Below are 57,671 nucleotides of genomic sequence, written 5' to 3' on the forward strand. Positions count from 1 at the left end.
TTGTAAGATTTCGCAGGAGAAAATGTATTCCAAGATACTTTGATTTGCCTATTACCTGCCACTGCCTTCGGTTTAAAAGGGCCTAACACCTGAACTTCGGATAGAGATAGGAAATTCTTATTAAGTAACTGTATTTTAACATAGCGACCTACCTTGCCCTTTTCACCTAATTTAATAGTCTTTTTGGGATGAGGTACAGTATGAAAGTCTTGTTGATAAGTGTGCTCATTAAAGTTTCTTTTAGAAGAGATGCTGACTCTATAGTTATTTATTCTCTCCATACAACATGCAGTACGGTTGAATATATTGATTTGGTTGATAACTTGCTGACTGCCCAAATCAACCATCCACCAAGCGCCTTTTTCTTTTTTAGTGTGGGTAATGCCTGTATACGATAACCAAGATCCTGCGGTATTGCCGTTAACTGCATTTTTAGCTTGGTAGCCCCAATACATACTGGATTGAGTGGCATGTTTGCCGTAGGCTAGATTAGTATAGGTTAAATTACTGTTAGCGTGAACTGTGGCAGTAATGAGAGAGGCCGTTAATAGCAAAATACGACTAAGATTTTTATTAATAGATATTAAGTTCATTGCGTTTTCCTTATTTAAATTAGATTTACTTTATTAAGTTTAGATTTAACTGAAATGATTTAACTGAAATAACTGAAATGATTTAACTGAAATAACTGAAATAACTGAAATAACTGAAATAACTGAAATAACTGAAATAACTGAAATAACTGAAATGATTTAAACACAGGGAAACGATATCACGCTATTAAATTTTTGTCAAGTGTTTTTAAATTTAATAAGTTATAAAGTTTTTTGCATTCTATTTTCAACAAAATACTCAGAATTATTACAATTTTTAATACACCCAACAGCAACGAAGCAAAAAAACAGCTGGATTTGTGCATTAACAAATATTAAAAAAAACACACTAAAGTTCGTTATGGCAATACTTATAAGGGGTTGTTAGCGTATGGATGGTTAACAAAATTCAACTTTTGCCAAATGGGTGAGAAGTGAATTTTTGATGATTATTCAGGTTTATACGAAGGTCTCTCATTTTATTTTTGAAAATGATATATTTTTTTATGTTTTTGATTTCTGCATCTGAATTAAAATCTTATGTTAGAATAATATTTTAAATTCCCATCATTGTTTGTAAATAAAATTGGTTAAATATGAATAAAAAGACATTTGTGTTGCACTTAAAAAAATGCAAGTTTAGATTTAATAATCGTGAGCAAAATTTTTATTGGATCTGGTTTGCTAAATTTAGAAAAGAACCACTTAAATTGTTATGGATTCTGAATTTATTTCTTATTTACACCTTTAGTGCTGTCGCTCATGCAGATACAACACTTGCAGATGACTGCAAAGCAGAGGGGCAAAATTCTACGCATTTAAATGGGTCGGTGTGTGTAAACGGAAAGCCAGTGTTGACGCCTGAAGAAATGCATAACAAAATTTTCCCTTTGTATGAGAATATGAAAAACAATAAGGACAGTTTTGAATATTACCAGAGAAAAAGTTTGGTTAATTGCTTGGCGGATAAAAATTGGGTGAACAATCCATCGCTACCAACAGAGCCTGTAGCAACGGGAAAATTGGATATTATATGTAAATTTCACAAGTTTTCTTGGCAGTCTTTTGCTTATTTGACGGCACTTGGGGTTAGTAAAAAACCACACTTTTTAGAAATGATGCCAAAGGAAAGAGTATTCAAGAGAAAACCTGATGCTTGGGATTTTGATGGGGATATAAATCTTGTTTTTTCCAATATTCAACAGGCGGCTACCAGTGTTGTGCTCAATGACTGGAATCATAATCCAGTTTTTTATCAGCAGAGCATGAATAAAAAGTTTTATAACGATATAGTGCTCAACCAATTGAATAACAGTCAATGTATTAATGAAATTGATTCAAAGCGACGCCAATTTGATATTACTGCGGGTGCCATAGAAATTAAAACTTCTTGGAAGGTTTTGGATCCTAGTGACGACGCTTCAAGTTTTTTTACTATTCACCGTAACATTATGTTGAATGGAAAACTGGTAAAAAATACACAACTTGCTTTATTGGGTATGCATATCGTCAGAAAAACCCCGAAACATCCAGAATGGATTTGGGCAACATTTGAACACAAAGACAATGCGCCCGATTGTGACAACATAAAATCAGATGACGAAACTAATTGGACTTTGTACAATCCCAACTCTTCTCAAAAAACAAATACATATGTGGCTGGCCAGCCAACACAAGTATGCAGAAAAACGCCACATGGCGCTGGATTTTTAGCAAAGGCTGGGCTAACGGTGGTGCGTGATATCAAGGATTTGAATGCGGGTATGACAGATATATATCAGGCCAAAGATGCTATATGGAAGAACTATTTTTTAGTGGGGAGTGCTTGGACACAATCCATTAATCCTTTTTCTACTAATGGCAAACTTCCCCCTACATGGAGAAATGAGATAGGTGGATCAAGTCTTTTGTCAAACACCTCTATAGAAACTTATGTGCAAAATCCCAAGTGGTTTGATATAGAACACCCCAACACAAACAGGGGATGTTTTGGTTGTCATATTTACAATCCCGACAAGCAAAATGCCCTTCATTTAAGCCATATGTTTAATGCCGCCAAAGATTATGGGTCTTGCATTGTGAGAACTCTACACAATAAAAAATCAGAAGCACCTTTTGGGAAGTAATGTAGTTTTTTATATAAATTGACATGCGTTTCTTTGCTTTCTAAGTCATTGGAAAACAAAGACAAATCAATAATTAAAATTTCCATAAATTTTTTTGCTCGTTATTTACCTTGTATTATTTCAATCCGCTTAAGGCGCGCACTTTCCCAATCATCAATTGGATCTAATTGATGCCAAGCATTCATTAACTTTTTTGTTTGCATTGACAAGTTAAGTCCATATTTTTTAAACATATAAAAATAAATACGAGCGATATCGCCACGCACACTGGGTGCTGGCTCTACTTTTCTTAAATTTCTTGCACCACTAATATTAATTTCAATATCGCAAGCGCCATAGTTCCTTATTTCGCCTGATACCAATCCAAATTGATAATTTGATCTGTCGCCATTTACTTCGCCAATAGATGGCACTAAATTCATTAAGTCGTTATAAGCCTGTTTGAAAGTTTTATTGGTTTTTAAGCAGTATTTACGACCATTCGTGCCTTTGCGCTTTGTGCCTTCTAGCCAACAAGAACGACCAAGTGGTGTAAGTTGTGCCAACCAGTACGCAGGCACAATATGCTCAGCTTCAGTTCGGGAAGCCCGGGGTTTATTTTTACGCACTTGGTATCCGCAACTGTTTAGATCAACCTTGCGATTTGAATAATCACAACCACAGTAAAATGTTTTTTGGTTGTCGTAATAAATTTTTTGATACATTAGTTTTTTTGCACTATTAAAACTTGATGGGCTATTGGCAAAACTGGTGTTTGCAACAACCAAGATATTGAGGGTTAAAGCGTATGAAATTATGAAATTTTTCATCTTTTATTTATCCACTAGGTTAGTTTCGATTTTTTCAACCTCATCTATGAAAAACTGATAAGCATTTATTTGCTAAAGCCAAGAGTGCGCTGTTGTAATTCTTGAATTTCTACCGTGCTTTTTCAATGTTTCCGTTGCTTAGTCCAAAACTTTTGAGGCAACTCAACACTTCGTTTGCCTTAACCTGTGTTTGTAATTGGAGTTGTTTAGCGCTTTCCAATATTTTGTAGATACATCCGCCAGCATTAGATTTTTTATTTTTTGGTTGATTGAGTGTTTGGGTAATGACGCTGTTCATTGTTTTTTTGTTTAGATTGTTCAAACAGGTGTTAATTTGCCTCTTATTCACACCCCACTCAGTTAACTGCTGGCGAATGTTTAACTTGTTTATTTCGATAGCCTTTATATTTTTAATATTTTGAGTGTTGTTTTTACTGTTGTTGCGAGTAAGTGCACCAACTGTCCTTTCTTGTTTTTCTAAGATTAGTGCGTTATCTTGCATATTGTTCTCCTTTGAACATTAACACCAGTTTTGTAAAGAATTTTAGTGGTTTAAGAATTGGCACTGTTTTTACCTTCAAGGTAGCACCTGTAGAGCAAGGATGGCTAATTACGAATGAAGGGCAACTAATTGCGGGCAAAAGGGTAACTAATTACGGGTAAGGGGTAACTAATTTCTTTAAATGTTGCCACAACAAGATTTTTTAATTGCGTGTGTTTGCTATTTTTGAGACAAAGTGTCACTAATTGTGGATAGGTACAACTAATTACGAATGAGGAAAACTTTGCTTTAGTAACAACGATTTCAATAGACGAAAAGAGACCTGCAAGGTTATTGCAGTGTTCTTTAAATATTGAGTTTTCGCTTGTATCTATCATAAAACCCTTAAATTAATAAAAAATTTGTATGAACAAAGCAGAAATATAAACTACAATTAAAAAAATTTAACTATATTTATGAGTTTGGCTCCTCGAGCTGGGCTCGAACCAGCGACAAATGGATTAACAGTCCATTCGCTTATAAAATTATACGATGCTAATTTAACTATGGATTATACTCACATTGAAGGATTTTACAACTAAATTTAATTTAATTTTAAAAAACGAAGATATGACGCCTACAAAGATGTCAGAAATATCTGGCATTACACGCACTGCAGCATCGGATTATAAAATTGGCCGCTCAATTCCTTCCGTTCAAAATTTAATTAAAATTATTAACGCCTTTCCAAAATACACCTTGTATATTCTTGATTTAGATACAAGAGAACTGCCGCAACAAACATTCCTTAAAAATTAACTTTAGTTTATCTCAATCTATTTTATAAATGGAGTATGGCAGTGGAGCTAAAAAAATTACTTGAACTGTATCAACAAGAAAAACCGCAATTATCTTCTAGGACAATTCAAAAATATGAGTCTGTTATCACGATGTTTATCAAGGATTCAGGAATTGATAATATCTTTGTCACACGCAACGAATGCATTAAATGGCGCAATAAAATATTAAACAGATCAAGTGCTGGAAATTGCAATAATTATCATCGACACATGAGGTCTTTATTTAATTTCGCAGTTGCTGCTAATTATTTAGATGAGAATGTTTTTCAATCGATTGATATTTTAAAAACAAGCAATGTGAAATGTAAAACAATCAGCGAAGCAACATTTGAAAAATTGTTATTGACCATAAAACATGATAAGTATTATTCATGCCAATCATGGTTTTATTTAGCAATGATAGATGTTTTTAGATTTACTGCTATACGCCGAAGGCAATTAATTGGCATTAAGTGGCGTGACATTAATTTCAATGAAAAAACTTTATACCTAGATGCTAAATATTCAAAAAATAAAAATGATAATTTGGTGCCTATTAACGATATTTTGATTGAACACTTTTCAACACTTATGGAAAAATCAAAAAATCCAAAACAATCAGAACAAGTTTTTAACATTACAAAATTTTTAAATAGTTACAAGGCAGAACAAATGAACGAAGATCATGTCTCAAGGTTATTCACAAAATGGTCAAAAAAAATTGGCGTACTTGTATCTCCCCACAGATTTAGACACACAACGGCAACAAAGATTGCCAATAGTGGGTGTAATTTGAAATCACTGCAGCAATTACTTGGTCATTCTGACATTAAAACAACTTTAGGTTATGTTGAAACGAATATTGATGATTTAAGGAGAATTCAGTTGGTCATTAATAGTGTAAAGACTATTTATTAAAATATGATTATGAGTTACAAAAACTGAAATGCCATTATATTTTGTATGAGGATGAATCTTGTTTAGTAATACCTTGATGTATCTAATAAAGTATTCTTTGGTTTCGACGCAATGTTTATCATTTTTTATTATCTGCTCCATTTATTTGTATCTCCTTCAACACTTATAAAAAATAACAAATTTATAAACATTTGTTATTTATTTATAAAGATTTAATAATAGATTTAGTAGAGAATAGCAATGACACCAAAAAGATTCAAGAGATGGTTAAGAACTGGGAGGTTCCTAGTTATAACGATTTAAAAGATGGAAGAGGAAAGCATCATAACTTTGAGGTTTATATAAATGGTGAGGGATATATTAAGAATATCTTTGTTGTTTCCGAAAGAAATTGCATGTATATATTGGGTTATCTGTTGATGGATGCATTGAATATAGATAAAAAATCTATATATTCCAATAATAAGACTACTGATTATTGGAATACACTTACCGAATTTCTAAAGACTTAGTGTAATCTTCATAAAGCCTATCTTTGATAAATTTATTTCGTTTATTTTCACTCAGTTTCTTATAAAAATCTAAGTTGTCTTCGACCAAACTTGTTACTAATGATTGGAAAGTTCTATCAAATTTATCACGTTTATTAGAATCGGAATTATCACCAGTCATGACCATCCTTAATTCTTCGTTTTCATGTACTTGACATTTGATTTTTTCAAATTTAACTTTATCTTCATCAGAGAACTCACCATCAAATGAATCATTAAGTATTTCAATAATATGAGATAAGAAATCTGTTGGTTCTTCATTAATTCCATCAGATCCATCAGAACCAATCCCTTCAATTACGGTATCACCGTCATCCAATTCAATAGTTGATGTAAATTTCTTTTCAATCTTAAAGTATTCAAGATCAATAGATGACAGAATGTCTGATAATTTACCACCTTCTCTTCTTGGTAGTTTTTTACTCAGCCCTCGAACAAATATAAACAGTTTCTCAAGGTCAATATCCTTAAAGGTGATGACTTGTGAAATGTAACCGTAAAGTCTTATAAAACTGTAAATTTGACCTCTAAATTCCTCTTGCTCATCTTCATCTAATGACTTCCAATTAACAACTACTGAATCAAGTATCCCTTGTAACTCTTCGGTAGATATTTCATCTTTGTAGAATGTATCAACATACCTTTCAATGTCGTCGTCATTGAACAAGTGATATTCATCAATATCATCTTTAATTGAGTACAGTCTATTCGGATCAATTTCTTCTTCTAGAATTGTCCCTTCATAGAAGGGTTGGAATGACTCTTGTACATCTTGTGGGTCATTAACAAAGTCTAAAACAAAAGTATCTGTTTTACCTCTCATTGTTCTATTCAACCTTGACAGTGTTTGAACACACTGCAATCCCCCAAACTTCTTATCAACGTACATGGTGTGCAACATTGGTTCATCAAACCCTGTTTGGAATTTATTATTAACAATAAGGATTCTAAATTGTGGCTCTTTTAAACTCTCTTCTGTTTGTGTTTCGGGTACACCGTTCATTGAAGATTCAGTATAGTCTTGGTGAGTGCCTTGATCATATACTGTTCCAGAGAACCCCACTAATGAACGATATGGTAAATCCATTTCCTCCATCTGTTTATCAAATTCTAATTTGTACTTAACACAATGAAGGCGTGATTTAGTTACTAACATTCCTCGACTCTTACCTTCGAGTTTATTAGACGCATGATTAACAAAATGATCTAATATAATTCTGACTTTTTCAGTAATTGTATGTGGATGTAAATCTACCCAATTCACCAACATTGATTTAACTTTACTCTCGGGTAACTCTTTATCTTCTTTAACCTTCTTATTGAGTTTGAAGTATCGTTTGTATGTTGTGTAATTCTGTAATACATCCAAAGTAAAACCTTCTGAGACACTTTGTTTCATTGAATATAGATCGAATGGTTTAAAACCTTCCTCTGACGGTGTTCCGAATAACTCTAAAGTCTTATTCTTAGGTGTTCCTGAAAAACCAAAGTATGAAATATGAGGTTGTTTACCCCTTGAGTTAATCTCATCCAATATCATCTTATCGACTTGAGTTAGGTCCTCTTCACCTTCACCTTCTTGGTAATTATCTAGGTTAGATTTAGATAATGATTTTCTAAGATGTTTAGATGTTTCACCACTTTGTGATGAGTGAACCTCGTCAATAATTACACCAAATTTTCTATCACCTAATTTTGAGATAGTCTCAGAGATAACAGGGAACTTTTGGATCGTGGTAATAATAATTGATTTACCTGACTCTAAGAATTCTTTTAATTGTTGTGATGTTCCATCAACTGGGTTTACAACACCTTTGGTTTGCTCGAGTTGAAGTATAGTATTTTTAATTTGTTTATCCAATACTCGTCTATCAGTTACAACAATGATTGTGTCAAATATACGGTTGGCATCTGTTGGGTTTTGATATAAAAATGACAACATGTGGGATAACCAACCGATAGAGAGTGATTTACCAGAACCAGTAGTGTGTTGAATTAAGTAATTAACCCCAGTTCCTTTGTCCAATATATCTTGTCTAATTTTCTTAATGACATTTAATTGATGGAATCTTGGAAAGATTAAAGTATCAGATTTCTTTTCAACTAATCTTTGTTGTTTTGGATCATAAACCTTCTCAATATCTTGTCTAATATGAACAAAGTTTTCGATCAAATCTAATACCGAATCCTTTTGTAAAATATCATCCCAAAGATAATGAGACATGTGTCCTTTAGGATTGACAGGGTTATCAATACCCTTATTAAAGGGTAAGAATCTTGTCTTTGATCCACTTAAACGAGTTGACATGAATACTTTCTCATTACCAACAGAGAAATACACCATATTTCTTTTAAATTTAAATAACGGTTCTTTAGGGTCTCGATCAAACTTCCATTGTTTTATACCGTGGGTATGGTTTTGACCGGTTAATGAGTTCTTTAATTCCAACATCATCACTGGAATACCATTAATGAAAATACCCATGTCAATAGAGTTTTCATTCTTCTTAGAGTATTTGAGTTGACGAAGTTCAATAAATCGATTCTTTTTATATAAGTCTTGGTGTTCTTGATTAAGTCCAGATTTGGGTTTGAAATACACTAATTTAAAGGTATTCCCTCTATCCTTTACACCTTTACGTAGAACTTCAATAACTCCTTTAGATTCAATTTGTTCTGAGATTCTTTTGGTGAGTTTGTTATTAGTATCATCACCGTACTGTTCGGTGAGTTTTTGGTATTTCTTTGGTTGGGTTTCTTGGATAAACTCAATGAGTTGTGAAGGTATTAAACATAATGATTTATCATAGAGTTTTGGCTCAACTTTTATGTAACCACTGTTCAGTAGTTGAACTTCAATATGTTCTTCAAAGTTTAACTCTGTGTAATTCATACTAACACCTCATCTCTTACATCAACCTTACCAGTAACAACATCTGAGATTAATGATTGACGATATTCTTTTAACAAAATAATACGTTTAGATTCAATATCAACGAGTTTATCAATTTTTGAGGTCTCGAAGTCGAGATAATCAACTATTTGTTGTTGTTCTTGATGTGGTGGAAAGGGGAATATTAAGTTTCTAATCTCTCCTAATGATATAAATGGTTGTCCACCACCTTTCTGACTTATGTCTATCTGACTCTTTAGAATTTCACTATCTATTAAATATATTAAATATTTCGGAACTATATCATTAGATTTAGAGGTTTTAAATAAACAAACATTTTTAATTGAAAATTTTTTATTGTTTGTTACCAATACATTTTTACCTATATTTCCTCCAATCATTGACATAATAATGTCTTCTTTTTCAACATCACTCCTACGGTTTATTTCTAAATAATCTACTTCAGATATATGTTTACACTGGTTGAAATCTATATCATTCTTTACAAATGATTTAGATGTTACTAATGGAAAAGTTTGTTGTCCTTTATCAACAAACTCTGGTGTGTCGTGAGTTCCATCTTTTACTTCACAATAGTAAGATATTTTAGTTCTCACCCACCCACTAGGTATATCCCCAATCCACTCAACACCACTATCTTTCATTTCAACATGGGGGTTTAACCCTTTAGTAACAGTTGTATTAATGAGTGATGTTCGTTGTTCTTTTAATAACTCGATTTTTTGTTGAGTTTTCTCAAGGAGTGTATCAATCTTTGAGGTTTTGTTATCGAGATAATCTGAGATCTGTTGTTGTTCTTGGAGTGATGGAACTCTTACACTTAGGTTTAGAAATGTTTCCATTCTGACTACTTTCCTAAGTCCAGTGTAATAAGGTTTTAAACCCTTTACATCGTCGATAGAAAGATAGTTATAGTAAATAAATTTTGAGTCAGTTAATGTATTACATTTAACGACCTTATATGACCCTGTTATCATTCCACTAAAATTTGATATACCTATGGTTCTCGGTGTTTCATCTATGTCATATAAACAAAAAATCAAATCATCCTTATCGACAGTTTGATACGTGTCAAAACTTTCAGGAAACTTACCCCTACCACTTTCAACATCTCTTAATACTACACCTCTTTTAGTCAATGACAATAACTGATATTTGTCAGATTCTTCTCCTACAACATTTTTTGTAACATCGAACAAATATTTGTTTCTTACAACACCCCACTCACTCGGAATCTCACCAATCCACTCAACACCACTATCTTTATATGCTGGATAAGTATTCATTACTAAACAACCTCATTTAATAGATTCTCTGACTCTTCTTCAAGTTTGAGTAAATCTTGGGTGATTTCACTCATTGAACGAAGTGGTTTATATTTATAAAAATATTTAGTAAAGTTGATTTCGTAACCAACCTTGTTTTTAGATTCATCCATCCACGAATCTGGTAGGTGTGGCTTTACTTCTTTTTCAAAGTAATCTTCAATGTCACCAGTTAATGGAATTCTTTCATAATCTCTTTTCTTGGTATCTGGTTTAACTTTTCCTTGTTTGGTGGTAACAACAACCCCATTCTTTTCTAATGGCTGTTCAATTGTTATTTTTGTATATCCAAAATATTCGTTATTATGAATCTGACTAACTTCTGACTCTATAAAGTTATTGTATGTTTCAACAATTTGTTTACGACCTTCGACAGAAACCTCTTTACTTTTCTCACCAAGGTTTTTTCTCATTGATGTGTAAAAATTAGATCCATTAATTAATTGAACCTTCCCTTGTCTTTCACTAGATTTTTTATTAGTTACAATCCACAAATATGTCGATATACTGGTATTAAAGAACAACCTATCGGGTAACGAAACGATACATTCCAACATATCGTTTTCAATAATCCATTTACGTATCTCACTCTCACCCGAACCACTATCACCTGCAAACATTGGTGAACCATTTAAAACAATACCAACACGTGAACCTTTTGGATCCATCTTAGAAATCATGTGTTGTAAGAATAACAATTGACCATCAGATGATCTTGGTGTTCCTACTGAGAATCTACCGTTAGGATTGTCACTTTCATTTTCAATAAAACTCTTTTCTGACTTCCAACTTACACCATAAGGTGGGTTAGTTAACATATAGTCAAATTTATCCCCTTGAAATCTATCCTCAGATAACGATGAACCTTGACGAATTTCCTCTGGATTTCCACCAGTAATCATCATGTCAGATTTACAAATTGAATAGGTTTGTGGGTTTAGTTCTTGACCTAATAGTCTTATATCAACTTTATCATTAATATTTTCATGAACCCATTCTTGACTAGTGGTCAACATACCACCAGTTCCACAACAAGGGTCAAAAATACTTCTTACTTTATCATTGCCTTGTAAATTGTCAGATTCTTGTGAAAATACCATTGATACCAATAATTTAACAACATCTCTTGGTGTGTAATGTTCACCAGAGGTCTCATTACTCATCTCAGAGAATTTTCTTAACAACTCCTCAAAGATTTGACCCATTTGATGATTCGAAACAACATCGGGGTGTAGTTCAATTTCACTGAATTTCTCAATGAATTGGAATAAACGATTATTTTTATTTAACTTCTCAATAGGTTTTTCTAATTGGAAGTTTTCAACAATTTCAACAACATTCTCACTGTAACCACTTAGGTAGTTATCGAAATTCATCATTACATTAGATGGGTCTTGTCTGAGACGATTTAAGTCATATTGAGAATGATTGAAGAATGTAGTATTAACCCTTGTAAGAATAATAGGCGTCGGATCATCAACTTGTGATTTGTATTCGTTGTAAAGGCCAATAACATTGTCTTTGTGTGGCTCTAAAACACAATCAAGACGCCTTAAAACAGTGAAGGGTAGGATGATATCACCGTATTCATGAGGTTTAAACAATCCTCTTAATACGTCGTCACAAACGTTCCAAATAAAAGATGAGATTTCACTATGGTTAACAGACATAAATTAAGTCCAAAATAAATTGTAATATAGATGTAATGTTATCAGATTGGGGTCATAAAATCTAACATGTTAAATACAATAAACTACATTACCCCAAAACCCCTGACAACTCTTTAAAATTTCTTATATAGCCCAATTTAAGGAAGTCTTCGCCTTTTCTTGATTTAATTTTACACTCTCCCGATACACATCCATTGGTTTTCTACACCCAATGTTTCATGAAATCTTCGATGATTATAAAACTTAATATAATCATCCACATCAACAATCAACTCACGAATAGATTGATACTCGTTCAGATAAACCCTTTCGCATTTTGCACTTCGCCAAAAGCGCTCAATGCAGATATTATCTGTGGCTCTGCCTTTGCCATCCATGGATATTTGAATGCCTAAATCTTTTAGTCATTTAGTGTGTATCTCGCTGGTGTATTGACTGCCTTGGTCGGTATTAAATATCTCTGGATGTGAGTGTTTTTCTAAAGCATTATTGAGCACACTCATTACTAATTGCGAATCCATGGTGTTGGATGTCTTGTGTGATAGCACTGCTTTAGAATGCCAATCAATAATGTACCATATACACCATGCCGCCTGCAACCTTGATATAAGTAGTCAACCCTTAAAAACCCCAAACCCCACCACCCCTAATCAACCAAACCAGTTTTCAAACAATAACACACAAAATCCTCGCCCTTTTCACAAAAAACAAACCAATTTTTTGCAAAGACAAAAAAATAACAGTGGCAATCAGCCACTTTTTCAAATTCCACGCTATAGCAGCCATTAAAACATTAATCTCATCACCAACTTGCCCTTTGAGTAAATTCCTAGACAATCTAAAATCTGCTTTAAGATGTCCAATGATAGGTTCTATTGCTGCTCGTCTTTTACACAACTTACGCTTTTTATCTCGTTGGTAACGGCTGTCTCGTTTCAGGGGCTTTTTAGGTAAGATGATTTCAGCCCCTAGTACTTCTTTTGCACCCACATACCCTCTATCACATACTGCCTTCTGAATGGGCTTGATACGATTGGCGTTAGCGTGAGCAATGGCTGTATCTAGTGTTTTTGAATCATGAATGTTTGTTTTATGACTTGCCACGCCAACGATAATGTTACTGTCTTTGGTAGAGACGATTGAAACTTTGTTGCCATATTCATATTTCTTATGGTCTTTGCCTTTGGCAATAACATAAACATCGGGCTCATGTAGGGCGTAAATTTTGTTTTTGTCTCCAGGTTGTTGAGCGAGCACTTTTTGGTAGAACAAGAAGTCTTTTTGATAGATTTCAAACAAAGAATGAGTTGGAAGTTTGCGTTGTAGTTCACGGATAAGCTTGTTGGCAATGGTTCTGAGTCTTTTAAGGGCTTTTTTGGCTTTGGCACGCTTTTTGACATGGCGAAAGTGGCGAATGCTAAGGCGACAGTTTTTAACTTCTTTGACATAAGTTCTTCGCTGTTTGATGCCGTGTTGTTTTGCCAGTTTGTTTAAGCGATTAATTATCTTAATTGCCAGTTTGGCGTCAGTAGGATAAGTGATGTTTTTCTCTTGAACGGTGGTGTCAATTAACACAGTTGACTCTTGTGCTTTTTTACCGTGTAACTCAACGCTCATTTTAAAGATAAGATTAAAACCTTTAACGCCAATGCGTTTTCTGAAATGCACTAACTCAGTGGCGTTACAAGCTACATCAGCAATATAAGCACTGTGACCACAAAAGTATTGGTAATACGGGTTTCTTTTAAACTGCATAACAACGGCTTCATCTGATAGATTCTCTAACTGTTTGAGGATAAGCAAGCCCACCATTAGGCGAATGGGTTTTGAGGGTCTGCCATTGTTAAGGCAATAGTGCTTGGTGAAGGCATCATTAAGAACTTGCCAGTCTATGGCGTGAGATAGTGTAATGAGTGGGTCTTTGATGTCTAATTGATTAAAAAGCTCTGAATGGAATAAATTGTTTTGGGTGGATATTGGTAAGGATTCGGTTAGCATATTTTTTAGGTAAAACGACCAGTAAAAGAGTGTTGTTATACCAAAAGTTGGTTGATTTGTCTATGGGTATTTGATTTTTTATTGTTATAAATCAAATTGTTGTGTGGTTTTTAAGGGTTGACTAAGTAATGTCTGTAGACCAAACTTGATTGGCATGATTGATACCAAGGCCTCGAAGCTTGTAACTGTACTTCTTATGCGTTTTGATTGATATGGTCGTATCAACTTTGTTTAACTGCCAATACTGCCTTTAAGCAGGGGTCTTCGATAGCGTGCAACGGTGTTTAAGCTTACTTTGAATTGTTGATGTACTTTTTTTTCGCCGTAAATAGGTATGCGTTCAAACACTTTGATAATGTGGTTTTTTGATGGTTTGCTTAGTATCGTTTGTTTTTGACTTGTAATATAAGCCACTTCTGTTAATGCCCAATAATTGACATTGATAATTAACGGATAAAAAGACCCCTGCATAGCACCCTAAAACCAACCATCAAAACCCAAAACCCTCAATTTTTGACTTTTCAAAGTCAAAAAATATATAAAACCCAGCTTTCATTAAAAAAATCATCAATACCAACTATAAATCGCTCATTTTCTACTCTTTTTTGTACTGTTTCCACAAAAAAAACACAATAATCCCTAGGCTGTATTTAATCCCTTGTTAATATAAACATTCGCCGCTCTAACTAGATTATAAGCAATAGCTTTAAGATTAACTTCGCTGGCAACTTTCTCTAAACCAATATAACGACTTCTTGCCAAACCATAAGTGCGTTTGAGTGTACCAAAGGTGCGTTCAACCACAAACCTTCTTTTGCTGATTGCTTTATTGCGTAATTTATTCCAATGACTCATTTGCTTGCCTTTGGGTTTTTTGCGCATAATACCATCTCTTAACTTTTGTGCTTTAAGTGCCTCACTATTAGCTTGAGAGGCTGCTCCTTTGTCGTATAAAACTCTTACGCCTTTTTGATTGCCTGCCTGTTTAACATTTTCTTCAAAATGAGTCATTTCACTATCATTAGCAGGGTGCGTAGTGGCTTTGTTAATTAATCCATTGGCATCAGTTGTTACTACTGATGAATATCCATAAGTGTATTTTCCCGCCTTAAATGTCCATCTTGCATCTTTATCATCTGAATATTGAATTGGGTTACTATCAATCTCATAAACCTCACCAGTTTTGTGTGTTGTAATAATCTTCTTAGTGCGTCTAGCACTTTGAATTAAGGTTGCATCCATGGCAACATGTTTGCCATTAGAGAGTTTGAGTTGATTGTTCTCAAGCATAAGATTGATGCTACTCAAAAGTCTATCAAATAGATTTTGTTTGATTAGTTTGGTTCTAAATCTGCCAATGGTTGTGGCATCAGGTTTGTTGCCACTTAGGCTAAAGTTGCAAAAGTTAATAAAGACTAAATCTCTACTAAGACTATCAGCCAACTTCTCATCAGAGAGATTGTGCCATGTGCCTATTAATAGCGCTTTAAACAGACTAACAGCAGAATAGTCAACTTTAATATGAGACAGATCTTTGGTTATAACTTCCCAATCGATAACTTTGTTAATGATGTCTAGTTGGGAGTTTGGTATGTTGATAAAACTATCAGCAAAGGTTTGTTCTTGAGTGGTTTTAACTCGCATTTTTTTGTAAGTATCTGATAATTATAGTATTTTATCATAAATGCTAATGTTTGCATAAGGTTTTGAGGGTTAATTTGTGATTTTTTGTTGGGTTTTTTAGTTTAATACAGGGGTCTTATAAAGAGGATGAAGATGGCTTGAAATCAACTAACTGCTTGAGATTAGATGAGTCCAAGCTTTTTAGCTTTTTTGCCAACCACTTCTCTACTGTTACTTTGCCTACTATGGTAGTTAGACGCTCATTCTGTTGCTATGCTTTGACAAGTTCTTCTTTGTATTCTTTAACAGCTTTAGAGGGCTCTATGGCAATTTCTGCGTTAGCAAGAAAGGTTTTCTTTTAATTTTGTAGGTTCTGAGGAAGGATGTTATGCTTGCTAGCAATCTGCACTAAGGTTTGTTCGTTTTGCAATAGTTCAAGCACGAGTTTAGTCTTGAATGCAGGGGTATATTTAGTTTGTTTTTTACTCATTTTTTTGTTTAGTTTAACGAATTTGAAATAAGGAAAATTAAATTGTTGTTTGAAATTGTTGGGGCTTTATAGATCGTCCAATTCTAAACGCCCCACAATTTGTTTAGGACTCCAATACTCTTTTAACTTTTCAACAATGTAGCCTCTAGACATTATCTACAACCTAATGACTTTGTTTTTCTCTTGATGTCTTTTGCAAGCAAGTCCATTGACTTGATTGTATCGGAAACCTTTTTTGCCAGTATTGCAAGACAACTCTCTAGAAATAGTTGACTTATTCCTACCCAATAAATTTTGATTGCACCCCTGTTTGTTCAGTAGATAAATATGGTATCTTTGTTCTTAGGTCAATTGGGTATATTTTTTCATATTTCACTCCTTTTTCTTGAGTGGTCAATATACTCTTTTGTTCGACCAATGAAAGACCCCTGCATAGCACCCTAAAACCAACCATCAAAACCCAAAACCCTCAATTTTTGACTTTTCAAAGTCAAAAAACATATAAAACCCAGCTTTCATTAAAAAAATCATCAATATCAACTATAAATCGCTCATTTTTTACTCTTTTTTGTACTGTTTCCACAAAAAAGACACAATAATCCCTAGGTTGTATTTAATCCCTTGTTAATATAAACATTCGCCGCTCTAACTAGATTATAAGCAATAGCTTTAAGATTAACTTCGCTGGCAACTTTCTCTAAACCAATATAACGACTTCTTGCCAAACCATAAGTGCGTTTGAGCGTACCAAAGGTGCGTTCAACCACAAACCTTCTTTTGCTGATTGCTTTATTGCGTAATTTATTCCAATGACTCATTTGCTTGCCTTTGGGTTTTTTGCGCATAATACCATCTCTTAACTTTTGTGCTTTAAGTGCTTCACTATTAGCTTGAGAGGCTGCTCCTTTGTCGTATAAAACTCTTACGCCTTTTTGATTGCCTGCCTGTTTAACATTTTCTTCAAAATGAGTCATTTCACTATCATTAGCAGGGTGCGTAGTGGCTTTGTTAATTAATCCATTGGCATCAGTTGTTACTACTGATGAATATCCATAAGTGTATTTTCCCGCCTTAAATGTCCATCTTGCATCTTTATCATCTGAATATTGAATTGGGTTACTATCAATCTCATAAACCTCACCAGTTTTGTGTGTTGTAATAATCTTCTTAGTGCGTCTAGCACTTTGAATTAAGGTTGCATCCATGGCAACATGTTTGCCATTAGAGAGTTTGAGTTGATTATTCTCAAGCATAAGATTGATGCTACTCAAAAGTCTATCAAATAGATTTTGTTTGATTAGTTTGGTTCTAAATCTGCCAATGGTTGTAGCATCAGGTTTGTTGCCACTTAGGCTAAAGTTGCAAAAGTTAATAAAGACTAAATCTCTACTAAGACTATCAGCCAACTTCTCATCAGAGAGATTGTGCCATGTGCCTATTAATAGCGCTTTAAACAGACTAACAGCAGAATAGTCAACTTTAATATGAGACAGATCTTTGGCTATAACTTCCCAATCGATAACTTTGTTAATGATGTCTAGTTGGGAGTTTGGTATGTTGATAAAACTATCAGCAAAGGTTTGTTCTTGAGTGGTTTTAACTCGCATTTTTTTGTAAGTGTCTGATAATTATAGTATTTTATCATAAATGCTAATGTTTGCATAAGGTTTTGAGGGTTGATTTGTGATTTTTTGTTGGGTTTTTTAGTTTAATGCAGGGGTCTTAATGAGTGTTGCACTCATGATGTGAATTCAAGGTTTATTCTATTCCTTTTATTTGAAAAAAAGGACTTCAAGAATGAAATTAATTAAATTACTGGAACTATACCAAGAAGAAAAGCCACATTTATCACCAAGAACAATCGATAAATACAAATCAATTATCAGCATGTTTGCAAAGGACTCAAATATTGATAATATCTTTGTCACACGCAACGAATGCATTAAATGGCGCAATAAAATATTAAACAGATCAAGTGCTGGAAATTGCAATAATTACCATCGACACATGAGGTCTTTATTTAATTTCGCAGTTGCCGCTAATTATTTAGATGAGAATGTTTTTCAATCGATTGATATTTTAAAAACAAGCAATGTGAAATGTAAAACAATCAGCGAAGTAACATTTGAAAAATTGTTATTGACAATAAAACATGATAAATATTATTCATGTCACTCATGGTTTTATTTAGCAATGATAGATGTTTTTAGATTTACCGCTATACGCCGAAGGCAATTAATTGGCATTAAGTGGCGTGACATTAATTTCAATGAAAAAACTTTATACCTAGATGCTAAGTATTCAAAAAATAAAAATGATAATTTGGTACCTATTAACGATATTTTGATTGAACACTTTTCAACACTTATGGAAAAATCAAAAAATCCAAAACAATCAGAACAAGTTTTTAACATTACAAAATTTTTAAATAGTTACAAGGCAGAACAAATGAACGAAGACCATGTCTCAAGGTTATTCACAAAATGGTCAAAAAAAATTGGCGTACTTGTATCTCCCCACAGATTTAGACACACAACGGCAACAAAGATTGCCAATAGTGGGTGTAATTTGAAATCACTGCAGCAATTACTTGGTCATTCTGACATTAAAACAACTTTAGGTTATGTTGAAACGAATATTGATGATTTAAGGAGAATTCAGTTAGTCATTAGCAATGTGGAAAATAGATAAAAAACTATTTATACCATTTATAAATTCTCAATCAATAAAGCGCATTTTTATACTGGTGATTTTACTTGTTAACCCAACCTAGTCCTAGTAGAAAATACAATTTAAATCACTAGGCAACTATTTTGTATATTTTTCCATAGGTTTCGCCACACTTAAATATCGCTTTTTTAGTTAAACAAATTACTCAAGTAAAAAAGTTTAAAATTTTAAAATTTATTACCTCAATACCCTCACTTGTTTTATAAGTACCACTAAGCATTTACCATTCTGTGTTTTGCATGAGAGTACATAGGGAATTAATACACTTCAACTGCCATATTCGAATAGGTGAGCCTCACAAGCCCTTCAAGCGCTATCGTTCGAAGTAGAAAATGTTTCAACTGCCGTATTCGAATAGGCGGGTCTCACAGCATCCTTACAATACTTGGCTAAGAATGTTGATGTTTCAACTGCCGTATTCAAATAGGCGGGTCTCACATATTTTCCGCCAAAGTGGTGAGGAAGTAGTAAGTGTGTTTCAACTGCCGTATTCGAATAGGCGGGTCTCACATCCAGAGTGTTCTGTACCTGATGAGACTGGTGCTGTTTCAACTGCCGTATTCGAATAGGCGGGTCTCACTCTACTGCTCTGGAGAAGAATCTGGAGGCGGTTATGTTTCAACTGCCGTATTCGAATAGGCGGGTCTCACAGGATGGAAGTCGCTGAGTTGCGTCCGCTTGATGAGTTTCAACTGCCGTATTCGGATAGGCGGGTCTCACAGTACCCTAAAAAACACCTTATAAATCAACGAAATACAAGGCGAATTCGGCAACCTCGGTGATTTTTTAGAAAATCTAGTGAAACTGTGTATATTATACCTTTTTAATTTGGTTAAAGTGTTGTGGTTAAAGCATTCGGCAAGTGAAAAACTTAAGTGATTGATTTTTAATGAAATAACTTAACTTGCTATTTTTTTATCGTGCTTGCCGAATTGGGTAACAATTACAGTAGGGTTGTTTTGAGCAATACAGTGTTATCTACTAAGGCAATAATACCTTAATCGTTTATTAAATAGGTTGAAAAACTATCTCTTTATAAGGGTAAAGACAGTTACTTGCCTTGTGACCAAGTTTCGTAAACTCAACTCAATCATAAGGCGAGTAACTCACTTTGATTTTTAAAGCCGAAGTCTGTGACACGGTATCCAATAGATTAAAAGAGCGTGTAAATATGGATAAACTATTTACTGCCCTTCGGCGAGGTAACGCAAGCGTTTGTTTGTTGTAAAAGAATAAGTCAAAGCGTGTATCTCTAAAATTTGCCATCAATATCAAATTGCACATGGTCGCATAAAAACCTGATCAATGGAACGAATTTTAAATTGTTTTAAACTACTCTCAGGTTCACAGATTAAACCAATCAAAAAAAGCGCACCAGTTCATTAGGCAAATATCACTCAAGTAAAAAAGCTTAAAGAGCCAAACTTTTTTGCTTCAGTGATTTTTTTTAAAAGCAATGTCGGAACTAAAAGTTTTCTCTAAAACACACAAATTTAATTTGTCAAACCAATAATCCTCACTCGGTTTCTAAATACTTGCTAACAATCTAAAGAACAGATTTAAGCAGCATTAAGAACTGCGACTTGCGGTGATTGATTGCGCCAGCTTGACTAATGAAATTTGCATGTTGACTTTGTTGGTTCACCAAAGTATGGCGAGGTCTAATGCTAAAGCATTGCCTAGTCATACTTTGTATAACCTAAAGGAGAAAAAATGAAAGCAAAGATACAAGATGAAAAAATAGTGGGTGTTAATGACTATGTTTGTTTTAAGGCAGACTGCGAAATATGCGGAAAAATAATTGATATTAATTGGACGGAGTGGAATAACAGTATTAAGGAAATAACCATTCAAAGTGGTGGTTCTGACCCTCAATATCAAGAAATTCAGGTGATTTTAGCCAGTGATTGCTGGATAGATTAAATAATATTGAAGGAGTAATGAAAAATGATAAATAAAAATATAATTTTTAATGCTAATTGCGTTAACAAAATGGCAAGCTTGCCAAATAACAGTGTTCAAATGATATTAACAGATCCACCCTATTTAGTTAATTACAAAGATAGGCAGGGTAGAGGGATTGCCAATGATACAGCCAATAACGCTGATTGGCTAACCCCTGCTTTTAATGAGATGTATAGGGTGCTTGATAATAACAGTTATGCGGTGGTTTTTTATGGCTGGAATGAAGTGGACAAATTTATTGACGCTTGGCGAAATGCTGGATTTAGAATTATTGGGCATTTTGTATTTTATAAAAAATATGCTTCAAATGGTAGAATGGATAAAAAGCACATGGAGTATAGGCATGAGTGCGCTTATTTACTTGCTAAGGGATATCCGCAGCCTTACGAAGTCTTACCCAGTGTCATGGGTTGGAACTATACAGGTAATAAATTTCATCCAACACAAAAACCAGTTGACTTATTGCTAAAACTTATAAAAGCATTTTGCCCAACTGGGGGAACTGTTCTAGACCCTTTTATGGGTAGTGGATCTACCGCAATGGCTTGCATCAAATCACAAATATTTGATTATCTGGGTTACGAATTAGACAGTAATTATTTTAACATTGCTATAAAAAGACTTGGGGGCTGAATAGTTTTTAATAGTTTATATCTTAAAGTAAAGTTATAATATTTTTATAAAAGCCTCGATTAAAAGAGGCTTTTTTTTAATTGGCAATAACTGAAACAAGGTAAAGGCAACCACCTGTTTTTTTAAAAGGCAATATCGGAATTAATAAGCTTTCTTTAAGATGCACAAAATTTAACCCATTAAATCTTGCTCGCTTCATAAATACTACCAAGTGTTTGCCACCCCATGTTTTGCGTGGGAATGGGTGGGGGATATTTCAACCGCCGTATTCGAATAGGCGGGTCTCACAGAACAAGATAGGTCGTGGCTTAGGCATACTAAAGGTTTCAACTGCCGTATTCGAATAGGCGGGTCTCACGGAGTATCAGGACTGGCAACCTTAGGGGTTGTGTTTCAACTGCCGTATTCGAATAGGTGGGTCTCACTTAAGCACATGTTCATATCAGGTGAGGGTCGCAATACGTTTCAACTGCCGTATTCGAATAGGCGGGTCTCACTACGGCTAGTGCGGTGGGTAACCAGACTGTGAAGGGTTTCAACTGCCGTATTCGAATAGGCGGGTCTCACCAAAGAAGGCACTGGCGATGCGGATGTTTTAGAAGTTTCAACTGCCGTATTCGAATAGGCGGGTCTCACAGTGCCCTAAAAAACACCTTATAAATCAACGAAATACATAGCGAATTCGGCAACCTCGGTGATTTTTTAGAAAATATAGCGAAACTGTGTATATTATACCTTTTTAATTTGATTAAAGTGTTGTAGTTAAGCCATTCGGCAAGCGAAAAACTTAAGTTATTGATTTTTAACGAAATAACTTAACTTGCTATTTTTTTATCATGCTTGCCGAATTGGATAATAATTGTAGCGATATTTACTTGCATCATTGCTTCAAATAACAATCAACTAACAACTGCAACCTTTCTTTGTTTGAGCCCGCTTCAATTGATTCAAAATCAGACAATAGTTTTATATCACTCTCTTGAGATTTATTAAACTTGATTGCTTTGCTTATAATGTGTTTTTTAGTCCATTCTGCTGAGGTTTTTTTTCTCAATTCCTTTGAGTGCTTTGTCATTGAGTTGGTGCCAACGGTTTTTTTCTCTTTTGTCATTTTAATGCCCTATTATTTGCAAATTATCAGCCCCCTCCCCTTCTGTTTTTTCTTAAAGATGTCTTAGTTGATTTGGCTCGTTAAAATCATTATTCCATAATTTCAATTTTGTTGCCAATTTTTGTTTTTGAGTTTCTTTGATAATGTCAATATTAAAATAACTTGCTTTTTCCAATAAAATTTTTTGATATTCATCTTCTAAAAATAATGGGGTTTGCTTTTCAAGTTTCTTTAATGTCCTTTGTTTTCTCATTTTCAAGATTGTTTCTGCACTTCTTACAACGGGTATTTTAACATTATCAAAATTAACTGATATGTCATATCCGCCACCAAGCGCTAGTTGCTTTTTTAATTCAGGATATAGTTTTCTTGCCTTTTTAAACAACTGTTCAGACAATTCATTTCTATCAACATTGTGTTCTAAAAATTCCCAAATCAAAGTGCTGGGTGCGCCACTTGGGGGTGTTGTGTAAGGACTCCCCCAGGTAATACTATAAGTTGTTATGGTTTTATCCATAATAGGTGCGACGATTATATAAACATCTTCACTGCATTTTGTGTATTCTTTACCATATCCTAAAACCCAATTTATACCTCGTCGCTTTATATTGCGTCTGACAAAACGATTAAAGCCTGGACGGCCAAAACCCCAGCCCTCTTTTAATGTCTCGTTGCTTTTTATAAATGCAATATCAAGGACTGCATTTGTTATATTAGATGCCAATTGTGGCAGGTCTTTTGTTTTCATGTTGCCTCTATTTTTTATTTATAAGGCGATAGATTTTGCTAAATGCTTAAAAAAATCCAAAACATCTGCGTTGACAAAGTCAATTTCAACCAATGTTTTTTTTATTGCTTGCTGGTCTTTTTTTGCGGCTATTAAAATATGTTCAATCACCACCTCAAGAGTAATGAGATTTACACCTGTTTTACCTTCAATTTCAAAAATCGTGTTAATGTCAATGCCCTTCTCTTTAATTAAATTATTTAAATATTTTTTCATGGTTACTTTTATTTGTTAAGTTATAAATTATTATACGCTACTATATAATAAAGTCAAGAATTTAATTGATTATTTCATGGTGTTTAATGCAATTATTTTGGGTTTTAAATAGCAGCTTTAAGTCTGCTTCTCTGGCTGTATACCCAATTCTTTTAGCAAAAGACCTGTCACTTAATGCCAAATGCCCAGCGCAAATTTGGTTGGTTTTATTTTTTCCTAATGTTGCAGAAGTAGTCTTGTGGCAATGGAAAATCTCAGAGTTTAAAATTTCAGACATTCTGTCAGAGCCTAACCAGCCTTTGGGGGAATCCTTTCTAAAGGGGCAGTTACCGCACACCTTTCTGGTATATTTGGTATTTTCCATATATTTTCTTTGTTGGTTTAAACTTCTAGAATAATGTTACTTGGATGCTTTCCTCAAAAAGAAAGCCATCTTTTTCAAGCATTTTTTTAAATTCTTGGGCTACAAAATCATCATTTTGATATTGCTTAATATTTAAATGATGAAAAAATGTTGATCGATACCCAGTACTTGTGTATTTTTCCCACCCTTCGCTGAGGGCATAAAATTCAAGATGACCAAGGATGCTGTTGCTGGTTTTTCGATAGTCGCAATAAAACGGATTTATTACAAGTATGCACTTATAAAATCCGCTTTGAAACAATACACATCTTTTATTTTTATCTGATGTTTCTGCTTTTATATCTTGTTCTTTATGAACTTTATAAGGTACATTCATAGCGCTATATTTCCTTTATTTACTTAATAAATATATTATACGCTACCTTATAATAAAATATTAACTTTTTATTGTCTTTTTTATTAAAATAATGCTTGAATTTATTATATAGTAGCGTATAATATATATTACAGGTTAAAGACCTTGGTTACCTTATAAAATTTACGGAGAAATTAAAAAATGAAAGACAGGACTCAAGAAATATATAAAAAAATGATTGACATGGAAAAAAAATTTAATACCAGCAAGGAAACAGTTGATTTAATTAGAGTGTTTATTGATTTAAATTATGGCATTTACGACATATTAGCCGCAATTGACTTGTTGCATATTCAAAAAAGAACGGATAAGATTGAAATTAAATTTTTAAAACATTCGATAAAAGTAGATGGGAAAAATTACAGATGTTATTATTTTCCAAACTTAATGGATACTGGAAAAATAGGCATCCAAATTACTGGTAAAAATTATAAGCGCTTACCTAAAATTTTAAACCCAAAGAATGAAAGTGATGCAATGACAGATTATTTTGAAAATGATAGAGTTTTTATTGAGCAAGGTACAAAATATTTTAAAGCAGTACTAAAGCAAGCGTTACGCATTAAATACAATCAAAGTGATGTGAATTTAGAGTTTGCGAAAAATTATTAGTTGATACCATTTTTCTTAAAAAGCCTCTGTCAAAAGGGGCTTTTTTTAATGTTGGCAATAACTGAAATAAGGTAAAGTCAGTTACTTGCCTTGTGACCAAGTTTCGTAAACTCAACTCAATCACAAGGCAAGTAACTCACTTTGATTTTTAAAGCCGAAGCCTGTGGCACGGCATCCAATAGATTACCCATATTTGCAAAAGAGCGTGCAAATATGGGTAAACTATTTACTGCCTTTCGGCGAGGTAACGCAAGCGTTTGTTATGATTAAAAAGAAAAGGCAGGAGTGCCCATATAAATTACTTCCATTAAGTTTGATGAAATTCAATCAAGTAAACGCATTTTAAAATGCGTTTACTTACACTAGTGCCAACAGTGAAATCTGCATAATGAAGATCAGTCATCAAATCTCCCGAACCATTGGCATCACCTATTGAAAAGACTGAAAAACAAATTACATATGCTTCATTCAGGTAAATAAAGTTTCAATAGGGCTAAGTAGGTGTATTGGTACGGATATACAAACAATAAATCAATAGCACGGTAAGTCAATACACATAACAAACGCTTAAATCACAAATATGGGCTTCATTTTAATTTAGACCTATTGGGCGTGTCCGTTTTTAAAATCCTAATGGTTGTGGCAATCATTTTGCTAGTGGGAGCCTTGAAAATCTACATTGTGCAAGAATTGATATATGGTGTGTGATTAAGTCTGCTTGGCATAAGCCCTAAAGAACAGGTCTTATACCGAAAAAATCCAGCCCCTAAACGGGTCTGATTTTTTGTAGTTTTTTTTGTTTAAAAGCAATGAATAATAGTTTTATATGCTGATAGCAATTTACCAAGGTTTATTAATTTTTCAGAAAAAGCAGAATAGTATTGCGCTCAATAAATGTGCCAATAATTAAATCGATGTTAGTGGTACTTTTTTAGAGTTGCTTATGGCGCACTTCTAATTATTTTTCACACATTGCAATCGAGTTTTTTTTAATGAATGCATAGCGTCTGAAGACACTTAAAAATCAAAAGCGGATCTGTTTCTGAAATTCCAATGGTTGCCAACAAATCAAAATCATTTTTTAAAACTCTTTTGTTTATTTTTTCAAAAAAGCAAGGTGGTGTCGTTCTCAATAAATGTACCAATAATTAAATCAATGTTGGTGGTACTTTTTTTAGAATTGTTTGCGGCGCACTGTTGGTTATTTTCACACATCGTAATCAAACTTTATTTTGATAGGTGCATGGTGTCTAAAGACACTTAAAAATCAAAAGCGGATCTGTTTCTGAAATTCCAATTATTGCCAACAAATGAATTCATTTTTAAAAAAACACTTCTGCCTGGTGTCAAACTCAATAATGTACCAGCCATTAAATTTATATTGGCGATACTTTTTCAACATTAAAATCAAGCTTGTGCATATCTGTAAAATTGTGCAAAACAAAAAGAGCACTAGCAATCATCCCGCCAGCGGGAACCCTAAAAATCTTCTACACCTGATGCACGGTTGTGCAAGGTGTAAAACCGCATAGGAATAGACTTAGTTTGTCGGACAATCGGCACCTCCATTTGTCTGCCATTTAGCAGACGAAAATAAAAAAAAATAAAAAATGCTTTAGTAGTGGTATTTGTAGTGGCAAACAAATGGCAGACAATGAAAATAAAAAAATGTCAAAAATCGAAAACACAAAATTCAATGTAACGCTTATCAAACCATTTTATTAACTTAATCATTATCTCTAATTATCTGTAAAATAGCCTAAAACAGATAATTAAGTAAATAAAAAAATATGCCAATTTCAGCAATTAAGGCACTAAAAGAACGCTTGAATAAATTTCTAATCGATAGTGGAATGAGTAAAAACTCTTTGGCAAAAACATTAGAAATATCTCAATCTCAAGTCTCAAATTTATCAAATTTTGGTGCAAAAAGATGGACTAAAAATACCAAAAAAGTTAATGATTTTATTGAAGAATACTATCAAGATAATATCAAAATACCGTCAAAAATAGAGCAAAAAATCAAGAGAATTTTAACAAACAATCCTCAAAATAAGACTCACATATTGAGTGCTTTAGAGATAATAAACTCACTTACAAAAGATATTAAAGATGATTAAAAATACCAAAAAATCCACTAAAATCACGCCTAAAAAACTGTTGATTTTTAGCTTAATTGCGCTCGTAATTTACCTTATAATCGGTGCGTTTTTTACTCATATTGTGGTCAATATTTCCGACTCTCATGCAGGCACATTGTTTTGGAAAAGCGATAAAAATCCAGGGAAAAATGAGTTTGTTTATTTTAATTTTAAACACCCATTGTTACCTAAAAATATTAAAATTTTATCTAAAAAATTGGTTTGTATTGGTGGCGATAAACTGCAAATTAATGACAAATTTATCATCTGCAATGAGCAAAAATATCCGATTAAACGCAACCAAAAAACAGGAAGTGGAAAGCTAATAAAGCAATTTTATTATGATGGCATTGTGCCAAAAAATAAGGCTGTAGTTTGGGGGTCTAATCTTGAGAGTTTTGATAGTAGGTATTGGGGGTTTATTGATTATCAAAAACTAAAAACTATACTTATATTATTTTAAAGCTATCTGCTTGTACCCAAGAAATAGGAGGACAAATGTGTAACATTAATTCAGGGACATTGTATACAATTATAATTCTAGAAGATTCAGAAGTGAGGGTGGAAACTAGGGAGCATTACACTACCAAGGAGAATTATGAATTTATATACCAAGAAGCTTATATTGATGGTATTAACAAATTCCCAGTCCTTTTTAAATTAAGAATTAAATCAGAAAATGAATATTACAAACAAGGAAGTTACACTTGCAACAACATGTTTACAGTTGCCAATAAAACTCTTAAAGTGTCTAATTATCTAGAACTTAAGACCCCTGCATTAAACTAAAAAACCCAACAAAAAATCACAAATCAACTCTCAAAACCTTATGCAAACATTAGCATTTATGATAAAATACTATAATTATCAGACACTTACAAAAAAATGCGAGTTAAAACCACTCAAGAACAAACCTTTGCTGATAGTTTTATCAACATACCAAACTCCCAACTAGACATCATTAACAAAGTTATCGATTGGGAAGTTATAGCCAAAGATCTGTCTCATATTAAAGTTGACTATTCTGCTGTTAGTCTGTTTAAAGCGCTATTAATAGGCACATGGCACAATCTCTCTGATGAGAAGTTGGCTGATAGTCTTAGTAGAGATTTAGTCTTTATTAACTTTTGCAACTTTAGCCTAAGTGGCAACAAACCTGATGCTACAACCATTGGCAGATTTAGAACCAAACTAATCAAACAAAATCTATTTGATAGACTTTTGAGTAGCATCAATCTTATGCTTGAGAATAATCAACTCAAACTCTCTAATGGCAAACATGTTGCCATGGATGCAACCTTAATTCAAAGTGCTAGACGCACTAAGAAGATTATTACAACACACAAAACTGGTGAGGTTTATGAGATTGATAGTAACCCAATTCAATATTCAGATGATAAAGATGCAAGATGGACATTTAAGGCGGGAAAATACACTTATGGATATTCATCAGTAGTAACAACTGATGCCAATGGATTAATTAACAAAGCCACTACGCACCCTGCTAATGATAGTGAAATGACTCATTTTGAAGAAAATGTTAAACAGGCAGGCAATCAAAAAGGCGTAAGAGTTTTATACGACAAAGGAGCAGCCTCTCAAGCTAATAGTGAAGCACTTAAAGCACAAAAGTTAAGAGATGGTATTATGCGCAAAAAACCCAAAGGCAAGCAAATGAGTCATTGGCATAAATTACGCAATAAAGCAATCAGCAAAAGAAGGTTTGTGGTTGAACGCACCTTTGGTACGCTCAAACGCACTTATGGTTTGGCAAGAAGTCGTTATATTGGTTTAGAGAAAGTTGCCAGCGAAGTTAATCTTAAAGCTATTGCTTATAATCTAGTTAGAGCGGCGAATGTTTATATTAACAAGGGATTAAATACAGCCTAGGGATTATTGTGTCTTTTTTGTGGAAAGAGTAAAAAATGAGCGATTTATAGTTGATATTGATGATTTTTTTAATGAAAGCTGGGTTTTATATGTTTTTTGACTTTGAAAAGTCAAAAATTGAGGGTTTTGGGTTTTGATGGTTGGTTTTAGGGTGCTATGCAGGGGTCTTAACTTGTCAAGATTAAGGGTGATAATATTTTAATACAATAATACTTATATTAAAATATTATTGTATAATAGTGGCACTCAATAAGGATAAATAAACATGAAGACAATCGCAATTCTCAATCAAAAAGGTGGTGTAGGTAAAACAACTCTTGCAATTAACCTAGCCTATTCTTTAAAACAAGATGGGCACAAGGTATTAATTGTTGACTCAGACCCGCAAGGCTCGGCAAGAGATTGGAACAATGAAACAGAAGGCGCTGTGGTGCCAGTTGTGGGGTTAGATCGTGCTTCTTTAGCAAATGATATTAAAGCTGTAACAAGTGGCTATGATTTTATTATTGTTGATGGTGCGCCACAACTATCTGCACACATGGCAGCAGCTGTTAAATGTGCTGATATGATATTAATTCCAGTCAAACCATCATCGCTGGATTTATGGGCAAGTAGTGATTTGGTGGAAATTATTAAACAACGCCAAGAAATAGGTGTGAAATTGCAAGCGGCATTTATAGTTTCTCAAGCAATTAATAATACAAAGTTAGCAGACGAAGTAAGTGAAGTTCTACTCGAATATGGATTACCAGCCTTTCAAACCAAAGTAATGAATCGAGTCTCCTACCCAGATTCAATATCAAATGGAAAAACCGTTTTTCACACTCAAGATAAAAAAGCACAAGATGAAATCAATAGCATTAAAGAGGAGCTACTACAATGTTAAGTGTCAAAAAACCCACCTCCAAAAGTAAAGATATTGCGGAAAAAATGAGGGAAAAGGCAGTGAGAATTTCCTACCTTACCGACGGGGAGATGAAGAAATTAAAAATAAAGTCTATCGTTACTGAAACTAAAATCTCAACTTTGCTGGATACACATTTAGCAAAGGTTATGAAAAATAAAAGCATTAAATTCCAAAAAATAAAAGCAGGGGCTGAAAAGCGATCGTTTGCAATTAATAAAAAGAGACTTGAGGAAATGAAAATATTTTTGATAGAACAAGAGGGAATCACTCAAGATATTTTAATTTACAATGCCATTTTAATGATAATAAAATAATAGAAATGAATAGGTAATTAAATTTAGAGAAAATGGCACCCCGTAATCACAAACAACTGTATAGCCCTTAATCACGACTTCTTAAAAGCACTACATTTGTTGGTAAATAGGCGTTTTTGTATTTGCTTTACAAGAAAATATTGCGAAATAAAAAACACCATTTATTGGGATCCTCTATTTACCAACTCTCTATCTATAATCTCAAATATACTTTCAAAGTTTACAAAGTCTTCTTTTGTTCCATTTTTACAAATCCAATCACACAAATTACCTTTTTCATCTTTATTTATTTCCCATTTTTCTGGTTCGATAATTTTTTTACCTCTTACAGTTTTTTCCACCTTTGGTGTAATATCGATAAAAGCCGATTTATGTTTTTTTGCTTTTTTTATAGTTTCATTGGTAAATAAATTTTCAATTCCAATAGAAATAGTATTGTCAGTAGTGGGGATAATATGCTTGACAACCTTCCCTTTTTTTCCTTTTGATTTATTTGTGTCGCAATCATAGAGTAGTAATATATTTTGTGGCACTATCTCAGATAATTTTGAATTATAATTTTTCCATATTTTATCTAACCCTCCAAAACCATTGGTATCATACATTTCTATGTGATTTAACACATCTTTTTTCTTTAATAATTCTGCAGATTTTTCTATATACCTTATATCGAAATCACCTTCAACAAAAAGAATAGATTTTCTTGATTTTTCTATACTTTTATTTATTTCTTTTTCAAATCTTTCAGTTTCTTTTAATATAGAATAGGCCTTATCAAACTCAGAAAACCTCTCTGAGGTAATAACTTTTCCAGATGGCATATCTATTATTTCAAACCCATCTTCTCCGAATTTATTTTTCATACCTAAGACAAACAAAGGTGAATGCGTTGTTATAATAAACTGCACTTTAGGGAACATTGAGATCAACTCAGGCAATACGGAATTTTGTAAATTTGAGTGTAAATGCACATCAATTTCATCAATCGCCACTATTCCTCTCATTTCCGATGTTAATATGGCTGTATTTTCGCTATTTCTAATAATATTTATAAACAAATTTAGTAAAATTGACTCCCCAAGAGACAAGTTATCTATGCTTGGCAATATTTGTTTTTCATTGCCATCTTCTAAGTTTTCCATTATGGAAACCCTATAGCCACCTCTTGTACCTATTGCAAGTCTACATTGTTCATTTTTTAAAATTTTTTTAAGAATAGAGTTAACGCTATCCCAAAGCATTTTATTGATAAACTCACCAGACTGCGATTTCATTTGATTATGTACAAAAAAATCTAGAACCAAATCAAGCAAGAAAGATTTGTTGTCTCTAGTTGATGAAATAATCTCGATTTCCTTACCTAATTTATTGTTATATCTTATTTCCTCGTTAAATAGAATATCGTTATAAAAAGATTTTCCTTTCCAAAAAGGTTCTTCATATCTATATGCTGGCTGGTAAAAATGTACACCACTTAACCACTCTTGCTGTAGAGCATCCCTACGATCCTCTATTTCACTTACTTTCTTTTCATTATCATTTTCACTACTCGGAAGTATTGAAAAATCTTTTATAAATTCTTTAAAATCGCCTTCAGTAGCCACCCCTATTTTGTCAACATATTCTATACTTTTACCATTTTCATCTTGCAATTTCAAAATAGAAAAGCCAGTATTGCACCCCGTTTTTAAATTTACCCCACCCAATACTTTAAAATATTCATACCCTCCCCCTTGTGATGATTTTTGAATATCTTCAAATAACTTACCCCCTATTTCATATAAAGCATCAGCTATCGTTGATTGCAAAATAGTCTTACCAGCTCCATTTTCTCCAACAAAAATGATTGGCTTAGGCGTGTTGTTTCCATTAAAAGGCAAATCTACAGATAGCTTTTCTATAGGCCCTATATTTTTTATTCCAATGTTTTTGAGATACATAATATTTAAAATTTAATCAATGGTTTGGATTATATTATAAAACCCCAATAATTTCAGACAACAATTTAATTTTTCTTATTTCAAACCCATTAAAATAAACAAAAAATCGGAGTAAAAAATGAATCAAATATGCATCTATATTCAAGACTAAACTCGTGCTTGAACTATTACAAAATGAACAAACTTAGTGCAGATTGCTAGCAAGTATAACATTCTTCCTTGAAGCCTCTAAAACTGGAAAAATACCTTTATTGCTAACACAAAAATTTCCATGAAACCCTCTTTTGAAAAAGAAGTTTTCAATATTCCATTAGAAGTGCATGTACTTTTTGAGAAAAACTAAAATTTTCTGAAAATTTTTTATTCCATAATAATTTTCTAATTCAACATGTGTTTTATTTATAAATACTACAGATTCCCTTGCTTTTTCATTTATGGGGGCCTAAAAACCTATCACCATTAAAATGAATCATATGATCTGGATTGTCAGCAATCCAAACCTCTGTTTCCCATGCGATATCCGCTGCATTTTTTCTAAATTCTGTACGGTCTGGGAATGCTGTCACATACACGCAACCAACTTTACAGCCTGCAAAAGCCTCTTCAAGTTCAATCCGGCGCTTAGATGAAACTGGACCGTGACTTGTAACGGCTTCAATCAAAAGCAACCACTTACGGTCTTTATCATATACCACAATATCAGGTAATTTATCATGAGACATTGGTGACACACCTAATGATTCTAAATATTCAGATTCCAATCGCATTAACTTTCCACCCTCTTTTCGACTGCTTGCAGTATCGCCAATATAAAGCAATCGGCCGCTTGCTCCAACAAAACGAGCGCAAAATTCATGAATGATATCTGCGTGAAGTTGATTGTGTTTACCCGGTGATAATTTGATCATTTCACCATTTGGCAATGTAATGGGGATTTTATGCTTATTAAGTACTCGTTCATATTGAGCTATTAATTCTGGGACAGCATTTTTATATTCTCTTATTTTGGCTTCCCACTCTGCATTTGGATAGGTTTTCAGAATATTCAATATCAATTTATTCAATGAATAATTATTGTGCTTGCTGTTCGTTGCTCGCGTTGGATCGTCACGGTTTCGATCTACAATACGAGCTTGCTCAAACTGGTGAAGTGTTTGTCGCCTAATGGTTTCACGGCTATTAGGCTTATAATCCATACTATAATTATTACGGATAAATTCCATTATGCTTACTGTTGGTAAAAGTGGTGCTGTTGCAGACGACCAATCGCTTGAAGGCTTTATATTGGCCAATGCTAGAAAAACCCATGCAGACCTATTATTACATTGAGCCTTTGGCAGACCCAAAGCTGTCAATAATATTTTTGCATCTCGGAGTTTTTCTTTTTGTTGAGTAGTGAATTTCAATTTTCACCTCTTATACTTGAACTTATCACGCCAAGAATCTGATTCACGATCAAATCAATTTTAGTTGTATCAAAGGTCTTTAACTTTTGAACCTGCTTACCCATTTCCTTCACTTGATCACGCCCAGGAAATTTCATTGTCCTAATTTCAGTTGCATTTACTTGTGTATTCCCTGAAATACACCTGAAATATTTATCCATAAATGACGAATTAAATACTGCTGCAAGACCATAAGCCTCAGTTGCTGATAACTTATCATTTGTAACGCCAATATAATTAGTTTTATTACCAAAGCCAATTAATTTGCAGGTATGTTTATTTGCAAGATGAACACCTGCAATCAATCTGCGTTTTTCGTCTTTTGGTGAAAAGCGTTTTAGTAACAAATAAGTATTATTTTCAATTATATGTTTAGCATACCCCCCCTTAAGTATAAAGGATACTTCTTTTTTATGCTCACCTGTCCATGTAGCAGTTAATGGTGTTATATTGTGAGGGCGGTAAAGTGGAACTGTATTTTCTGTGTCGGTGTTTGTTGTTATATATCCTCTAGTACGATGCTCAACTACACGCCCAGTTGAAATAAAATACCCTGCCTTTTCAAATGTAGTTTCCAGACTTTCAGCTTGGTTTAAGATATTTGCTTCATTATCTGATTCAGGAATACGAATAAATTTTTGATCATTTGAACTATCGATAATCAAATCCACAGGATGCTTTCCTTCTTTAGCGCTATTAATTTGCAAATCGCAATAACTTGAACGAACGGTAATGGTATTGGATACACCGCCCTTTACAAAATAACAAATAATATTTTCTTGAAGTACTGATGATTCCTCAGAGTTAAACACTTTACCCCTATGCTTAAAAATATGAACCAATTCTAAAGATAATTTACTTAGTAAATAAGCGCGAAAACCCTTGAAATAAAGTCCATTTGCAAAACTACGGGGGGTAATCGTTACCATCTGTCCCTTATCCCTCAAACAAGCTAGCGCTACTGCCATAAATGATGCATATATATTTGGGTCGCCTTTATATAGATCCGCTGTTGCCTTTGCATATGGAGACTCTTTGGCGCTGTATTTAAAATAAGGCGGATTGATCACAGATACATCAAAGGACTGAATACTTTTATCTTTATCAGGTCTAGTAAGTACGAAATCTTCACAATAGATATCATAAGTAAAGGTTGCCTGTTGTAACTTGAATGCATCTCTTACAATCTTTAGAGTCTCTTCAAGATTAATGAGGGCGTCACTGTCTAGTTCATATAGCACTGCGTGAACAGTTTTACAACCTGTATCTAAAAAATATAAGGCTGTAGAAGCCGTCAAAATACCAGTTCCAGCTCCAGCATCCAAAATACGGATAGTTTCACTTTTAGGATTACTTAATAGTGACGCCATATAGTTAGAGACAACTGATCCAGTAAAAAATTGTCCCAAACTTTTTCTAACCTTCATAGATTTAGATCGAAGAAAATCCCTTTGAAGGCAAGTAATATCATTTTTTAACTCAAAAAGTACTTGTTGATTCAAAATTTCATCTCAAATGATTGGTAAGTATATCTATGATTATTATCCCTCATTTCAACTATTTTGGGTGCCTATAATTTGTGCAGTTAACAGCGCTTAAAAAAACACTGCTTTTGGCTGCCAACTGGAATTTTTGTTAGCATTAATTATGTGCCTTAGTATCTGTATAGCCTTATCAATCCAATCTTTGATATTATCAGATATGTGGTTACACCCTCTTTGCTATTAGTTCTTAGCGAATCGTAGGTATTAACAATTGTAGACAACTTCTTATTTATTAGTTTGCACATTACATAATATAGAAGTCTTTGCATAAATATGGATGATTAACAAAATTCAATTTTTGTCAAGTGGGTGAAAAGTGAATTTTTGATGATTATTCAGATTTATACGAAGGTCTTGCGCCCCATTTTCCGCCTTGTTTTACAAGACAAAATGGCAGATGGTTTTAGTGCTGATTTTAATTTTTTTATCTAATTCTAAATACCCTACAATTTGTTTAGAATTCCAATGCTATTTTAGTTTATTGCCAATATAGTGCTTAACTTCAACAGTGATCTTTATGGCTTTATTTTTCTCTTTATACCTTTCGTGGGCTTGCTTTTGACGACAGCCTATTTTTCCAAAATTACGAGATAATTCTCTAGAAATAGTTGACTTACTCTTGTCTATTGATTTGTCGATAAAAGTTTGATTGCATTCTTGTTTATTCCGTAAGTAAATATGGTATCTTTATTTGCAGGTCAATTATGTATATTTTTGCATGTTTCGCTCCTTTTTCTTGTCGGATTAAAGAGTGGCTAACATGCCTCCTTGACCTGCACTTTTATGGTGTGAATTTAAGATTACTTAGCGCCTTATCACTCTTAAAGTAAACAGGATTAATGCTAAATTACGATGAAATTGGTTAAATAAAAATGAAAAAAATATTCAGTTTTGTCAGTTTTTTTTGGCAAAAATTCAAATTACTGCTTGATTTTAGTAACAAAAAAGATTTAAGCTGTCTGTCAACAGATGCAACTGTTGAGTTAAGAAAACTTGGTAACAGTTGCGCATTGACTGCATTATCTAGAGTGAAACCAAAATTATCCTATGACGATATTAGTGATGCTTTTTATAATTGCTGTGATCAATGGCCTAGTTCTGGAGTTAAACATAATGAATTTAATGTGGCCTTAAGATATTTAAATATTTTTGATAATTTTATTTATGCTGACAATAGTCAGAGCAATTTAAGATTTTCGGATTACTCAAGAAAAAAAGGAGTTTATATACTGCTTATACCTGGGCACTACACTGTGCTTTATAATGGCAAAATTTATGATAGTTATGGATATGGAAACTTATCAAAAAGTACTAAAGTTTATTGCTCTTGGCTGTTATCGACAGGGAAATAATTAACATATTTCCTTTCTATATAATTTTCTTTTTTAAAATCTCCGTCTTTCATATGATGCATCATCAAGTGAAATCCAACAGATACAGCCTCCGAAACTATAGGCATGTAAGAGCCATTATTTTCACCATATCCTTTTAAATCTTTCTCAAAATTTGGAGTTTTGGTCATCCAGCCACAAACAAACCTAGAAATATTTTCATTAATTTCTACACCTACAACCAAATACTGATTGTTCACATCATTTAACAATTGTTCACACTCTACCCTCATATCGTTGCTATCAATAGCAATAATAGTTATGTCAGAATCTACCACTAAATCTCTAACTTCTTGTCTATCATTATCGCCATCTATATAAGTGCCAAAATTTCTGGGAATAGTTTTAATATTAATTGTGCTATTGATAGCTTTTAGTCGTTTTTCTAATATTTCAACTTTATATTTACCAACATCACAAACTAAAAAAGGAGTTCTGTTAAGATTTTTACGCTCAATACAATCACTGTCTATTAATGAGATATTGTTTGCTCCAGTTCTAACGAGCATTTCTGCAAAGAGTGAACCCACGCCCCCGCAACCAACGATGCTAAATTTATTATTTTGAATCTTAGTTAATAAATCATCACCAATAGCAAGGTTAGTACTTGTGGTTAGATCATTAGTCATCTTGTATGATTTTCTTCTTTGACAAATCTATAAAGCCCATCGCATAAATTTAAAATATCTAATACACTATATAAACTTGTATTTATTGAATATGGGTGATAAGTTACTCCGTTATGCTCAAATTCATTATACGATGAATGGTATTTTGGTTTACTACTATCAGTAGTATTATCAATCTTAGTGGAAATCCAACATTTGTGGTTCAATCCATTTGAGCCAATAGATAAGGCTATAGATAAATTTAATTCTCCATCGTTATTATTTGGATAATAGTCTTCCAGTGCAATGATTTCACCAGAATCATTCGCAACAAGAACAGATGGGACTAATGTATAATGAATTACATTTTTTTTCAACAAGTCTTTTAAATTATTATCCATATTGCTAAAATTATGAACCTGGAGGGATAGATGGATTTTCCTTTGTATCATCTTGGTTTCTAGCTTCGCACACTGGATCATCCTCTGGATTTTCAAATATAATCTTTGCCCTGCCCATTTCTACCCTAACATTTTCTATGCTTTTTAAAATGCTTTGTTTAGATGAAAACCCTTCACCACCAATAGCCATAAACTCATGATTACCAGCCTTTAATCTCCAGCACCATTCACTATTTTTCTCACTTTGAAAATACTCAAATCTATAGCCTTTATCAGTATCTTCATTACTTTCATCTAAAAACACTGGAGTACTAAGATTCACTTTGTCTTTAATAGTTTTTATCGACCTTTTTACACTACTTTTTACAAATGACTCTTCACTCATAGCAATGTTTTTATGGTTAGAATCCACCAACCTCCATCGCCAACACTGCTCCCCTTTATCCTTACCTCTGTAAATCTTAAATTCTGACATATTTACTCCTCATGTTAGTTACATAAAAATCAATTTTAACTAAAAAATATCAGTTAAAATTAACAACTGTGATATTATAAACAAAAATACAAACTTTTGTGAAATATTTTTTATAACAATAGTGATTAAAATGAAAAAATCAAATGAAATAGCAAATAAAATTAAAAATTTAAGAGAAATATCTAAATTGAGTCAGTCTGAACTAGCCAAGAGAGCTGGTGTTACCTCATCTGCTATCAGTATGATTGAAAGTGGACAACGCCTTCCATCTCTTGTCGTGACTAAGAAAATTAGCGAAGCATTTAACATGACAGTGTCAGAATTGACTGGTGAGAAAGTATCAAAAAATACTAATAATAAGGCTCAAATATTTTTTAGAAAATATAGTGAGTTAAATGATTTAGGTGAAGCAGATCAAAAAATCATTAAAAACTTAATTAAAAGTTTAAAAGATAAAAAATAATGGAAATTAATTTACTTAAAGCTAAAGCAGAGGCGGAAAATCTTTTAGAAGATTTGGGATTGTTAAAGGTGCCTGTGTCTGTAGAAGAAGTATGTCAAAAAATTGGCAATATTGATATAACAGAAGCAAACATGTTGGCCCCTAATTTCAATGGCGCTTCTTTTGGTAGCGAAGAAAATGTCAAAATATTAATTAACAAAAATATTGATAATCATCATCGCAGAAGATTTACTAAAGCACATGAACTAGGTCACACTATTCTCCATATCTTTACGGGCAAACAGTCTAAATTTCAATGTAGTGACAATGACATTACATACAACAGTGGCAACAATTCTGAATATGAAAAAGAAGCCAATATATTTGCCTCATCACTCTTAATGCCATCAAAGCTTATTGAAAAGGAAATCCATAGAAATGATTTATCTTGGAGATTGATACAGGAGATAAAAAATATGTGCGATGTATCTTTGGAGGCAGCGACCAGAAAAGTCATCAGTTTGTCTAAAGAACCATGTTGTTTGATTATTCATAAAGATAGTCAAATGTGGACGCCTGTTAAATCAGATTCATTTAATGCATATATCAACACTCAATCATTTCCAGATAATTTGAACTACTCAAAAGAAACCGATAATTTTCCAGATAGTTTAGAAGAATGTGATGCTATGGATTGGCGAATAGATAACAAAATGAGGCTGAACTATTCCTCTATTTATAATAGTGAGTTTGCCCGAATTATGACACTGTTGCTAAAATTTTAATGAAAGACAACTATTAAAAATTCTAAATTTTTATTTATCTTTATCAATCTTCTCCAAATTTCCCAACAGATTTTTGCAAGTCAAAAATTCAGATTTGAACTTGAATTCGTCTACTGCTGAAAATGAGATGATGTAAAAAATATTTACCCATATAAATAAGTTATTTTTAATGCTCTAACTATTATAAAACTCCAACAATTTCTACACTACCAAAAACCTCTGGTAACTTTGAAGATTACTATTGGGTGACATCTATATTAAATATAGCTTGTGGCGATTCATTTCCATTATAATGATATATTCTAATATGATAAATTCCATTATTACCTTCCTCTGCACCTGTTAACCTAGTATTAAATGTTTCATCGCCACCACCTGCATTGTCATCAGCGTAGCCATAATATTCATAATTACAGTTTGATCTTAATCCTATTACTGGATCGAAGTCATCATTAACATTGGATATGTTAACATTTCTTGCATCATATCCAATTGGTATTTCCACCTTTAGCCAAAAGCCTCTTACATCGCCACTTAAATAACTATGTTGTTCTATTGGAGAGCCAAATGTATAGTCACTGGTATTTATATTTATTTGATAATTAGTATCAACTTTCATGGTTGGGGCAGAAGAGCAAGTGTTTGATGGTGTAATACTAATGGCGCCAACACAACGATTGTTAGATTCTTGGTATCCATTGTCACAACTCGTTACAGCACAGTTACTATAACCACTCCAAGATTGCCCATTGAGTGAACAAGTTTTATATTTAGATCCTTGTCCATGGGATATGCTACATGAACGATTTTCTTTAGAATTTGGTGTGCAAATTTGAGCACTCCCCTCTATCATGAAGTTTTTCCCAGTAGAGTCAGCACAAGCATCGTTATTGCATGCCTCAACATACCACCAATATTTTCTACCCGGCTCTAAATTGTTGACCGTATAACTATTAGTATTGATTGTTTCATCGGCAATTATATGCCCTTCCTTGGCAATCTGAATTTTATACCAACTGGCGTTATTAGCAACATTCCACCGCATTACCTGCGTTGTTCCACTTACTTCTTCAGGATTGCTACTGGAGGTTGATCCAGGTGTTAATCCAGTAGGTTTATCAGGTACTATTATCTCACCAGTAACATTAAAATAGACTCGCCTCCTGCTACTGCATTCATTGTTGCTTTTACAAGCGTGTAAACTCCAAAAGTATTTATGCCCATAAGTCATTAAGTTACTAGCATTATAGCTTGTGCTTGTTATGTATTTATTTTCTAACATGTAGCGTCTAGTATTTAAATCAAATATACTGAGCTTGTATTTGCTCGCATTATTTGTTGTTGACCAGTGCAAAATAATATTTGTTGTATCCAGTTCATCGGGATTGTTGTAATCGGCTCCTGGTGTTAATCCTGACGGTCTATCGGGCACTGGAATAACATCTGTCACACAATTATTATTTAATAAATAGTATCCATTATTACAACTCGTTACAGCACAGTTACTATAACCACTCCAAGATTGCCCATTGAGTGAACAAGTTTTATATTTAGATCCTTGTCCATGAGATATACCACATGAACGATTTTCTTTAGAATTTGGTGTGCAAATTTGAGCACTTCCCTCTATTATGAAGTTTTTCCCAGTAGAATCAGCACAAGCATCGTTATTGCATGCCTCAACATGCCACCAATATTTTCTACCCGGCTCTAAATTGTTGACCGTATAACTATTAGTATTGATTGTTTCATCGGCAATTATATGCCCTTCCTTGGCAATCTGAATTTTATACCAACTGGCGTTATTAGCAACATTCCACCGCATTACCTGCGTTGTTCCACTTACTTCTTCAGGATTGCTATTGGAGATTGATCCAGGTGTTAACCCAGTAGGAACATCAGGCGTTATGACTTCACCAGCAATATTAAAATAAACCCGAGTTCTGCTACTACATTCATTATTGCTTTTACAAGCGTGTAAACTCCAAAAATATTGATGTCCAAAATCAAGAAAACTACTGGCATTATAACTAATACCTACTACATATTCATCTTCCAATATATAACGCCTAGTATTCAAATCAAATACACTAAGTTTATATTTACTTGCATTATTAACTGCTGACCAGCGTAAAGTGATATTTGTTGTATCTAGTTCATCGGGATTGTTGTTATCGGTTCCTGGTGTCAATCCAGACGGTCTATTGAGCACTGGAATAATAACATCAGCTACACAACTATTGTCAGACACATGATATTCGCTATTACAACTACTTACCGAGCAGCTACTGTACGAACCCCAAGAATTACCATTATCAGCACAAACCCTATGCTTTGTTCCAATGCCATGACTAATTGGACAACTTTGATAATCAGACTCATTTGCTGTGCAAATATTATTAACATTGGTATTAACGATTAATGCCAACTTATTATTTTGATAAGTTGATTTTGTTGGTGTTTCTACCCAAATATTCCAAGGTGACTGAGTATTAAGCCCAGTTCTAAGTCTAAAGTCTATGGTGTTTTCATCAATAAAATGTGATGAACGAAGTTTATAACTATTGTTGCCTTCTTGTGCATAAACCACTGTATCTCGGGAAAATCCAGCGCCGCTAATAGTGATTTTTTGTGAATAGCTAGAAGCGTTGATTTTGTCTGGCGTGAGAGCAGATATTGATAGACTACTGTCTTGTGTTTTTACAAAATTAACGCCAAGATTATCTTTGTCAATGTTGACACCAAGCGAATTTTTCTTTTCAATAAATACCTTCCTAACACCACCTAAAGAATCAAATCTAGCCCTCATGCTAGTGTCATTTTTGCTTAATATTTCTACATCTTGGCAATAACCATTATATTTAACAACACAAACACTTATATCGCCCGATAAGTTTTCTCCGTTAATAGTGAAATTTGAGCTATCTATTTGAGTAGCTGAATTAAGTTTTATCTTTCCAGTTTTTGTATCATTCGACTCGTCATAGAAATCATTCCTCAAATCTATTGTTTTTCCAGTATTAACAACATCCATATAACTTTCAGGTTCAAACACTACTATTCTTGGATTATTGCTATATAGTAAACTATTTGTTGGCTCTATATTGAATTCGGTCCGCCTTAGTGCTTTCCCTGTATAGGAAACATGGATTGTAGCAACTCCATTTATTGCATTGCTTTCCATGGTAAGGATATTTTCATCTTTAGATGTTACTTTGAATTTGCCACTATATGGATTTCCATATGGATCAATAACATTGATTTTATAAGCGATATTATGAGTTTCAATCGGGTCAAGTAAATTATTTTCTATCCATTGTTTTGATTTAACGACACTAGGATGTAATTCATTTTCAATCTTTACTTCTGAAATACTTGAGGCTAATGACAATATATATTGAAGCCCACCTACATGTATATACCCATTTTCAGTATCTATAAAATCTTCCTTTACAAGAGTATTGTTCACTACTTTAATAGAATTTCTAAAGGTTGTTCCATATTTATCCCACAATCCAGTAACATCATTTGGCTTAAATCTTTGCCCATCATATGAAATAAGGGCATCACCAGAGCCCCATAAAAGCCCCCCTAGTCTTTTTCTAATTCCTATTAAAACCTGTACTGGGGTGCTTTTTATCAAACCTGATATAGGTAAAAATTCTTTTTTATCCATTTCTAGAACCACCTCATTTAGCCCGATTTTTTCTTTGAATTTATAAAATAAATTAAAATCATCAGAATCATCAAAATCATCCCCCATTTGATAACAACTAATTTGTTTACATTGAAACAATCCATTTTCAGCGTTTGTGGGGATAATTGGATCAAATGCAGAATCGTAACCACCACTTTTTCCAATACCAGAATGAGGTGTTCCAATAGTGGTTAAAGATGCAACAGGAACGGAAACGTTATTACCAGACAAATTTTGTAAATATGTTCTTGCTAATACCCCTCCAAAAGAATGGGCGATGATGTGAACTCTTTCCCCTGTTATATTTTTAATCTTATTTATGTATTTGCTTAATTCATTAGATACTGTTTGAAATTTAGCATTAGTTTTCCAATGAAAGTCAAAGACAATGCTAGACTTGTTGTTGAACTTCCAATTGCTGGCATATTTAATAAACTCACCCCAAGTTCCATACCCTCCCCCAAGTTGAGCAAGTACGGCATATCCATGAATAAAAACAATGGGAATTCTATTTTCCAATTTAGCACTAATAGGTTCAGGCTTATTGGCACAAATCAAGGAGCTTATTCTTTTAGATGCAACCATATTAAAACCTGATAAATCATCGACTCTATAATGATTTCTTATAAAGCGTCCTTTTGTGCTACCCCAATTATATTTAGCAATATTTGATTTCTTTTCGCACAAGCTATCATCTGGGCTACTATAATAAGCGGTCGCTTTAAGTTGGTCTGAAGTCGCATTTAAAGATCTAATAGAATTTTGACTAGCGCCTGATTGTTGTCCATAAATTGTATTAAATTTTTCACTATCAGCCAATAAGTTGATTTCTATAGAATCTACATCAACATTCTCATCAATTAAAGCTTGAAAAATCCATAAATCATCATCTTTTTTTGCACCAATATATTTAATCCTTGTGCCTGCTGGCACATTGTTAATCTCAGGAATATTAATTTGCACTAGATTGTATTTATCAGTAAATAACTCAGCATCACCTGTTGTTACTTCATCTATCAATACAATTGGCTCTAAGCCCCTTAAGTTAATTGTTGTTTCACCAAATTCAGTATCATTTGATGCTTGCACTTTTAATTGGGTATTGTCCACATTGGCATTACTTGCAATATTTATTTTATCCGAACCCATCTCAACGCCAAACGGTGCATCAATAATCTTATAAGTGGTTTCTTTTGCGGAGTTATTAGACAAATATATTTCATCACTTTGCCCTTTAAAAAAATAAAATTTATTATTTTCATCAACACCAGATACGCCAATACTTAAACTACTTTTTGTTGGGTTGTCACCACTTGATGAGCCACCGCCCCCACCTCCGCCACAAGCAGTAAGAGCAAGTGCAAATATTGTTACTAAAATTTTAAGAGTCATTTGTGCCATGAAGTTACAATAAGATTCCTTGTATTATAACAAAATGGGGGCTGGAGTCAGTTCAACCACCGTTTTAATTCTACAATGGAAGTGTTGCACTTATTGATTGAATTTACCTTGTTTTGATTTTTTCTATTTACATGTTATTATTTGAGTTCTTCATAATTTACCCCTTGGGTATTAAAATTACTTGGTTTTGCTGTTTATTTATATTAAATTCCGCTATAATTAAAGTATGAACGCTATCAATACAACTTCTTACCCTCAAATTCAAGCGATTAAGCCAACTGAAAATATGCAGTGGCAGCAAAAAAATCAAACAACTTTCAAGGTGTTTGGTGGCTTGCTTGTTGTTATTGGTGGCGGAATGGCTGCGTATAGTGATATTAATCATATCTCTGATACAGTGACTATCCTAGGTGCAATGATGTTTTTTGTAGGAGCATTTACCATGTTTCGCAACACCTATTCTTGCCAATACTTGACTAATAAAGAGCGGCAAAGACAAGCGATAGAAAATAAAAGTTTTAATGATGGCCTTCTTTATGGGGTAGGTTCATACGGCTCTATTCGAAAACATTAATTTCAGCCCCCACTTCTAGTTGCCAAATAATCCTTAATTCTTTGCTCGTCTTCTGTTGCAGATTGCTCAAGCCCTCCTGATTGTTGTTGTTTTTGCTCTTGATTGATTGGATTATCTTGAGACAAATCCCCTTCTTTATTCATGTTCTCCATTGTTTCTCGTTGAGAATTATGAAATTTATTTGTTTCGGCTAAAAACTCATGGGCTGTGTTTGATTGCTCATAAATCTCATTGATTTTTCCCCAAGTAGCGTCAATTGAGTGACTTTCGGTTGAGCCTGTAGAGGCATCATGTGCTGAGTTAGAGTAAACTTCGCCGCCAATTTTAGTAAATGGAATGTTGCCACCAAAACCGGCTTTTATACCAGTTTGATTAGACCACCTACTGCCATCACTTGTCTCTTCTCTATTGGTAACATCAGCAAAACCATACAAAGTATCCTTAAGCAAATTAAATCTTGCCGCTTTATTGTCGTCTGCTGGGTCGTTGCCAACATTTTTAGCCTTATTAAAGCGCTCTTCTATGGTTCGGTAGTTTTCATCTTTAAATCCATTTTGCATAGCGCTAAGCATGGTTGCACCGTCAAAGTGGCTACTGGTATCAACTCTAGTTACTGCAGACTGAATATTGTCTTCTGTTTGAGTTATATTATTATCTTCTCTAATATTAACACCAGCAACAATACCGACATTATCATTAAGACTACCTTTTTCATCAAAAGTTGGGGTAACGCTATAATTAATACCTGAATCAAGGTGACGCTGTTGCGCCCTGCTAAGTTTATCCATTATATCGCTATCTTTAATTTCTTGGCCTGTCATTGCGTAGGCACCATTGTTAAGTGCCATATTTTCACTGATATTACGGATAGTTTCAGGATTACTGCCATCTTGTCCTGTCATTTTGGCAATAAATTGTGATTTCTCTATTTGCCCTTGAGCATATCCTTGCCCTTGTTCAGCTATTATTTTTGCACCATCTGCTTGATTATTAGATCCCACTTTGTTTTGAGTTATTTCAGTGGCTTCTGCATTGGCTTGCGCTGTCAATGTATTAGTTTGGGCAGTTTGGGCCGACTGTTCGAAAACACTTGTATTGCTATTGCTTGCAATGTCTTTTATTGCTTGTGATTGACCTGTAATGGAACCTTCGCTACTCTCACCCTTTGTTGCATGTGAACTAATATTGGTATTTAAACCACTTGCAACACCTTCGGCTGAACGACCTAAAGAACTTTGTATCAATGGATACGAACCTGTGTCGCTAAATCCGCCGCCACCACTGGAAAGGCTGTTATATTGCACACTTGAATCGCTTGCAACACCGCCAGCAAGTGAACTACGAAGCCCTAATCTACCTTCTGGCGTGAGTGCTTGTTGTGCAGCAGATTCACCTATATGTTGTATACTTTGTGCTTGCCCTTGAGCGATTCCTGTCATGGCGTATGAGCCAAATCCATAAACGGCAATAGCAATTGCAGTTGCCATCATTAGTGAATTAGACTGCATTTTTCCAAAAAGCATAAAGGCTTTAACGCCGTCGGTTTGTGCCAACATAAAAGCGTCAAGTCCCATTTTGTTTGCGGCAATATCACTTAATATTGTCATCGATTGATCCATGGTAGCAGTGTGCATTACCGCCATCATAATGCCCCATGTGGTAATCCATAATAGCGAGCCTGCCATAAACTTTAAGGCTTTTGACCAGAGAGGGGTAAGCAAAAACAACATTAGAAATGGAATAATCCCAAGGACAATTGATGTCATTACTGCTTTAATATTTGGCATTGTGTCTTCAGATGTGTTGAGTGCACCCAAACCTTGTAGAGAAAGTTGTCTGCGCATTAAAGTTTGTTGTGCCTCGATAGGGTCGTCTAAATTAATTTTTTTGAGAATAGTGCTGGCAATAAAAGAATCACGCAAATAATTGTTGGCTGTAGTAGCAGGTAATTTGTGGATTTTTTTTAACTCACCCAGTCTGTTTTTGCATTGTTGCAGTTGTACTGCTTTAAGTGGGTCAAATCCAGATTTAGCACAAATATTGGCAACATCTTTATCAAACACAGTAACATTTAATCCTGGTTGGATTACATTGTTCCAAGCATCAGTGCAACTCATATTAGTTTTTCCTGCTGAACCATTGTAAAGATTAACAAATAAAGAAGGGTGCTTCCATTCTGATATTAGGCTGTAGAGTTCTGGTGTGTTACTCATCATGTCTTCAAATGTTTGATTACCTGGTAATACTAAATTAACTTTGCCACAATCTTCGTAATACGCTTGAATATCTCGAATTAAAAACTTTTTTCGATTATTGTAAGAATTGAATTGTGCGTTAACAAATAATTCTAAATTAATACCACCTGCGGTCTCTGAATATGGATAGGCTGTGCCAGTTTCAGTAATTTCAATCATATTGCGTTCTAATATGTTAGTTAGCCCTGCAATTAACACGATTGCTTGAGGGATGCCTGCAACACTCTGTGTTTCGTTTTTTACTGGGTCGTAAATGTGCATTGTTGCTGTCGGCACAAAGCCTGCAAACCAAATGACTGAACCAATTGCTAAAGGCGCAAATATATTAATAGGATTGTCAGTTTTTCCACCTGAAGTCAACGGTTTGACTAAATAACCATTGATAACAACAAAAATCATCGAAAGCGCACCGATAATAGGAAATGCAAAAACATAATCGCCATCAGAAAAAATTAACGCAAGACGGGTAAATGTATCACTAATGGTTGGCAATCCGTTGGGTGCATAATAATCCATATCGATTGCCAAAACTTCAAATGAAATATTTAAAACAATTAAGGTAATGAGTAGTTTGAAAAATAATCGCATAATAGTTACCGATTGGCTGGGGTTTGCTTAATGATGTCTTTAATGCGATTGTAATTAACAATCGCTTCGCGAATCTCTTTGCGCTTTAGTCTAACGGCTTTTTGCATTTCTCTTGCCTTTTTACCAAGGTCTGATACGCTTTTAATAATTGGTGCAACAAGTGCAATATTACAAGTTGCAGCACTTGCACCTGTATTCGCAGTTTCTGCTTGTATTTTGGCCACTTCTTGCAATTCGGCAATTTTATCAACAATGTCGTCAACCATGGCAAATGCCATTTCACGGGCAATCAAGTTTTTGAATTGATTGATGTAATAGTTTTCGCTACCTCTGGCGATATGTTGTTTTATTGTATTAAGATTATCAAATGGAACACTGTTTAAAAAGTTTTCCTCTATTGCATTAAATGCTATACGATTTTTAATTTTATTGGTAATTGCGGTTAGGTTTTCTTCAACAATTAACTCTAATGATTTATCGCCACTATTAGCACAGTCACCAACAATCGGGCGTATTTGTGCGTTTCCATCAATAATACCCTCAACATCAACAACATTAACATCTGGGCATTTATTGATGCGTTTATTTGTATATTGCTTATCAGTATATTTAATAATCACATCACCGAGATAAGCACGCATAAAACCAGCGTACGCCTCCATTCCCCTATTTTCTGCAATATGCTCTAAAACAGAGCCGTCTTTTGCAAATACATTCTTAAACTCTGTTGAGCAACCTTCAACGCCTTCTTTTTGCTCTTGCGTTGGCTTGTTGTCATTATTTTTTTGCAACTCTTGAGAGTTAACGGTATTTTTACTTGAAGAGTTATTTATTGATGCTTCGGAATCAAACAAACTAGTCACTTCATTAAATCCACTTGATGCCAAATCGAAATCACCCATCATTGCATTCGCAACACCTTTGGCAATACCACATTCACTGAGTTGCAATGAATTAAGTTTATTGATAATCCCTTCAAATGTGGCGAGAGTAGCGGAAACTTCTGGCATTATTTCTTTAAGAGCCAAATCAAATGCAATGGCAGGAGCGGCTTGCATCGCACGCTGAAGTTTTTGCATTAAATATTCTGGATCCATAAAACTAAAACCACCCATAAATAAATCAACACCACCACAGCCACTTTTAAGTCTCGGCTTTTGAAGGCTAAATACATTTTCCGTAGTATTCCTGTATCGAGCCTGATAAGAGCCAGCATTAAAGTATCCTCGTTTTTGACCTTCAAAATAATTAGGACCAGAGCGAGTTGATGATGCCGCCCAATCGTCAATCCATCCTGCTTGAGTGTTTAATGTAAATGACAATAACACCGCAAACAATAACTTTGATAGTTTGTTGAAATTGGCCATTACACATTGCTTTATATCATTTTTTCTGCTCATCGTTCTACCTCTATTGGGTTTGGTTGTTTTTGCACTATATCTTGAGTTTGCTCTTGCGCCTTAAGTCTATTTTCTTGTGGCTCAATTCTTGTTTCTTGAGCATGAAGGATAATTAAACCATTGTAAACTCCATTCATTTTGCTACCGTTTTCGGCTTTGTCAAAAACCTTCAGCATAGTTTTGGAAAGAGTTTGACGAAAATCTTTCTCAAGGTTTTTCATTGCATTTACTGATAAAGATTTTATGTATTTCTCTGTTTTGGCTTGAAGCTCTTGCTGTCTCTCTTGATACAATTCATCGCTGGTTTTCATACCTCGCTGTTTTGCCAAAATGTCCTCAAGGTGAGAAGAACGCTTGTCAGATACTTGTTCAAATGCGCTTTCTTTTTCGCCAGTTTTAGTTATGAGTTGGCGCCGTATTTTGTCTTTATCATCTGTAAAGACAATCGCCTCTTCTTTAGCTCTTGAAATTTCAACATAAAATGCTTGTTGATTAGACAATTTACCTCTCCAGGACTCTAAATTAATCATTACTTTTTCACTCGTTTGTCCTTGTGCTTGGTGGGCTGTCAAACAATAAGCGTACTCCCAATGCTTATTTTTAAAATCTTTAATATTCATTGATTGTGATTCGCCTGTGGACAAATCAACATACTTAACATTTTTAGTAAATCTGTTAACACTTAAAATCTTTATCTTTTCATTAGTGTTGCGTTTGTCATTCCCAGTATTTTTAGTTCGACGCCAAAATAAAACTTCGCCTTCTCGTAGTTCTCGTTTATTCTCAAAATAAACTTCTACATTTTTACTGGCAATTTCTTTGGGGTTCCAAGCAATTGTTTTTTTGTGTTTATCAATAAGTGTTATTTGATTTTTATCATTATTAATATTCGCAACTTCAAGATAATCATTCTTTTCGATACCTAATTTTTTATAACTTCGATTAAAGCGAACAATATGCCCTTCATAGTAATTGTAAGATTTAGTTTTGGCCTCATTGGTTAAATTTTTATTAACCAGGTTAGTTGTTTTAATGAATTTTTTACCTAGGCTACCTTCCTCCTTAAGCCCTTCTCTAATATGATTATTAACATCAAATCTGTCTTCGTTGGCAGGACTAATAACCAATGTATTGTTTCGATCTTTTTCATCCATGGAAAGATAAGTATTTGCCATAATTTCTCGCCTTAGAATTGGTTCATCCACTCCGTCCTTATTTTGAACTTGTATAATATTTTTATTAATTTTTGCAAAAGAGCCCTTGATGTCGCCTGAGGTTGCACTATAAATTGCTTGTTTGAGTTCGGTATTTGTTTGCCTGATAATTTCATTCATTTCAATAGTTTTTAAGCCATATTTAGACTGCTGACTAATGGCAAATGGCTTGCCTGCTTCAACACCTGCAAGTTGCTTTTTATCGCCTAAATTAACAACTTGTGCATTCACTTTTGTGGCAAGCTTTGTAATTGCGAGCGCTTGTTTTGTTGAGATGAAACTTGACTCATCGATTAACCACAACTCTCTTTGTTTAGGCTTTTGATCTGATTTTTTTGATGTAGGGTTTTTATTAAGATACTGCAATCCTTCTATTAAGTGTTTTTGCACAGTTTTTGACTCAATACCTATACCATCTTTTAAAAGGTTAGCAGCGGCATTACTCGGTGCCATGCCTATCACTTTAATGTTGAGATTATCGGCTTGCTCCTTTATCTCCTTAAGCATAAAAGTTTTGCCTGTGCCAGCAAGACCCTGAATATTGATAAATCTATCTTTAGTTGTTAAAATTTCTATTGCGGCGGCTGCTTGACCTTTTGTAAATATATCGCCTCGATTAAGTGATAAATTTTTATCAGCAATGGGTTTAATTGCCAACCTACCTTCCCTCATAATTTTAAGCGTTAATTTTTCTTGCTCTATTAGCTCAGGTGTAGTGTAGGCACGCTTATTAATAATTTTTGGACTATTGTTTAAAATCTTAATTTCTGTTGCTTTGGCATGCAACAATTCAGATCGTTTAATTTTATCATCAATTGCTTGTTTAATCTGATGTGGCATAGCCTTACCAAGGGAAGTAACGATTGCCTCTCTAGCAATATCAATTGTTTTAAATACTGCTTCATTTTCAGATAGATGCCTAACTGCACTATCAACTGCCTTGATAGCGTACAACTCTTGTTCTTTAATTTGCTCTTGAGTAAGGGGTAATTGTTTAACTGCTTTTTTTGAAAAAACAACCATCTTGTTAATGGCCTTGTCGCCAAAATCATGACGCCAAAGATCTTGCTTTTCCTGGTAAGACAACGCTTCCTTTTCTGGGCGTGTCGCAAGTGCGGCATACTGTGCGGCAATTGCACCACTGGTGCCTTGCTCTTTTTGCATTTCAACAATATCAGCACGGCGTTTTGACGCTTGATCTATTAATTCTTTATTTACGCCACTTATATGGAAAGTTCCATTGTCCTGGATTTCAACTTTATAACCAATTTCTTGCACCAAAGAAGATAACATTGATTGGTACATTGCACCCATTAACATTTTATGCTCATAAAATACTGGGGAATCTAAACTGCGTAATAGTCCATTACCTCCAAATGTTGCGTTTAATATAGTGGAATGTGTATGCAATTGAGGGTCTTTAGCTCGTGATATATCATGTCTAAATTTAGCTACAATAATATTACCAGTTTTCCTACTTTCAATTTCATGCCCAACTCTAAATCTAGACTCGGCCAACTTGTCTTCAATATAATGTAGCGCATAATTAACCGCTTTATCATGTGCTTTAACTAGTCTTTCGTCTTTAGCAACTAACGCCAACATTGAAACAGATTTTGGTGCACTAAAAGTGTGATCCCAGCCAGGATGATGTATGTTTTCTCCTTTTTCTGTTCTACCCAACTCTATGCCGCTACCAAAATTTCCCTTTAGCATAGTATCAAATTTATCATTATCAACTGCACCTGCTAAACCAAGTTGCTGTGCACCTTTACCAAACCATTGCCCGGCTTCCTCTTCACCCATGGTGTAGTAGTTGTCCTTACCGTAATAGCCAGAACCTTCGCTTGATATTTTAGATATAGTCAGCATTTTTTTAGACCCCCCTCAACATATTTGCTTTACTGAAGTCCATATTTGCATCTTGCTTAGAATCATCATTAGCTGGTATTTTGTCTTCGCCTTCAGAGGTAACTTTTGTTTTTGGCGTGTGAGCATTGAAGTTTAAAGAATACTGCTGATGCTGATTATCGAATGGTATTTCCATTTTTACATAATCTGGCACATCACCTAAAGTGGCTTCATTAAAAAAATATGGATTGGCGTTTGCGCTGGATTCAATACCGTCACTATTATTGATACCTACATTACTCTCTAGCATGTAAATATGATTATCTTTAGTGCTGGCAACAAAACCATTGGCCTGTATTTTTTTAGCTTTAAAAAATTTCTGCTTAAAACTAACAGCAGGATAGTTACCTGGGAGACGATAAAATCCATGCAAGTCCCCTAGATTAAGTATTTCTGTCGGTAAAACCAATTCTCGTAGCTTTTCATTCTCAGAAATAGAAATAGAATCACGGCCAATATGCGCACCCATAGATAAATTTTCATTAGTAACTTTGACTTCTTCTTTGCCCAATTGCTCCGAGGAATGCTGTGCATTCTTTTGGTCATTAGATCTAAAAAATATTTTACTTGCAGTTGAATCAGACAAAGTCTGTGCGCCTTTTTCCCCATAAATAGATTGTATCTTTGAATAACTTTGATAACTAAGGACAACGCAACAACCGTACTTGCGAGACTCTGCTAATATTTTCTCTAAAGATTTAAGCTTATGAAGACTAGGTAACTCGTCAATAATTAGCCACACCCTTCTTTTTCTATCTTCAGGTAATGACAGTATGCTTGACGCAAAAATATCTACCCAGCAACTTATTAGTGGCTTTAGTACTTCGTGTTGATCGCCAATGGAATTAATAAACACACAACCATTGTTATCTTCATTTTTAACCCATTCTCTAATACTAAAATCTCCCCTATCTTCAGTTAAAAATTTAAAGCTTTCGAGTTTTGAAAGCAGAGTTGAGCGAACACTTAGTGCAGTTTTTTCAATGCCATCAGCAAAAATAGTAGCAGCGGCTGTATTTTTAACTATCTTGGCAATCTCTTTAAGTGAAATTGAAAGTAATTTATCAAATAATATTTTTGTTGAATATTCGCCTGTTTCTTGCAATTTTCGTGCACTATTTGATAATAACGATCTAGCGGTATCAGTCCAAAATGGATCGTTGGCACCCGCTTCTACTTCGGGAATTATGGAGGCAGCAATATCATCATAATGATAAACTTCTTGTACCTCATTCCAAATACTCCAGTTCGGCGATCTATCGTCCAATGGGTTTAAAATAACATCTTTAGACTTATCGTAAAATTCAGAAATAAACTCGGTAGAAGTTGAATATATAATGGCTCTATCACCTCTATTTTTAATATCTCTAATCAAGTGTTTAAGGGTTTGCGACTTACCAGTACCAGTAGCGCCACTAATTTCAAAATGGATAGTTTCAGTGTTTTTCAAAATTGGTATTTCGCCAAGCTTTAAATTTACATTGATTTGTTTTCTTTTTAAACTATTTTGAAAATCTTCATTTTTAACGAGAGTTCCGCCTCTCAAAAACTTGTCAGCCTGATGGACTTTGCCTTGCTTGCGGATATACAAACTAATTAAAATGTAAATAAAAAAATTAAGCAACAGAGATTGAAAAAAAGAATTTAACAAAACATTGTTAATGCGCTTGCTTGCACTTATAAATATCACTGAATTTGCAACTCTTGGATGCTTTAAAGTAATATGTCGGCCATTAAATAAAATTCTATTAACACCTTTTTCAATGCCTACATAAGTCATTAAACTTGAATAATGATAATTGATTGCAAGCTTACGGTCGTTGGCAGTTGTATTGATTGTAGCGTAAATAACAATATAAGCAGTAGAGATGATAAGTGTTGCCCAAGAAACACGCTTAGCGGTTTGCCTTAACATACGAATATTGTGATCAACAATCTGACCGCCTCGCAACCAATTTTTAACATTTGATATTTTTTTCATTCGATACCCTGCTGTTTTTTAAACGCATCAACCATTTGTAAAACTCTATTCAAATCTTCTGATTTAATTTGACTGCGCAAAATCATTAAAATTTCAACGAGCATTTTTTGATTGAGATTTTTATCATAATTTAATTTATCGTTAATCATTGAGCGAACAATTTCTGCCACACTCTGGTCTGATTCTTTCGCCATCTGTTTAATTGCTTGCATTTCTGAAAAAGGCAATCTAATTGTTAATCTCTCTGTTGATTTATTCATTGTGTATTATTTGGATCTAGTCCTGTGCCAATATCACTTTGGTTGGTAAAAAATTGTGTTGGTGTGATTTCTTTTTGGATATAACGAATAGCACGGTAAATATTTTCAGTTAATGCTGGTAATGAAGTAGCACCAAAAGTAACAGGTAAATATTTATCGCTATTGCGCTTAACAATTAGAATGCTTGGTGTTTGTTTAATGTTAAAGCGTTGTGCTAAACTTGGGTTTTGACTTAACTCAATGATTTTAATATCAAAATTAAACACGCTTAAAAACTGCTTTAGAACACCATCTTGCAATCTACAATACTCACAAGTTTTAGAACTAAAATACAATAATCCATATTGATGCGTTGATTTTTGTAAATAATCATCCATGGTGCGCTTGCGTGTATTAAATTGCGCTTGTTTACCAGTGTTGGTAATTGGCACTTCATCAGCAAGAGATAAATTTGGGTTTGTTTGAGTAACGAAGCCCACAACTGCAGCATAAGCAGCTGATTTTTTTCGGCCAACATCTTGAATTCTTAAATATTCAGACACATCCGCCGCATTGAGTGTGTGAATTGCATGGTTACGCCATTTTTTAATCAATACTTGAAGTTGCTTTGGATGTAATTTCATTAAAACTTTTGACTTCGGCAATAACGCAGGTGCAGGGGGTGCAGGGGGTAGTGAATTTAACTTTTTTTCTTTGGCTTCTTTTGGTGCTACCTCATAATTCCAATAGCCTTTTCCTATGTTTTTTTCAATATCACTTGCCAACAAAGGGCTTGCGAGTAATAATAAAATAATATTAATATTAAAATAGTTTTTCATTATCTTATCTCTAGTAAATGCTTGAGTTTTGACAGATCGGTTTTTTCAGATAGTGCTTGAATCATGTATTTAAATGGTGCAAGACCAATAAATTTATGAACACCGCTTGCATTGACAACTTCAATATTCCCTTCGGAACAATAATTACCACCACTCAATTCATCAACATAAACCAAAGTTGGCACTTTGTTAATGGTGTATCGCTGAAAAAGAACTGGATCTATATTGATTCTAGTTTTATAAGTCTTACAGGCAACACCTCTGCCACAATTCTCATCTTTGGTAATAATAGATTTAATATAAGCCATGGTGGGTTGCATTTTTTCGCCACCGCCAATAAACCCTCTTATAATCATTTGGGCATTTGGATATTTTTGTAATTGCCTAGCGTAAGTGCGCATTTTTTTCTTTGGCATTGAAGATGAAACAAATAAATATAACCTGTGTCCCGACACTGTAGATTCTTCTTGCTCTTGAATGTTAAGGTTTTTTTTAAGTCCTCGTATTAATTGCGCTTGTTTAGTTTTCCAACTTTTGTTTTTAACTGTTCTAAGCATTAAATTTTGAACTGATAAACGATGATTTTTACTGTCTTTATCTACTTGTTTTTCAAGTGCCTTTATGCGATTTCTTAATTGTCCATTAATACTTGGTTTTTTAACATTAAATGCTTTTACTCGTGCATTTGAATTTGCCACCTCTTTTGCAAGATTTTTCATCTCTTGGTTAATTTCAGGCAAAAAAATATCACTTGCCGACAAAGGGCTTGCGAGTAATAATAAAATAATATAAGTATTAAAATAGTTATTCATCGTTATTTTTCCTTCTTTTGCTAATTACGATTAAAATTAATATCCCACACAGCATTTAACTTTTCTAAACACCATCCACGAATAGTTGCCGCCACCTACAAGTTTATTTTTAAACATAGTCCAACCCATGCCAGTCATCCCGATAGGACGACAAGCATTGTCTTTAACTGGACGCATTAGTTGAATTTTGTAATGGCTTTTTTTCCAAATAGGCGTATAGACACTGCCGCACGCATCAACACCAGGGTCAAGCAGTAAGCCTGTACGCCCCATCATATAAATACTGCGTGCAGCAATGCCTGCGTTTGCCTCCACTCTATCAGTTGCGCCAATTGAACCTGTAAAGGGGTAGGCATTACCCCAGCTACCCATGCACCAAAAAAGATGATCAATTGGGTTGCCAGTTGCAGCTGCAATTGAATCAGCAGCACATGCAAGTTGAGCGACAGGATTGCCGAACACCAGGGCCTCGGGATTAAGTAACATTGCTAATACTGGATTATTCCAATGTGGTAACAATTCACTCATCATTGCAATATCAAAACTCACATCTTCAGTGCAAGGTAAATCAGTAAACATATCTAAAATTTTCCAAACTGGGAATTTGTAATAGTGCATTTGGGCAAATATTTTAGGACTTATACCACTACTTGTGGAATCAACAAAAAGCGATCCACTACCTTGTCCAAGGCTTGGATTTTCAAGTTGTGTACCAATCGCATTCATGCACCACGCATCGCGCACGGTGTCAATCACTCGTGCAGGTTCCCAAAATGAAACACTAATACCCACCGTAGGGTTTTCGCCTCCACAAGCGCAAATACTATCTCCTATATTTTCATCTCCAAGATCTTGGCCATTCGCCATTTCAACAACGCCACCAATAGAGATTGGGAACACACATTGCCAATTCACTTCGGTTGGTATTGACAAAAAACTATTTGAACAACTGCCAGCATTTGCTTTTGACCACATCACACTTGCTAATATCAGTGCTAATCCAATGATAATTTTCCCTAGATTTCTAAAAAGTAACCCGAATATCAAAAATCGTATCTTAATTACGATTAAAGACAAGATGACACTAGCAATTATCATCAATATAATGTCACCTTGAAAAATATCCATATCAACAATTGAGTGAAAATTCATATTTTTTAACAGTGAAAGTAAGTGATCGACTGATTGCATTTAATTACCCCTTGGTGCAAAAACTTGAATTAAGAATCTATCGCCTTGTTGACTAATGATTGCTGGCACTTGCTTAACACCTAATCTTTTAATCGCATTTTTAGTTAATAAAAAAG

The 57,671-nt window shown here is 34.0% G+C and carries 52 protein-coding genes and 1 tRNA gene (2 of these 53 only partly in view); 17 read left to right on the top strand and 36 right to left on the bottom strand.

Going from position 1 to position 57,671, the window contains the following annotated elements; genetic code table 11:
• On the bottom strand, positions 1-593 hold the 5' portion of the coding sequence (locus MS2017_RS06575; protein ID WP_122951679.1) for an Lcl domain-containing protein. Its footprint begins 994 nt before the window's first position; the window shows 593 of its 1,587 coding nt (coding positions 1-593); its start codon is at positions 591-593; its stop codon lies off the left edge, out of view.
• A gap of 710 nt (positions 594-1,303) precedes the next feature.
• Here MS2017_RS06575 and MS2017_RS06580 point away from each other — a divergent pair.
• Complete coding sequence (locus MS2017_RS06580) at positions 1,304-2,719, top strand: hypothetical protein (RefSeq protein ID WP_164707644.1); 1,416 nt, start codon at positions 1,304-1,306, stop codon at positions 2,717-2,719.
• 101 nt (positions 2,720-2,820) lie between these two features.
• Here MS2017_RS06580 and MS2017_RS06585 read toward each other — a convergent pair whose 3' ends face one another.
• The 3 genes from MS2017_RS06585 to MS2017_RS11335 form a co-directional block, all read right to left on the bottom strand.
• Positions 2,821-3,528 (bottom strand): endonuclease, encoded by a 708-nt coding sequence (locus MS2017_RS06585; protein WP_122951681.1) that lies wholly within the window; start codon positions 3,526-3,528, stop codon positions 2,821-2,823.
• A gap of 109 nt (positions 3,529-3,637) precedes the next feature.
• Positions 3,638-4,030, bottom strand: coding sequence for a hypothetical protein (locus MS2017_RS06590; RefSeq protein WP_122951682.1), 393 nt, complete (start codon positions 4,028-4,030; stop codon positions 3,638-3,640).
• Between the two features lie 462 nt (positions 4,031-4,492).
• A tRNA-Asn gene (locus MS2017_RS11335) sits at positions 4,493-4,580 on the bottom strand.
• A gap of 11 nt (positions 4,581-4,591) precedes the next feature.
• Between MS2017_RS11335 and MS2017_RS06600 the strand changes: the two genes are divergently transcribed.
• Together MS2017_RS06600 and MS2017_RS06605 are read left to right on the top strand one after the other, a co-directional pair.
• Complete coding sequence (locus tag MS2017_RS06600; protein WP_122951683.1) at positions 4,592-4,828, top strand: helix-turn-helix domain-containing protein; 237 nt, start codon at positions 4,592-4,594, stop codon at positions 4,826-4,828.
• A 41-nt stretch (positions 4,829-4,869) separates the two neighbouring features.
• Positions 4,870-5,766, top strand: a complete 897-nt coding sequence (locus MS2017_RS06605) for a tyrosine-type recombinase/integrase (protein ID WP_164707646.1) — start codon at positions 4,870-4,872, stop codon at positions 5,764-5,766.
• Between the two features lie 489 nt (positions 5,767-6,255).
• On the opposite strand, the gene MS2017_RS06615 is transcribed toward MS2017_RS06605, so the two are convergent.
• The 9 genes from MS2017_RS06615 to MS2017_RS06655 form a co-directional block, all read right to left on the bottom strand.
• Entirely contained in the window at positions 6,256-9,210 is a 2,955-nt protein-coding gene (locus MS2017_RS06615) for a type I restriction endonuclease subunit R (protein ID WP_122951686.1), read from the bottom strand.
• Positions 9,207-10,517 (bottom strand): restriction endonuclease subunit S, encoded by a 1,311-nt coding sequence (locus tag MS2017_RS06620; protein ID WP_122951687.1) that lies wholly within the window; start codon positions 10,515-10,517, stop codon positions 9,207-9,209. Before MS2017_RS06620 ends, MS2017_RS06615 begins: the two co-directional genes overlap by 4 nt.
• Positions 10,518-10,519: 2 nt before the next feature.
• The gene (locus MS2017_RS06625) at positions 10,520-12,226 is read right to left on the bottom strand and encodes a type I restriction-modification system subunit M (RefSeq protein ID WP_122951688.1); all 1,707 of its coding nucleotides are present in this window, start codon (positions 12,224-12,226) and stop codon (positions 10,520-10,522) included.
• A gap of 170 nt (positions 12,227-12,396) precedes the next feature.
• The gene (locus MS2017_RS06630; protein WP_338134310.1) at positions 12,397-12,615 is read right to left on the bottom strand and encodes an integrase core domain-containing protein; all 219 of its coding nucleotides are present in this window, start codon (positions 12,613-12,615) and stop codon (positions 12,397-12,399) included.
• 15 nt (positions 12,616-12,630) lie between these two features.
• On the bottom strand, positions 12,631-12,825 hold the full coding sequence (locus tag MS2017_RS11805; RefSeq protein WP_277424485.1) for a DDE-type integrase/transposase/recombinase: 195 nt from the start codon (positions 12,823-12,825) through the stop codon (positions 12,631-12,633).
• A 67-nt stretch (positions 12,826-12,892) separates the two neighbouring features.
• Complete coding sequence (locus MS2017_RS06640; RefSeq protein ID WP_122951691.1) at positions 12,893-14,224, bottom strand: IS5 family transposase; 1,332 nt, start codon at positions 14,222-14,224, stop codon at positions 12,893-12,895.
• 231 nt (positions 14,225-14,455) lie between these two features.
• Positions 14,456-14,695: a hypothetical protein gene (locus tag MS2017_RS06645; protein ID WP_122951692.1), complete on the bottom strand. Its 240-nt coding sequence runs from the start codon at positions 14,693-14,695 to the stop codon at positions 14,456-14,458.
• A 168-nt stretch (positions 14,696-14,863) separates the two neighbouring features.
• Complete coding sequence (locus MS2017_RS06650; RefSeq protein WP_122951693.1) at positions 14,864-15,868, bottom strand: IS5 family transposase; 1,005 nt, start codon at positions 15,866-15,868, stop codon at positions 14,864-14,866.
• Positions 15,869-16,939: 1,071 nt separating this feature from the next.
• Complete coding sequence (locus MS2017_RS06655) at positions 16,940-17,944, bottom strand: IS5 family transposase (RefSeq protein ID WP_122950936.1); 1,005 nt, start codon at positions 17,942-17,944, stop codon at positions 16,940-16,942.
• A 190-nt stretch (positions 17,945-18,134) separates the two neighbouring features.
• Here MS2017_RS06655 and MS2017_RS06660 point away from each other — a divergent pair, with 190 nt between their 5' ends.
• Complete coding sequence (locus MS2017_RS06660; RefSeq protein WP_122951694.1) at positions 18,135-19,028, top strand: tyrosine-type recombinase/integrase; 894 nt, start codon at positions 18,135-18,137, stop codon at positions 19,026-19,028.
• Between the two features lie 345 nt (positions 19,029-19,373).
• Here the strand turns inward: MS2017_RS06660 and MS2017_RS11925 are convergent, their stop codons facing one another.
• On the bottom strand, positions 19,374-19,505 hold the full coding sequence (locus MS2017_RS11925; protein ID WP_420886035.1) for a hypothetical protein: 132 nt from the start codon (positions 19,503-19,505) through the stop codon (positions 19,374-19,376).
• Positions 19,506-20,780: 1,275 nt separating this feature from the next.
• On the opposite strand from MS2017_RS11925, the gene MS2017_RS06665 reads away from it, so the two are divergent.
• Both MS2017_RS06665 and MS2017_RS06670 read left to right on the top strand, forming a co-directional pair.
• On the top strand, positions 20,781-20,990 hold the full coding sequence (locus MS2017_RS06665) for a hypothetical protein (protein WP_122951695.1): 210 nt from the start codon (positions 20,781-20,783) through the stop codon (positions 20,988-20,990).
• 24 nt (positions 20,991-21,014) lie between these two features.
• On the top strand, positions 21,015-21,665 hold the full coding sequence (locus MS2017_RS06670) for a DNA methyltransferase (RefSeq protein ID WP_122951696.1): 651 nt from the start codon (positions 21,015-21,017) through the stop codon (positions 21,663-21,665).
• 465 nt (positions 21,666-22,130) lie between these two features.
• On the opposite strand, the gene MS2017_RS11930 is transcribed toward MS2017_RS06670, so the two are convergent.
• The 6 genes from MS2017_RS11930 to MS2017_RS06695 all read right to left on the bottom strand — a co-directional run bounded on the left by MS2017_RS11930 (position 22,131) and on the right by MS2017_RS06695 (position 24,519).
• Positions 22,131-22,301: a hypothetical protein gene (locus tag MS2017_RS11930; RefSeq protein ID WP_420886036.1), complete on the bottom strand. Its 171-nt coding sequence runs from the start codon at positions 22,299-22,301 to the stop codon at positions 22,131-22,133.
• A gap of 244 nt (positions 22,302-22,545) precedes the next feature.
• On the bottom strand, positions 22,546-22,776 hold the full coding sequence (locus tag MS2017_RS06675) for a hypothetical protein (protein ID WP_122951697.1): 231 nt from the start codon (positions 22,774-22,776) through the stop codon (positions 22,546-22,548).
• A gap of 52 nt (positions 22,777-22,828) precedes the next feature.
• A complete protein-coding gene (locus MS2017_RS06680) occupies positions 22,829-23,524 on the bottom strand; it encodes a hypothetical protein (RefSeq protein ID WP_122951698.1) in 696 nt (231 codons plus the stop codon).
• A gap of 18 nt (positions 23,525-23,542) precedes the next feature.
• Positions 23,543-23,779, bottom strand: coding sequence for a hypothetical protein (locus MS2017_RS06685; RefSeq protein ID WP_122951699.1), 237 nt, complete (start codon positions 23,777-23,779; stop codon positions 23,543-23,545).
• A gap of 61 nt (positions 23,780-23,840) precedes the next feature.
• Positions 23,841-24,143, bottom strand: coding sequence for a DUF6283 family protein (locus MS2017_RS06690; RefSeq protein ID WP_122951700.1), 303 nt, complete (start codon positions 24,141-24,143; stop codon positions 23,841-23,843).
• Positions 24,144-24,168: 25 nt separating this feature from the next.
• On the bottom strand, positions 24,169-24,519 hold the full coding sequence (locus MS2017_RS06695; protein WP_122951701.1) for a hypothetical protein: 351 nt from the start codon (positions 24,517-24,519) through the stop codon (positions 24,169-24,171).
• Between the two features lie 180 nt (positions 24,520-24,699).
• On the opposite strand from MS2017_RS06695, the gene MS2017_RS06700 reads away from it, so the two are divergent.
• From MS2017_RS06700 to MS2017_RS06730, 7 genes are all read left to right on the top strand, one after another.
• Positions 24,700-25,170 (top strand): hypothetical protein, encoded by a 471-nt coding sequence (locus MS2017_RS06700; protein WP_122951702.1) that lies wholly within the window; start codon positions 24,700-24,702, stop codon positions 25,168-25,170.
• Positions 25,171-26,960: 1,790 nt separating this feature from the next.
• Complete coding sequence (locus MS2017_RS06705) at positions 26,961-27,290, top strand: helix-turn-helix domain-containing protein (RefSeq protein WP_122951703.1); 330 nt, start codon at positions 26,961-26,963, stop codon at positions 27,288-27,290.
• The gene (locus MS2017_RS06710; protein ID WP_122951704.1) at positions 27,283-27,774 is read left to right on the top strand and encodes a S26 family signal peptidase; all 492 of its coding nucleotides are present in this window, start codon (positions 27,283-27,285) and stop codon (positions 27,772-27,774) included. Before MS2017_RS06705 ends, MS2017_RS06710 begins: the two co-directional genes overlap by 8 nt.
• A 35-nt stretch (positions 27,775-27,809) precedes the next feature.
• Positions 27,810-28,100 (top strand): single-stranded DNA-binding protein, encoded by a 291-nt coding sequence (locus tag MS2017_RS06715; protein ID WP_122951705.1) that lies wholly within the window; start codon positions 27,810-27,812, stop codon positions 28,098-28,100.
• A 96-nt stretch (positions 28,101-28,196) separates the two neighbouring features.
• A complete protein-coding gene (locus tag MS2017_RS06720) occupies positions 28,197-29,201 on the top strand; it encodes an IS5 family transposase (protein WP_122951107.1) in 1,005 nt (334 codons plus the stop codon).
• A 265-nt stretch (positions 29,202-29,466) separates the two neighbouring features.
• Positions 29,467-30,087 carry a ParA family partition ATPase gene (gene parA / locus MS2017_RS06725; protein ID WP_122951706.1) on the top strand — a complete coding sequence of 207 codons (621 nt, stop codon included), beginning with the start codon at positions 29,467-29,469 and terminating at the stop codon, positions 30,085-30,087.
• Positions 30,081-30,422, top strand: a complete 342-nt coding sequence (locus tag MS2017_RS06730; RefSeq protein ID WP_122951707.1) for a hypothetical protein — start codon at positions 30,081-30,083, stop codon at positions 30,420-30,422. The genes parA and MS2017_RS06730 overlap by 7 nt, the downstream gene beginning before the upstream one ends.
• A 161-nt stretch (positions 30,423-30,583) precedes the next feature.
• Here the strand turns inward: MS2017_RS06730 and MS2017_RS06735 are convergent, their stop codons facing one another.
• The 3 genes from MS2017_RS06735 to MS2017_RS06745 form a co-directional block, all read right to left on the bottom strand.
• Positions 30,584-32,362 (bottom strand): AAA family ATPase, encoded by a 1,779-nt coding sequence (locus tag MS2017_RS06735; protein ID WP_122951708.1) that lies wholly within the window; start codon positions 32,360-32,362, stop codon positions 30,584-30,586.
• A gap of 428 nt (positions 32,363-32,790) precedes the next feature.
• Entirely contained in the window at positions 32,791-33,768 is a 978-nt protein-coding gene (locus MS2017_RS06740; RefSeq protein WP_122951709.1) for a BsuBI/PstI family type II restriction endonuclease, read from the bottom strand.
• The gene (locus tag MS2017_RS06745) at positions 33,765-35,309 is read right to left on the bottom strand and encodes an Eco57I restriction-modification methylase domain-containing protein (RefSeq protein WP_071564076.1); all 1,545 of its coding nucleotides are present in this window, start codon (positions 35,307-35,309) and stop codon (positions 33,765-33,767) included. Before MS2017_RS06745 ends, MS2017_RS06740 begins: the two co-directional genes overlap by 4 nt.
• Positions 35,310-36,223: 914 nt before the next feature.
• Here MS2017_RS06745 and MS2017_RS06750 point away from each other — a divergent pair.
• A complete protein-coding gene (locus tag MS2017_RS06750) occupies positions 36,224-36,703 on the top strand; it encodes a hypothetical protein (RefSeq protein ID WP_122951710.1) in 480 nt (159 codons plus the stop codon).
• On the opposite strand, the gene MS2017_RS06755 is transcribed toward MS2017_RS06750, so the two are convergent.
• The 3 genes from MS2017_RS06755 to MS2017_RS06765 are packed head-to-tail and all read right to left on the bottom strand — an operon-like array spanning position 36,670 to position 38,226.
• Positions 36,670-37,371 (bottom strand): ThiF family adenylyltransferase, encoded by a 702-nt coding sequence (locus tag MS2017_RS06755; protein WP_122951711.1) that lies wholly within the window; start codon positions 37,369-37,371, stop codon positions 36,670-36,672. The two genes, MS2017_RS06750 and MS2017_RS06755, sit on opposite strands and share 34 nt — an antisense overlap.
• Positions 37,368-37,751, bottom strand: a complete 384-nt coding sequence (locus MS2017_RS06760; protein WP_122951712.1) for a hypothetical protein — start codon at positions 37,749-37,751, stop codon at positions 37,368-37,370. Before MS2017_RS06760 ends, MS2017_RS06755 begins: the two co-directional genes overlap by 4 nt.
• Positions 37,752-37,761: 10 nt before the next feature.
• Complete coding sequence (locus MS2017_RS06765) at positions 37,762-38,226, bottom strand: YegP family protein (protein WP_241156916.1); 465 nt, start codon at positions 38,224-38,226, stop codon at positions 37,762-37,764.
• Between the two features lie 130 nt (positions 38,227-38,356).
• On the opposite strand from MS2017_RS06765, the gene MS2017_RS06770 reads away from it, so the two are divergent.
• Positions 38,357-38,689 carry a helix-turn-helix domain-containing protein gene (locus MS2017_RS06770; RefSeq protein ID WP_122951713.1) on the top strand — a complete coding sequence of 111 codons (333 nt, stop codon included), beginning with the start codon at positions 38,357-38,359 and terminating at the stop codon, positions 38,687-38,689.
• Positions 38,689-39,453 (top strand): ImmA/IrrE family metallo-endopeptidase, encoded by a 765-nt coding sequence (locus tag MS2017_RS06775; protein ID WP_122951714.1) that lies wholly within the window; start codon positions 38,689-38,691, stop codon positions 39,451-39,453. Before MS2017_RS06770 ends, MS2017_RS06775 begins: the two co-directional genes overlap by 1 nt.
• Positions 39,454-39,691: 238 nt before the next feature.
• On the opposite strand, the gene MS2017_RS06780 is transcribed toward MS2017_RS06775, so the two are convergent.
• Positions 39,692-44,542: a fibronectin type III domain-containing protein gene (locus MS2017_RS06780; RefSeq protein WP_164707648.1), complete on the bottom strand. Its 4,851-nt coding sequence runs from the start codon at positions 44,540-44,542 to the stop codon at positions 39,692-39,694.
• Positions 44,543-44,777: 235 nt separating this feature from the next.
• On the opposite strand from MS2017_RS06780, the gene MS2017_RS06785 reads away from it, so the two are divergent.
• Positions 44,778-45,125 carry a hypothetical protein gene (locus tag MS2017_RS06785; RefSeq protein WP_122951716.1) on the top strand — a complete coding sequence of 116 codons (348 nt, stop codon included), beginning with the start codon at positions 44,778-44,780 and terminating at the stop codon, positions 45,123-45,125.
• A 2-nt stretch (positions 45,126-45,127) separates the two neighbouring features.
• Here MS2017_RS06785 and MS2017_RS06790 read toward each other — a convergent pair whose 3' ends face one another.
• The 9 genes in view from MS2017_RS06790 to MS2017_RS06830 are tightly spaced (at most 39 nt apart) and all read right to left on the bottom strand, a layout consistent with a single transcriptional unit that may run on beyond the window.
• A complete protein-coding gene (locus tag MS2017_RS06790; protein ID WP_122951717.1) occupies positions 45,128-47,968 on the bottom strand; it encodes a conjugal transfer protein TraG N-terminal domain-containing protein in 2,841 nt (946 codons plus the stop codon).
• Between the two features lie 5 nt (positions 47,969-47,973).
• Complete coding sequence (locus tag MS2017_RS06795) at positions 47,974-49,368, bottom strand: conjugal transfer protein TraH (RefSeq protein ID WP_122951718.1); 1,395 nt, start codon at positions 49,366-49,368, stop codon at positions 47,974-47,976.
• Complete coding sequence (mobF, locus tag MS2017_RS06800; RefSeq protein WP_122951719.1) at positions 49,365-52,454, bottom strand: MobF family relaxase; 3,090 nt, start codon at positions 52,452-52,454, stop codon at positions 49,365-49,367. Before mobF ends, MS2017_RS06795 begins: the two co-directional genes overlap by 4 nt.
• Before the next feature lie 4 nt (positions 52,455-52,458).
• On the bottom strand, positions 52,459-54,474 hold the full coding sequence (gene traD, locus MS2017_RS06805) for a type IV conjugative transfer system coupling protein TraD (RefSeq protein WP_122951720.1): 2,016 nt from the start codon (positions 54,472-54,474) through the stop codon (positions 52,459-52,461).
• Entirely contained in the window at positions 54,471-54,734 is a 264-nt protein-coding gene (locus MS2017_RS06810) for a ribbon-helix-helix protein, CopG family (protein WP_071563310.1), read from the bottom strand. Before MS2017_RS06810 ends, traD begins: the two co-directional genes overlap by 4 nt.
• Positions 54,731-55,552: a conjugal transfer protein TraF gene (gene traF / locus MS2017_RS06815; protein WP_071563309.1), complete on the bottom strand. Its 822-nt coding sequence runs from the start codon at positions 55,550-55,552 to the stop codon at positions 54,731-54,733. The genes MS2017_RS06810 and traF overlap by 4 nt, the downstream gene beginning before the upstream one ends.
• Entirely contained in the window at positions 55,552-56,364 is an 813-nt protein-coding gene (locus MS2017_RS06820; RefSeq protein WP_122951721.1) for a TrbC family F-type conjugative pilus assembly protein, read from the bottom strand. The genes traF and MS2017_RS06820 overlap by 1 nt, the downstream gene beginning before the upstream one ends.
• A gap of 36 nt (positions 56,365-56,400) precedes the next feature.
• Entirely contained in the window at positions 56,401-57,516 is a 1,116-nt protein-coding gene (locus tag MS2017_RS06825) for a TraU family protein (RefSeq protein ID WP_164707649.1), read from the bottom strand.
• A 39-nt stretch (positions 57,517-57,555) separates the two neighbouring features.
• Positions 57,556-57,671, bottom strand: the 3' end of a protein-coding gene (locus MS2017_RS06830) for a hypothetical protein (RefSeq protein WP_122951723.1). It continues 469 nt past the right edge of the window; only the last 116 of its 585 coding nucleotides appear in the window; its start codon lies off the right edge, out of view; it ends in the stop codon at positions 57,556-57,558.

It is taken from the genome of Bathymodiolus thermophilus thioautotrophic gill symbiont (genome assembly GCF_003711265.1).
In the GTDB taxonomy this organism is placed as follows: domain Bacteria; phylum Pseudomonadota; class Gammaproteobacteria; order PS1; family Pseudothioglobaceae; genus Thiodubiliella.

Bases quoted from the DNA above. Each gene is read 5' to 3' on its own strand.
- MS2017_RS06765 (WP_241156916.1), bottom strand. From the start codon at position 38,226: ATGTCAGAATTTAAGATTTACAGAGGTAAGGATAAAGGGGAGCAGTGT.
- MS2017_RS06650 (WP_122951693.1), bottom strand. From the start codon at position 15,868: ATGCGAGTTAAAACCACTCAAGAACAAACCTTTGCTGATAGTTTTATC.
- MS2017_RS06755 (WP_122951711.1), bottom strand. From the start codon at position 37,371: ATGACTAATGATCTAACCACAAGTACTAACCTTGCTATTGGTGATGAT.
- MS2017_RS06590 (WP_122951682.1), bottom strand. From the start codon at position 4,030: ATGCAAGATAACGCACTAATCTTAGAAAAACAAGAAAGGACAGTTGGT.
- MS2017_RS06695 (WP_122951701.1), bottom strand. From the start codon at position 24,519: ATGAATGTACCTTATAAAGTTCATAAAGAACAAGATATAAAAGCAGAA.
- MS2017_RS06825 (WP_164707649.1), bottom strand. From the start codon at position 57,516: ATGAATTTTCACTCAATTGTTGATATGGATATTTTTCAAGGTGACATT.
- MS2017_RS06660 (WP_122951694.1), top strand. From the start codon at position 18,135: ATGAAATTAATTAAATTACTGGAACTATACCAAGAAGAAAAGCCACAT.
- MS2017_RS06820 (WP_122951721.1), bottom strand. From the start codon at position 56,364: ATGAATAACTATTTTAATACTTATATTATTTTATTATTACTCGCAAGC.
- MS2017_RS06700 (WP_122951702.1), top strand. From the start codon at position 24,700: ATGAAAGACAGGACTCAAGAAATATATAAAAAAATGATTGACATGGAA.
- MS2017_RS06655 (WP_122950936.1), bottom strand. From the start codon at position 17,944: ATGCGAGTTAAAACCACTCAAGAACAAACCTTTGCTGATAGTTTTATC.
- MS2017_RS06780 (WP_164707648.1), bottom strand. From the start codon at position 44,542: ATGACTCTTAAAATTTTAGTAACAATATTTGCACTTGCTCTTACTGCT.
- MS2017_RS06735 (WP_122951708.1), bottom strand. From the start codon at position 32,362: ATGTATCTCAAAAACATTGGAATAAAAAATATAGGGCCTATAGAAAAG.
- MS2017_RS06585 (WP_122951681.1), bottom strand. From the start codon at position 3,528: ATGAAAAATTTCATAATTTCATACGCTTTAACCCTCAATATCTTGGTT.
- MS2017_RS06790 (WP_122951717.1), bottom strand. From the start codon at position 47,968: ATGCGATTATTTTTCAAACTACTCATTACCTTAATTGTTTTAAATATT.
- MS2017_RS06690 (WP_122951700.1), bottom strand. From the start codon at position 24,143: ATGGAAAATACCAAATATACCAGAAAGGTGTGCGGTAACTGCCCCTTT.
- MS2017_RS06665 (WP_122951695.1), top strand. From the start codon at position 20,781: ATGAAAGCAAAGATACAAGATGAAAAAATAGTGGGTGTTAATGACTAT.
- MS2017_RS06705 (WP_122951703.1), top strand. From the start codon at position 26,961: ATGCCAATTTCAGCAATTAAGGCACTAAAAGAACGCTTGAATAAATTT.
- MS2017_RS06615 (WP_122951686.1), bottom strand. From the start codon at position 9,210: ATGAATTACACAGAGTTAAACTTTGAAGAACATATTGAAGTTCAACTA.
- MS2017_RS06810 (WP_071563310.1), bottom strand. From the start codon at position 54,734: ATGAATAAATCAACAGAGAGATTAACAATTAGATTGCCTTTTTCAGAA.
- MS2017_RS06685 (WP_122951699.1), bottom strand. From the start codon at position 23,779: ATGAAAAAATATTTAAATAATTTAATTAAAGAGAAGGGCATTGACATT.
- MS2017_RS06680 (WP_122951698.1), bottom strand. From the start codon at position 23,524: ATGAAAACAAAAGACCTGCCACAATTGGCATCTAATATAACAAATGCA.
- parA (WP_122951706.1), top strand. From the start codon at position 29,467: ATGAAGACAATCGCAATTCTCAATCAAAAAGGTGGTGTAGGTAAAACA.
- MS2017_RS06640 (WP_122951691.1), bottom strand. From the start codon at position 14,224: ATGCTAACCGAATCCTTACCAATATCCACCCAAAACAATTTATTCCAT.
- traF (WP_071563309.1), bottom strand. From the start codon at position 55,552: ATGAAAAACTATTTTAATATTAATATTATTTTATTATTACTCGCAAGC.
- MS2017_RS06720 (WP_122951107.1), top strand. From the start codon at position 28,197: ATGCGAGTTAAAACCACTCAAGAACAAACCTTTGCTGATAGTTTTATC.
- MS2017_RS06645 (WP_122951692.1), bottom strand. From the start codon at position 14,695: ATGCAGGGGTCTTTTTATCCGTTAATTATCAATGTCAATTATTGGGCA.
- traD (WP_122951720.1), bottom strand. From the start codon at position 54,474: ATGAAAAAAATATCAAATGTTAAAAATTGGTTGCGAGGCGGTCAGATT.
- MS2017_RS06715 (WP_122951705.1), top strand. From the start codon at position 27,810: ATGTGTAACATTAATTCAGGGACATTGTATACAATTATAATTCTAGAA.
- MS2017_RS06750 (WP_122951710.1), top strand. From the start codon at position 36,224: ATGAAAAAAATATTCAGTTTTGTCAGTTTTTTTTGGCAAAAATTCAAA.
- MS2017_RS06795 (WP_122951718.1), bottom strand. From the start codon at position 49,368: ATGAGCAGAAAAAATGATATAAAGCAATGTGTAATGGCCAATTTCAAC.
- MS2017_RS06625 (WP_122951688.1), bottom strand. From the start codon at position 12,226: ATGTCTGTTAACCATAGTGAAATCTCATCTTTTATTTGGAACGTTTGT.
- MS2017_RS06785 (WP_122951716.1), top strand. From the start codon at position 44,778: ATGAACGCTATCAATACAACTTCTTACCCTCAAATTCAAGCGATTAAG.
- MS2017_RS06620 (WP_122951687.1), bottom strand. From the start codon at position 10,517: ATGAATACTTATCCAGCATATAAAGATAGTGGTGTTGAGTGGATTGGT.
- MS2017_RS06775 (WP_122951714.1), top strand. From the start codon at position 38,689: ATGGAAATTAATTTACTTAAAGCTAAAGCAGAGGCGGAAAATCTTTTA.
- MS2017_RS06670 (WP_122951696.1), top strand. From the start codon at position 21,015: ATGATAAATAAAAATATAATTTTTAATGCTAATTGCGTTAACAAAATG.
- MS2017_RS06730 (WP_122951707.1), top strand. From the start codon at position 30,081: ATGTTAAGTGTCAAAAAACCCACCTCCAAAAGTAAAGATATTGCGGAA.
- MS2017_RS06770 (WP_122951713.1), top strand. From the start codon at position 38,357: ATGAAAAAATCAAATGAAATAGCAAATAAAATTAAAAATTTAAGAGAA.
- mobF (WP_122951719.1), bottom strand. From the start codon at position 52,454: ATGCTGACTATATCTAAAATATCAAGCGAAGGTTCTGGCTATTACGGT.
- MS2017_RS06760 (WP_122951712.1), bottom strand. From the start codon at position 37,751: ATGGATAATAATTTAAAAGACTTGTTGAAAAAAAATGTAATTCATTAT.
- MS2017_RS06710 (WP_122951704.1), top strand. From the start codon at position 27,283: ATGATTAAAAATACCAAAAAATCCACTAAAATCACGCCTAAAAAACTG.
- MS2017_RS06675 (WP_122951697.1), bottom strand. From the start codon at position 22,776: ATGACAAAAGAGAAAAAAACCGTTGGCACCAACTCAATGACAAAGCAC.